The organism is Actinophytocola sp. (assembly GCF_049647105.1).
Classification (GTDB): Bacteria; Actinomycetota; Actinomycetes; order Mycobacteriales; family Pseudonocardiaceae; genus Actinophytocola.
In genome coordinates, this window is sequence record NZ_JBARWZ010000298.1 from 1 (window position 1) to 42778 (window position 42778).

A 42778-nucleotide genomic window follows, 5' to 3' on the forward strand; every position below is an offset into this window, starting at 1 on the left:
ACGTACAGCACCCGGCGGGTCCATGGCCCGAGGAGCCTGCGCGGCCACGTGCCTGCCCGCCCCGGCACCGCACCACGCGGGTCGTCAAGGAGCACCACGCCCGCGAGCGCCACCACCAGCAGGATCAGCGCGAGCGTCCACAGCGCGGCGGGCAGCGGCTCGGCGGGCATCGTGAACGGGCCGCCGAGGGGGAGCAGCGCGACCGTCGCCAGCGCCGCCACGAGGTGCAGCGCGCGCAGCGTCGGCGTGTCGGGGTCGGCGACCAGGTTCGAGCCCGGCAGCTGGACCCGGGCGTTCGGCGGCGTCGGCGGCGGGTTGCCCGGCGTGGCACCGGCGTCCACCTCCCACGCGACGCAGGAGATGCGGTGCAGCACGTAGATCGTCAGCAGCACCGGCACGAGCCCGATCGCCTGCCGCACGAGGTAGGTCTTCCGCAGCCAGTCCGGCACCGTGCCCGCGAGACAGGGCGAGCCGGGGGCGAGGCACTGCGCGGCGACCAGGTCGAGGCTCACCACCGCGGCCTGCGTCACCAGCAGAACGGTGAGGAGCACCGCCGCGAGCCGCAGTAGCGTCCGGCACGCGACGCCCAGCCCGCGCGCCACGCCGTGCCCGCTGGGGATCGGCGGCAGCATCCAGTGCGCGACGTTGGCGAGCGCGAACGGGAACAGCAGGGCCCACGCCGCCTTGGCCCAGCCACCCGAGGTCATCCCACCCCAGGAGTAACCCTCGACTACTCTCGGTATCGACTGCCCCTCGGCACGCAGCATCGGCCCCGGTGCGGGCCGCAGCAGCCGGTCGGCGGGCTGGACGATCCGGCCGAGCCCGTCGCCAGCGACGTCGACCGCGGCGACCGAGGAAACCAGTGACTCCGGCCTGGTGCCCATCACGCCGTGCACACGCAGTTCGACCACGCGGGTGTCCGGCCCAGGGGGGAACAACCAGGTCCTCCTTCTCGGCTCGACGACCACTCCAGTCGTTCCATTGAGGGCAACGGTAGTGTTCTGGAGGCAATTCAGTTTGGAGGATGCAGGGGATGACCGCAGTAAACACCCAGGACGAGACCGTTACCCGATACTTTCGTACGGTTGGCGACCTGGACTTCGCGGTGGCAGATCTGTCGCTGGCCGAGTTCGGGCGCAAGGAGATCCGCCTCGCGGAGCACGAAATGCCGGGTCTCATGGCCTTCCGGCGTGAGTATGCCGAGGTCTACCCGCTTCGTGGCGCGCGGGTTTCCGGCTCACTGCACATGACCGTGCAGACCGCTGTCCTCATCGAGACGCTGGTCGCGCTGGGCGCCGAGGTGCGCTGGGCGTCCTGCAACATCTTCTCGACGCAGGACCACGCGGCCGCCGCCGTCATCGTCGGCCGACACGGCACGCCGGAGGAGCCCAAGGGCGTCCCGGTGTTCGCGTGGAAGGGCGAGACGCTCGAGGAGTACTGGTGGTGCACCGAGAAGATGCTCACCTGGCCGGGCGGTGTCCTGCCGAACATGCTGCTGGACGACGGCGGCGACGCGACCCTGCTGGTGCACAAGGGCACCCAGTACGAGGCCGCGGGCGTCGTGCCCCAGCCCGAGGACAACGACCCCGAGGAATGGAAGATCATCCTCGAGACGCTGCGCAACTCGCTTGCCGCTGACAAGGAGAAGTGGACGCGCACCGGCCAGGAGATCATGGGCGTCACCGAGGAGACCACCACCGGTGTGCTGCGGCTGTACCAGCTGGCGGCCGCGGGTGAGCTGCTCTTCCCGGCGATCAACGTCAACGACTCGGTCACCAAGTCGAAGTTCGACAACCGCTACGGCATCCGCCACTCCCTGGTGGACGGCATCAACCGCGGCACCGACGTCCTCATCGGCGGCAAGGTCGCGGTCGTCTGCGGCTACGGCGACGTCGGCAAGGGCTCGGCGGAGTCGCTGCGTGGCCAGGGCGCTCGCGTCATCGTCACCGAGATCGACCCGATCTGCGCTCTGCAGGCGGCGATGGACGGCTACGACGTGCAGCGCCTCGAGGACGTCCTCGACCGCGCCGACATCATCATCACCACGACGGGCAACAAGGACGTCGTGATGGCCGAGCACATGGCCAAGATGAAGCACCAGGCGATCCTGGGCAACGTCGGCCACTTCGACAACGAGCTCGACATGGCGGGCCTCGCCCGCTACCCGGGCATCAACCGGATCAACATCAAGCCGCAGGTCGACGAGTGGGTCTTCCCGGACGGGCACTCGATCATCGTGCTCTCCGAGGGCCGCCTCATGAACCTCGGCAACGCGACCGGCCACCCGTCGTTCGTGATGTCGAACTCGTTCTCGAACCAGGTGATCGCGCAGATCGAGCTTTTCACCAAGAACGAGGAGTACGACAAGGAGGTGTTCCGGCTGCCGAAGAAGCTCGACGAGAAGGTGGCCCGGATTCACCTCGAGGCGCTTGGTGGCCAGCTGACGAAGCTGTCCAAGGAGCAGGCCGAGTACATCGACGTCGACGTCGATGGTCCGTACAAGTCGGACCACTACCGGTACTGATCTCTTTCGCAGAAGACCGGCCCCCGCAGAGCGGGAGCCGGTCTTCTGCTTGCTCGGCTAGTGGAGGGTTTCGCCGCGTTCCAGCATTCCGATGAACTTTTCGATCCTTCTCGCGCGGGTTTCCGGGCGTTTGGCCTCTCCGACGCGGTAGAGGATGGCGTAGCGGTTCTGGCTGGTCAGCGTCGTGAAGAACGCCGCCGCCGCCGGGGACTCGGCCAGTGCCGCTGCCAGGTCGTCCGGCACCGTCGAGCCGGCCGGGCCCGCGTAGGCCGCCTCCCAGCGCCCGTCGGCCTTCGCCGCCTCCACCTCGCGCAGGCCGCGGGGGAACATGCGGTCCTCCGCGATCAGACGTTCCGCTGACGTTCGGTTGATCTTCGACCAGCGGGAGCGGCGGGTTCTCGGCGTGAACTTCTGTACGAACCACTCGTCGTCCACGCGGCGGGCGGTGCCGTCGATCCAGCCGTGGCGCAGTGCCTCCTCCAGGGCCTGGTCATGGTCGACCGACTCGATGCCCGTGCCCTTCTTCGCTATCCGCAGCCACACGCCCGGGGTCTCCGCGTGCTTCTCCAGCCAGGTCGCGAACTCCTGTTGGCCCGCGAAGGCCAGCTCGGGCAACTCACTTGGCATGCAATCCGATCCCCTTGCCGGACGAGTGCGTGAACGTCAGCCGGTCGGCGGTGATCTCGTACGTCACCTCGTCCCGCAGCGCGTCCGCGACCGCCTTCTCGCCCGCCATGATCTCAGGTGCGCACGCCATCAGCGTCGACGCGCCCGGCGTGAAGGTGATCGTGTCGCCCGCGATCGTGTACTCCGCCGTGTAGCCGTTGCAGTGGGTCTCCGCCACGACCTTCTTGCCGTCGAACACCAGCGTCACCTCGGGGGCACCCGCGGGCATGCTCGACGCGACGTCGCCCTCCAGCGTGGTGTCCAGCGCCCACGTCGTGCCTTCCAGATCGGGCTTCGTCTTGTCCTCCTCGGCCATGTCGAACATCGTCGTACCCGTGCGGATCGTCAGGCGGCCGTCGGTCAGCTCCCACTTCGGGGTCGCCGCCAGCACGCTTGCGACGAAGTCATCCTGGTCGTGGCGGGGCTTGTCGCAGGCCATGTCCGTCGTCGACAGGCTGCCGCCCTCGATGGTCAGTGTGCCGTCCGCCGTGTCGACCGGGCCCTGCATGATGTTGCAGCCCGCCCGCGCGATCAGCTCGCCGTCGTCGGTGAACTCGACCGACAGCTCCGTCTTCGGCGCCAGCTGTCTCGGTTCGCCGTCCTCGGTGAGGGCCATCGCGAGGAACGTCTTGCCGCGCAACGGGTCCGTTTCCTGGCTCAGTGTCTGTTCCTGGACGGCAGGCTGCGCACCGCAACCCGCCAGGACCAGCAACGACAGCACCGCGACGATTCTCATGTATAAGGGACGGAACCGGCCACCCGTGGCGTTGCACGTCACTACACTCCGGCGACGTGGTGGTCTGTGATCACGTCGAGGGGGTGGTCAGCTCCCCACAGGGGCCGTTCTACGGAGCACTGGCCCACGGCTACGCTTGTGGCGCCCACACCCCCGTGCACGTCTCCCGCCCGTGGAACGCGCTGGACGACCCCGTCCACGACTACACCGGGAACCGCGAGTCACTCGCCGACAGCTGGGGGGTGACGACCGAGGAGGACTGGTCCCGGCAGGTCGAGTACCTGCTCGGCGGCATGAACGTCGGGCCGGAGGTGGACGTGGTGCTGAACGTGCGCCGCATGGTGCTGCGCCAGCAGGGTCACTATGACCTGCCGACCTGGCAGAACGCGGTCCGCAAGTGGGCGCGGTGGCAGCTGAGGAAGGAACCCGCCGAGGTCGACGAGATGGTCCACCTCGCGGGCGTGGTCACCCGGTACGAGTCGCGGTTCCGCACCGACGGCCTCCTGCCGCACGACGGCATCGTCACCAGCGTCTTCGGGTACGACTTCGGCCGCGCCGTCAACATGGCCCGCTGGGGGTTCGGTGGCCGGTTCTGCGACTACCCGACCGCCGAGCGGATCGTCCTGCGTGCCGGGGAGCTGTGCCGCCAGCACTACACGTCGTGGGCCGACTTCAGCGCTGGCTACGCGCTCGGCAGCGTGATCCGGTTCGACGAGGAGAAGTACGGCCACCTGTACGCCGCCGTGCGCGGGCCCCACCGGCTGCTGGTGGCCGACCGGACCAGTCCCTGGTGGCACGTGCCGTTCGCATAAGGTGCGCCGGGTGGGACGACTGATCGTGATCGAGGGCATCGACGGCGCGGGCAAGCGCACCCTGACCGACGCGCTCGAGCGTGCGCTCGGTGGACGGGTCGCGCGGCTCGCGTTCCCGCGCTACGGCGTGGACGTACACGCGGACCTGATCCACGACGGCCTGCACGGCAGGCTCGGGCCCTTCGGCGACGAGGTGTACGGCATGGCGATGCTGTACGCGCTCGACCGCAGGGGCGCCGCGGCCGACCTGCGTGCCGCGCTCGACGCCCACGACTACGTCCTGGTGGACCGCTACGTGGCGTCCAACGCGGCGTTCGGCGCCGCCCGGCTGCACCAGGACGCCCGAGGCGAGTTCGTGCGCTGGGTCCGGGACATCGAGGTCGACCGGTTTCGGCTGCCGGTGCCCCACGCGCACCTGTTGCTGCGGGTCGCGCCGTCGGTCGCGGCCGAACGCTCGGCGCGGCGTGCGCTCGCCGAGGCCGACCGAGGGCGTGACACGTGGGAGGCCGACGACGCACTGCAGGCCAGGGTCGCCGCGGTGTACGACGACCTGGCGGCCGACGGGTGGTTCGCGCCGTGGCACGTCGTGGACGGGACCATCGCGCCCGACGCGGACGAGCTGGCCAAGGTGCTGGCCGGGTAGCCGCTACGGCGCGCCGACGAGATCCCCGCCCCAGCGGGCGATCTCGGCGTCGATGTCGAGGCGGGCGATCGTCGGGTTCGCGGCCATCTCCTCGGTGATCCGGTCCCTCGGCACGAACCACGAGACCTCGAACTCGATCCCGTCCGGATCCTTGCTGTACAGGGACTTGGAGACTCCGTGGTCCGACGAGCCGACCAGCGCGCCTGCCTCGGTGAGTTTCTCCGCGAACTCGGCCAGCTCCGGTAGCGTGCCGACCGACCACGCCAGGTGGTACAGGCCGATACCCTCACCCGGCTTCACCCCATTGTCCCGGGCGCCGAAAAGGCCCAGGTCGTGGTCGTTGTCGGACTCGGCGGCACGCAGGAACGCGGCGGCCGGCATGTGGTGGACCACCGTGAAACCGAGGATCTCGGTGTAGAAGGTGACGCTGCGTTCCACGTCGCGCACGTAGAGCACGGCATGGTTCAGTCTTCGGATGCCCATTGTCCGCACCTCCACGCGTCTGAAGTTCAAGCTTCAACAATAGATGGCCGAGACCGCCTGAGGGGTCACAACCTCGGTTTTTGTGCCGCGAACTCCGTGCTTGGCGTCACTCGGAGTGGGGAAACCGGATGAACCGACCGGGTCTCGCACGAATGGGCTTCCCGAAGTGCGACGATGTAACCATGAAGGCACGTGTGCTGGTAGTGGACGACGACCCGGCCCTGGCCGAGATGCTGACCATCGTGCTGCGGGGCGAGGGCTTCGACACCGCGGTGGTAGCCGAGGGCAACCGGGCGTTGCCCGCGCTGCGCGAGCTCAGGCCCGACCTGGTCCTGCTCGACCTGATGTTGCCCGGTATCAACGGCATCGACGTGTGCAAGGCGATCCGCGCCGAGTCCGGCGTGCCGATCGTCATGCTGACGGCAAAGAGCGACACCGTCGACATAGTGCTGGGCCTCGAGTCCGGCGCGGACGACTACGTCGTGAAGCCGTTCAAACCGAAGGAACTGGTGGCCAGGGTGCGGGCGCGCCTGCGCCGCACCGACTCCGAGCCTGCCGAGATGCTGTCCATCGGTGACCTCACGATCGACGTGCCTGGCCACGAGGTCACCCGGGACGGTGTCGCCATCCAGCTCACGCCGCTCGAGTTCGACCTGCTCGTGGCCCTGGCGCGCAAGCCGCGCCAGGTGTTCACCCGCGAGGTGCTGCTCGAGCAGGTCTGGGGATACCGGCACGCGGCGGACACGCGGCTGGTGAACGTCCACGTTCAGCGGCTGCGGTCCAAGGTCGAGACGGACCCGGAACACCCCGAGGTGGTGTTGACGGTACGTGGGGTGGGTTACAAGGCTGGTCCCCCGTGATCGGACGGTGTCCATGAGCGGAGCTCGCGGCGCGAATCGTCGGTGTCCAGGCAGGTTCGGCGCCCGAGGAGGGTGCCGGGGTAGTGGAGCCCGCGGAGCGTTCCGGCGCCACGCGGCGGGCGAGGAGTCGGTGTGAAGCGGTCCTTCCGCGCGGTCGCCCGTCACGGCGCCCGCGCGGTCGCGTTCGGGCAGCAGCGCGCGGTGTACTTCGGTGAGTTGTGGCGCCGCTCCCTCCAGGTGCGGGTCGTGGTGTCCACGCTCGCGTTGTCCTCCGCCGTGGTGTTCGTGCTGGGCATGGTGCTGCAGAACCAGATCACCGACCGCCTGCTCGAAACCAAGGAGAAGGCTGCGATCGCCGCCACCCGCGACGCGGTCGTGGTGGCGCAGCGCCAGCTGTCCGGGATCAACTCGGCGGTCGACGACGTGCGTCCGCGCCTCACCCAGGCGCTGAACAAGCTGACCAGCTCGACACCGAACACCGACACGGCCAGCTCGTCGGCGGGCTCGTTCGAGCCGGTGCTGGCGAGCACGCCGCCGATCGCCGCGGACGACGCGGCCATGATCAGCGCCGGGCCGTACGGCGACGTGCCGGACAGCCTGAGGCACTTCGTGGAGAACCGCAGGCTCGCGGTGCAGATCCACACGGTCGACCGGCCGTCGGGGCGAACCACGTTCCTGATCGTCGGCGCGCCGTTCGGGTCCGCTCAGGAACCGATGCAGCTCTACATGCTGTACCCGCTGACCGCGGAGCAGTCGACGATCGGCGTCGTGCAGAGCACGCTGCTGGTCGGCGGCCTCGTGCTGCTGCTGCTGCTCGCGGGCATCGCGAACCTCGTGACGCGCCAGGTGGTCCGCCCGGTGCGCAGCGCCGCGCAGGCCGCGGAACGGTTCGCGGGCGGTGAGCTGGACGAGCGCATGGTCGTCGTCGGCGAGGACGACGTGGCACGGCTCGCCCAGTCCTACAACGAGATGGCCGAGAGCATCGAGAGACAGATCCGTCAGCTCGAGGAGTTCGGCTCCCTGCAGCGCCGCTTCACCTCCGACGTGTCCCACGAGCTGCGCACCCCGCTGACCACCGTGCGGATGGCCGCCGACGTGCTGCACGCGTCGCGGGAGCAGTTCCCGCCCGGCCTCTCCCGCTCCACCGAGCTACTGGTCGACGAACTGGACCGGTTCGAGTCGTTGCTCGGTGACCTGCTCGAGATCAGCCGCCTGGACGCCGGTGTCGAGGAACTCGTCGCCGAGTACGTCGACGTGCGCCCCATCGCGGTCCGCGCCGCGCAGGCCGTCGCCACGATCGCGCGCAACGCGGGCACCGAGATCATCCTCGACCTGCCGGACGAGGAGGCCGCCGCCGAGGTCGACTCGCGCCGCATCGAGCGGATCCTGCGCAACCTGCTCGCGAACGCGGTCGACCACGGCGACGGTCACCCGGTGCGGCTGCGTATGGCGGTCGACGACAAGGCGCTCGCCGTGACGGTCCGCGACTACGGCGTCGGCCTGCGCACCGGCGAGGCCGGCCTGGTGTTCAACCGCTTCTGGCGCGCAGACCCGTCGCGCAACCGCCACACCGGCGGCACCGGCCTCGGGCTCGCCATCAGCCTCGAGGACGCTCGCCTGCACGGCGGCGGCCTCGACGCGTGGGGCGAGCCCGTCAAGGGCGCGTGCTTCCGGCTCACGTTGCCGCGCCACCAGAGCGTCAAGTACACCGACAGCCCGCTGCCGCTCCCACCGCTGGACGCCGACATGCCATCCTCGGACATCGAGCCCCGCGAGGGTGACGCCGTGCGGGTCACCGTCGCGACCGCGTCCGAACCCGAGACCGCCGAGCCGGCTCTGGGGCCGCCGGCTCCCGTCTGGGAGGAGGCCAGATGAGACGACGCCTGTACGCCGCGCTGCTCGCGGCCGCGGTGCTGGTGCTCGCCGGCTGCGCCAACATCCCGGAGGAGTCGACACCGCACGCGGTGCGCGACGATCAGCAGCTCATGCCGGAGGCCGCCGAACGCCCGCCGACGCCGAACCTCAACGCCTTCGACCTCGTGCGCGAGTTCGTCAAGCGGTCCGGCAACCCAGAGGCCGCCGCGATGTACCTGACGGACAAGGCCAAGGAGCGCTGGCCCGCCGACAGCAAGCCCTACGTCGTCGACGACACGTTCAGCACCGTGCCCATGTCCAACGACGACCAGAAGCAGTCCGGTGGGGACCAGGGCGGCGTCGAGTCCGGGCGTGTCGTCGTGGTGCTGCGCGTGACGCAGATCGGCAGGCTCGGTCCGGACAACGCGTTCATCCCGCGGATCGGCAACCCCGAGTTCCGGGTCGGCGTGATACGCGAGAACGGCCAGTGGCGCATCGACGCCCCTCCTGACGACGTGTACGTGCCGTACTCGTACTTCAAGACCAGCTACCGCGCCGTCACCGTGTACTACTTCGACCCGGACCTGCGCATCACCGTCCCTGACCAGCGCTACGTGCCCGCCACACCGGCCGCCGGCCTGCCGGACCGCGTGATCAAGGTGCTCCTGTCCGGCCCGTCCGACTCGATGCGCCGGTCGGTGGAGTCCCCGCTCGACGATGTCGGCGCACGCACCAACGTCGTGCCCGACGCGGACGGCACGCTCGTCGTGGACCTCAATCCGCTCGGCTCCAAGACGAAGGAGCAGCGCGAGAAGATCGCCGCTCAGATCGTCCTGTCGCTGCAGACCGTCACGTCCAGCCGCCTCCGCATCAAGGGCGACAACGAGGACCTGATCCGGGGCCACGGCGACTGGCGGCTGTCCGACATCAAGCCGTACGACACCGCCACCAAGCCCGGGTCGGATCAGCAGGGCCTGCTCGTGTCCGGTGGCAAGCTCCGCACGCTGCAGGACGGCAAACCCGTCCCCGGCCCCTCCGGCGACGGCGCGTACGACATCGTCAACGCGGCCCAGTCCATCGACGGCGAGCAGCTCGCGGTCGTCACCAGGGTCGACGGCAGGCTGCGCCTGCGCGTCGGCCGCTACGGCGACGCGCTGCAGGAGGTCGCGCTGGACGCGGCGACCATGTCGAGACCGACGTGGCGCGTGTCCACCGGCGACGACCAGGACGCGAGCGAGGTGTGGACCGTCGAGGACGGCAACGTGGTCCGCGTGGTCCGCTCCGGCGACGAGACGTGGCAGTCCGTCGAGGTCAACGCGTCGGCGCTGAACGAGAACTTCGGCTCGATCACCGAACTGCGTCTCTCCCGCGACGGCACGAGGGCCGCGATCGTCACCAGCCGAGGCTGGGTCGTGCTCGCCGCCGTCGTGCGCGACAAGGACTCGGTCAGCCTCGCGCTGCCCCGCACCCTGTCGCCGACGATGATCGTCAACGCCGTCGGCGTCGACTGGCTCAACCAGCACACCCTCGTGGTCGCCACCCGCCAGTCGCAGATGCCGGTGGTCAACCTGACGCTGGACGGCCTCACGATCGACAACTACGACCCGAACAACCTCCAGTTGCCGGTCCGCTCTGTCACCGCGGCCCCGGACCGCGAGATCGTCGTCACGGACAGCGCCGCCGTGTCGGTGGTGTCCGGCCTCGGCCAGGTGTGGCACCGCCTGCAGAACGGCCAGGGCCCGAGCGCGATCCCGTTCTACCCGGGCTGACAGCTAGTCCGCCTCCCCGGCATTCACAGTGTTGGTCTCGACCCAGCGCATCCTGCGGACCGTGGGTGGTTGGCCCTAGGTGGCGGTGAATGCCAGAACTGTCACCTCCTCCGCTCCTCCATGGCGCAACGCCGCCACGCAGGCGGCGGCCGTCGCGCCGGTGGTGATCACGTCGTCGAGCAGGATGGCGGACCGGGGGGCCGGGCCCGTGCACCGCAGCCGTCCACTCAGGTTCGCCACCCGCTCGTCCTGGTCGAGGCCCACCGAGTCCCGTGCCCGGCCCGACAGCCGCAGCACCGGCGCCACCGCGGCGCGGTGGCCCGCGTGGACCAACGCGGTGGCACAGGCACGCGCCACCGCCGTCATGTGCTGGCCGTAGCGCGCGCGGGCCGCGGCGGGCCGGGACGGCACGGGCACCACGACGTACGGCCCCGCCCTGATCGTGGGCAGTGCGTGCGCGAACGCCCGGCCCAACGGCACGGACAGCTCGCGACGCCCCTTTTCCTTGTACGCCAGCACAAGCCGACGGGCGGCGCCCTCGTAGCCCGCGAGGGCGAACGCGGCGGCACCGAGGCCGGGGCGGGGCACGGCGCGCACCTTCAGCGCACCCGCGCACTCGGTGCACCAGGCGGTCGCGGGGGTGTCACAGCCCGCGCAGCGGTTGGGCAGGACCAGATCAAGTATCGAACGCATGGTCGACATGATGCACCACGGCACCGACAGAGCCCGCGCCCCGGACGGAGGAACCCAGGCTGCGGTGGGTGGCCCGGTACGGGTGTTTCAACAGGTGGGAGAAGGTGCATACCCCCTTCCGAGTGAACTTGTCCTGGGAACTCCGGGCGATCGAAGATCGTTGGTCGGATATGCGGGGCACGGGTAGTCGATCTTCGAGGTAGGCGACCGTGCCTGGTCCGGCTGGCGGAGCGCGACACGCGCGACCCGCCGGCGAGTTCCGGTGCGCGAAAGGGGGCGACGTTGCGCTCAGTAACCCCATCAGAACGCACAATTTCCCCCTGCGAGGGGGCTTTTGCAAAGGCACAACGCGAGATAACGTCTCGGCATCAGCTTTCCCGGTTTTCGCAGGGAGGAGGCGAGTAGCCATGCCCCTGGCGCCGGTGGGCCGTTGAGGTGGGGAGCCCCTCAAGCCTTCCTGGAGAGTCCAGATTCCGGCGCCGTAGTTCGCTCACTATCTCGCTGTTGGCGAGGGAGGTTGTGTATGGACATCGTCGTTAAAGGCCGCAACGTCGAGGTGCCCGATCACTACCGAGTGCACGTCGAGGAAAAGCTGACCAGGCTCGAACGCTACGACCGCAAGGTAATCCGGTTCGACGTGGAGCTGTTCCACGAGCCCAACCGCCGGCAGTCGAAGAACTGCCAGCGCGTCGAGATCACCGGCAAGGGCCGGGGCCCTGCCGTACGCGCTGAAGCATGCGCGGGCGACTTCTATGCCGCGCTCGACGCCGCCGTCACCAAGATCGAGAACCGCCTCCGCAGACTGCACGACCGCAGGCGCGTGCACTACGGACGCAGGGGCCAGACCTCCGTCGCGGAGGCCACCGCCCAACCCACCGACCTTCCCGCGCTGCCTGCGACGAACGGTCGTGCGCAGACCGCGGTGCTGCCCGCCAGAACCGAACAGGCCGTCGGCCTCCCCGAGGTGCCGGTCCAGCGCTGGGAAAGCGCTGAGGAGGACAACCTCCCCGGCCGGATCGTCCGGGAGAAAGAGCACCCGGCCAAGCCGATGACCGTCGACCAGGCTCTCTACCAGATGGAGCTGGTCGGCCACGACTTCTTCCTCTTCCATGACGCCGACGCCGACAGGCCGAGCGTCGTCTACCGCAGAAGGGCCTTCGACTACGGCGTGATCAGGCTGGTCTGACACGAAACGCGACAAGCCCCTGGGTAACGGACCCGGGGGCTTTCGCGTGTGTGTGGGCGAGAAGCCTGCCGAGGAGGCCCCGGCGGGGCCTGAGAAGGGTCGAGAGCGAAGACCGACGAACCGGTCTAGCCAGCACGGTTCGGGGACGGCCTACGATAGGGGGAGGGTGAGGCCGCTCTCTCCCTGACATAGGCGCGCAACAATCCAGCTAGCGAGGTTGAACCTGATGGTGCTGTCCCGGATTCTTCGAGCGGGCGAGGGCAAGACGCTCAAGCATCTGAAGCGGATCGTCGACGAGGTCAACGGCCTGGAGGACACGGTCATCGACCTGTCCGACGTGCAGCTGCGCGCCAAGACCGACGAGTTCCGCAAGCGCTACGAGGAGAGCCGCGACACGGACCTGCCTGCAGGCGAGACCGACGAGGACGCGCTGGGTGACCTGCTGCCGGAGGCGTTCGCGGTCATCAGGGAGGCCGCGAAGCGGGTCCTGGGCCAGCGGCACTTCGACGTGCAGATCATGGGCGGCGCCGCACTCCACCTCGGCAAGGTGTCCGAGATGCGCACCGGTGAGGGCAAGACCCTGACGGCGGTGCTGCCCGCCTACCTGAACGCGATCTCCGGCAACGGCGTCCACGTCGTCACGGTCAACGACTACCTGGCGAAACGTGACGCCGAGTGGATGGGCCGGGTGCACCGCTTCCTCGGCCTCGAGGTCGGCGCGATCCTGTCGGAGATGACCCCGCAGCAGCGCCGCGAGGCCTATCGGGCAGACGTCACCTACGGCACGAACAACGAGTTCGGCTTCGACTACCTGCGCGACAACATGGCGTGGAGCCTGGACGACATGGTCCAGCGCGGCCACAACTTCGCCATCGTCGACGAGGTCGACTCCATCCTGATCGACGAGGCGCGGACGCCGCTGATCATCTCCGGTCCCACCGACCAGAACTCCCGGTGGTACACGGAGTTCGCGCGCATGGCGCCGAACATGAAGAAGGACGTCCACTACGAGGTCGACGAGCGCAAGCGCACCGTCGGCGTCACCGAGCCGGGCGTCGCCTACATCGAGGACCAGCTGGGCATCGAGAACCTGTACGAGGCGGCCAACACGCCGCTCGTCGGCTACCTCAACAACGCGCTCAAGGCGAAGGAGCTGTTCAAGCTCGACAAGGACTACATCGTCCGCAACGGCGAGGTCCTGATCGTCGACGAGTTCACCGGCCGCATCCTGGCGGGCCGCCGCTACAACGAGGGCATGCACCAGGCCATCGAGGCCAAGGAGAAGGTCGAGATCAAGGCCGAGAACCAGACTCTCGCCACGATCACCCTCCAGAACTACTTCCGGCTCTACGCCAAGCTGTCCGGCATGACCGGTACGGCCGAGACCGAGGCCGCCGAGTTCCAGGGCACCTACAAGCTCGGCGTCGTGCCCATCCCGACGAACCGGCCCATGGTCCGCCTCGACCGCTCCGACCTCATCTACAAGACGGAGGAGGCGAAGTTCGAGGCGGTCGCCGACGACATCGCCGAGCGGCACGAGAACGGCCAGCCGGTCCTGGTCGGCACCACCTCGGTGGAGCGGTCGGAGTACCTGTCGAAGCTGCTGGTCAAGCGCCGGATCCCGCACAACGTGCTGAACGCGAAGCACCACGAGAAGGAGTCGGCGATCGTCGCCGAGGCCGGCCACCGGGGCGCGGTCACGGTCGCGACGAACATGGCCGGTCGTGGTACCGACATCGTGCTCGGCGGCAACCCGGACCACGTGGCCGAGAACCGGCTGCGTGCACGCGGCCTTGACCCGATCGAGACGCCGGAGGACTGGATCGCGGCGCTTCCCTCGGAGCTCGAGAAGGCCAAGGAGGACGTCAAGGCCGAGGCCGAGGAGGTCCGCGAGGCAGGCGGCCTGTACGTGCTGGGCACCGAGCGGCACGAGTCGCGGCGCATCGACAACCAGCTGCGTGGCCGCTCCGGCCGTCAGGGCGACCCGGGTGAGTCGCGGTTCTACCTGTCGCTGGGCGACGAGCTGATGCGGCGGTTCAACGCGGCGTTCGTCGAGCGCGTCATGGTGACCATGCGGGTGCCGGACGACCAGCCGATCGAGGCGAAGATGGTCACCAGGGCCATCAGGAGCGCGCAGACGCAGGTCGAGCAGCAGAACTTCGAGATCCGCAAGGACGTCCTCAAGTACGACGAGGTCATGAACCGGCAGCGCAAGGTCATCTACGGCGAGCGCAGCCGCGTCCTCCGGGGCGAGGACCTCCACGACCAGGTCGAGAACATGATCGTCGACGTGGTCACCGACTACGTGCGGGCCGAGACCGGCGGCGGCTACTCGGAGGACTGGGACCACGAGAAGCTGTGGACGGCGCTGAAGACGCTGTACCCGATCACGCTGAAGTGGGACGACCTCGTCGACGAGGCGGAGGACGACGGCAAGGACCTCACCTCGGAGTACCTCGAGGAGATCATCGTCGCCGACGCGAAGCGCGCCTACCGCCACCGCGAGGCGGAGATCGACGCCAAGGCGGGCCCGGAGGCCATGCGGCGGCTGGAGCGGCAGGTCATGCTGTCGGTGCTGGACCGCAAGTGGCGCGAGCACCTGTACGAGATGGACTACCTCAAGCAGGGCATCGGCCTGCGGGCCATGGCGCAGCGCGACCCGCTGATCGAGTACCAGCGTGAGGGCTTCGACATGTTCGCGACGATGCTCGAGGCGCTGAAGGAAGAGTGCGTCGGCTTCCTGTTCAACCTGCAGGTCGAGCAGCCGGAGCCGGAGCCATCCGACGCCGCGTCGCTGCCGTCGGCCGCTGACCGGGTGGCGCGGGCACAGCGTGCGGCGCAGGCCGCCCAGGCAGCGCAAGCCGCGCAGGCGGCCCAGGCCGCGGCGGCGGAGGAGAAGATTCCGCCCGCGCTTCGCGGGAAGGGGCTCGGGGCGCCTGGCGGTCAGCAGAAGCTGACCTACAGCGGTCCCGCCGAGGGTGGCGGCGTCGAGTCGCGGAACAACCGCAACGGGCGCGACGACGACGATGACGCCGCCGGTGGCAGCGGGACGCGTCGTGAGCGTCGTGCGGCCGAGCGTGCCGCGCAGAAGAAGGGCAAGAAGGGCCCTCGCCGGTAGATCTTTCGCAAAGCGCCCTCATCGCCGGGACCGGCGATGAGGGCGCTTTGGCGTGGGCTACTACAGCAGTTCCAGCAGGAACGGGAGTTCCTCCGGGGAGTACCAAGCCAGCTCGTGGTCCTCCGCCTCCCCGAGCGCGAACTCCGCGTCGCCGTCGCCGAGGTCGGCCTGGTCCACCACCGCCGCCGCGGCTCGGACGGGGGTTTCCGCGTCCGAGGTGTCCAGGTGGACCGCCGCCACCTGTTTGAGTTGCACCGGGCCCGCAAGGCGCACGACCGCGTAGTCCAGGTCCGGGCGGAGGGTGGCGCCGTCGACGTCCGCGGAGACCACGGCTCGTCTCGGCAGCACCAGTTCCGGATCCTCTTCGAGCTCCGCCGCCAGCAGGCGGAGCGACGCGCGAGACGCTTCCAGCATGGCCGCGTACTCCAGCTCCTCCGACGACCCCGATGCGTAGGACTCGCGCAGCATCGGTGTCAACGCGAACGCCGTGCCGCTCACCGCGGACAGCTCACCCGCGGCGTTCAGCGATCGCAGCATCAACACCGTGGCCGGTATGTAGACCCTCACCGTGCTCCCGTTCCCTCTACGGCGGGCAAGGCCTAGATCCTGACACACCGGTGACATGCGATGCTCTCGCCGTGGACGGCCAATCACCCAAAGACCGGTTCGTGACCGTGTTCGGGCGCAAGCCCGTGCTGGAGGCGCTCGCCGACCGGGGGCTCGACGTGGACAAGGTCATCCTCGCCGACAACGCCCGTGGCGCCGCCGCCAAGGAGATCATCGACGCCGCGGGCGTGCGGTCCGTGCGGGTCGAGCGGGCCAGCGCGCATCGCGTGAAGGTGCTGGCGGGCAACGGGAAGCAGGACCAGGGTGTGCTCGCCGACGTGGTCGCGCCACGCATGCGCCGCCTCGGTGACGGGCTTGCCGCGCGGCCGGCGACGGTGCTCGTGCTCGACGGGATCACCACGCCGGCGAACGTCGGGATGATCCTGCGGACGGCCACCGCCGCGGGTGTCGAAGGGATCGTCGTGCCCCGGCGTGGCGTGGCGAGCATCGACCCGCTGGTCGTGAAGGCCTCCGCCGGTGTCGCGTTCCACGCGCCGATGCTGCGCTGCTACACGGCCGAGGAGGCGTGCGCGGCGCTCCGCGACGCCGGTTACCCGCTGTACGCGCTGGACGGCGCCGCCCGTCAGTCGCTGTTCGGCGCCACGCTGCCGCGGCGGGCCGCCTATGTGCTCGGCGGGGAGACCGCGGGGGTCAGTCCTGAGGTCCGCAAGCACGTCACGGGCCTGGTCTCGATCCCGATGGCGGGTGGTGTGGAGTCGCTGAACGTCGCCAGCGCGGCCGCCGTGCTGTGCTTCGAGCTGGTGCGTCGGCACGGTAAGTGACCGGATCACCCCTTGGGGTGGTTCCTGTCCGAAATGGACGGTCCGGTCTCTCAGTAGGGCATGACCGTTCCCGCTCTTCCCTACGGCGAGCCAGGCCGTCCGCGGTTCCGGCGGCTGCCGGACTACGAGCCGGACTACGAGCCGGGCGATGAGGACGGGCCACCCGCGCGGTGGTCGAGCCTGCGTCCCGCGACCGGCCCGCAGCTGCGCCTGGTGCCACCCATGGCCGGGGCGGATGGGCCGCCGGTGTCCTCCGCCGCGCTGGCCCAGGTGCTGCGGCGGGTGCTGGAGGTGCTGGACGGCAGGCGCCCGGTCGGTCAGCTGCGGTCGCTGCTGCCGGACGTGGCGTTCGAGGCGCTGCTGACCAGGTTGCGGACGGCGTCGCCCGGGAGCAGGCACGCACTGCGGAAGCTGCGCACGTGCTACCCGACCACGACGACGGCGGAGGTGAGCGCGGTGATCGGGCTGTGTGGCCCGTCGGGGCAGGAGCGGGTGGTGGCGGCCGCGGCGCGGTTCGAGAGATACGACGACCGGTGGCTGTGCACGGTGCTGAGGTTCGTGTGACCGATGACCAGCGGACGCCTCACGCCACCAGCACGATCTTGCCCGTCGCCTTTCCCGCGATCAGGAGACGCAGGCCTTCGGCGGCCTCGGTCATCGGCAGCCGCTTGTCGATCGGCGGGACCAGCCAGCCCTCGGCCACCAGCCGGTACACCTCGGCCAGTGCGTGGTTGAACGCCGGCCCCGCCTTCACGTAGTAGAACGACGCCCGCCTGCCCCGCGCCTTGCCGAGCGGCTTCGCGAGCCACCACGACGCGAACCGCCGCATGGTCCGCAGGTACGGCACCAGCCAGTGGTTGTTGTCGTGCAACGTGGTGGCGCTGCCGTAGTTCACCAGGATCCCGCCGTCGGCCAGCAGGTCGTAGGACACCTGGAGGCTGTCGCCGCCGAGGTGGTCGAACACCGCGTCCACCCCACCCGGCGCCAGCTCCAGGACCCGCGTCGCCACGTCCTCGGTCCGGTAGTCGATCGGCGTCGCGCCCAGCGCGCGCACCGCCTCGTGTTTCGCCGACGACGCCGTGCCAAGCACCGTCGCGCCCGCCGCCACCGCGAGCTGCACCAGCAGCGTGCCGACCCCACCCGACGCGCCGTGCACCAGCACCGTCTGGCCTGGCCGCACCTCGGCGGTCTGGTGCACCATCTGCCACGCCGTCACCCCGTTCATCGTCGCCGCCGCGGCCACGCCCGTGTCCAGGCCGTCCGGTACCGGCACCACCCGGCCGGCCTTCACGACGACGTGCGTGCGCCACGCGCCGGTCACCATCAGCGCCGCCACCCGGTCGCCGACGGCCACCCCGGACACGTCCGGCCCCAGCGACGTGACCTCGCCGACCAGGTCGTAGCCCGGCACGAACGGGTACTTCGGCTGCATCGGGTAGCGGTGGCTCAGCATCTGCACCTCCGCGAAGCTCACGCCGCTCGCGAGCACCCGCACCCGGACCTCGCCGCGACCAGGCTCGGGGGCGTCGGTGTCGGCGATCCGCAACTTCTCCGGACCACCCCGGTCGGTCAGCACGATCTCCATGTCCAGCTCCTCTGTTAGAACATCTAACACAAATTAGAGCTTGTTAGAGCCGACCTGTCAAGTGGACGGCGCGCGGCCTGTCGACGGCGTGACACTATGGCTGTACATCCGCCGAGAACGGTCACAAGCCGTCCGACATCCGAGGAGGCGAGCCAACACATGGACGCCGTTTCGTCCGTGCCCGAGCCGGTCAACGAGCCGGCGCGCGGCTACGCGCCGGGCAGTGCCGAGCGCGAGTCGTTGCAGCGCAGGATCGCCGAGCTGGAGGGTGAGCGGCACGAGCTCACCATGACCATCGGCGGGGAGCGGCGGATGGCGGGTGGCGACCCCATCGACGTCGTTCAGCCACACGACCACCAGCACGTGCTCGGGGTGTCCGCGCAGGCCACCGCCAAGGACGTCGCGGATGCCGTCGCCGCGGCGAAGCAGGCCGCCCCGGCCTGGCGCGAGCTGCCGTTCGACGAGCGGGCCGCGGTCCTGCTGCGGGCAGCCGACCTGCTGGCCGGCCCGTGGCGCGACACCCTGAACGGCGCGACGGTCCTCGGCCAGTCCAAGTCCGCGCAGCAGGCCGAGATCGACGCCGCCTGCGAGCTGATCGACTTCTGGCGGTTCAACGTCTCCTACGCGCGCCGCGTGCTCGAGGAGCAGCCCCAGTCCAGCCCCGGTGTGTGGAACCGGTTCGACCACCGGCCGCTCGACGGGTTCGTCACCGCGATCACCCCGTTCAACTTCACCGCCATCGCGGGCAACCTGCCCACCGCGCCCGCGTTGATGGGCAACACGGTCGTGTGGAAGCCGTCACCCACCCAGCAGCTCGCCGCGCACCACACGATGCGCCTGCTCGAGGCCGCGGGCCTGCCGCCCGGCGTGATCAACATGGTGACCGGCGACGGCGCCGAGGTCAGCGAGGTCGCGATGACCGACCCGGACTTCGCCGGCCTGCACTTCACCGGCTCCACCAAGACGTTCCGGCACCTGTGGCGCCTGATGGGCGAGCAGCTGGACACCTACCGCTCGTACCCGAGGATCGTCGGCGAGACCGGCGGCAAGGACTTCGTCGTCGCGCACCGCTCCGCCGACCCGGCCGCGGTCGCGATCGGCCTCGTGCGCGGTGCTTTCGAGTACCAGGGCCAGAAGTGCTCGGCCGCGTCCCGCGCGTACATCTCGCGTTCGCTGTGGGAGGGCGGGGTGCGTGAGCGGCTCGTCGACGTGACCAGGACGCTGTCCTACGGTGACGTCACCGACTTCAGCCACTTCGGCGGTGCGGTCATCGACGCGCGTGCGTTCGCCAAGCACAAGGGCGTGCTGCTGATGGCGTCGGCGACCTCGACGCTGGAGGTCCTGACCGGCGGCACCGCGGACGACTCGGTGGGCTACTTCGTCCAGCCAACGGTCCTGCTCGGCTCGGACCCGACGAACGACGTGTTCACCACCGAGTGGTTCGGCCCGATCCTCGCGGTGCACGTGTTCGACGACAACGACTACGGAAAGATCCTGGAGCTGGTCGACTCGTCAACGCCGTACGCGCTGACCGGTGCGGTGTTCGCCACCGACCGCGCCGCCGTCGAGGAGGCGCACCGCACGCTGCGGTTCGCGGCAGGCAACTTCTACGTCAACGACAAGCCGACCGGCGCCGTCGTCGGCCAGCAGCCGTTCGGCGGCAGCCGAGGCTCCGGCACCAACGACAAGGCTGGCTCGATCTACAACCTGCAGCGGTGGGTGAGCCCGCGCTCGATCAAGGAGACGTTCGTCCCCGCGACCGAGCACGGCTACCCCCACATGGGCTAGCTAGTTCACACAGGGCACGCCGTCCGAGGGCGGCGTGCCCGCCAGCCCGGCCACGAACTCCCGCACCTGCGCCGGGTCGGCCTCGAGCGCGAGCCCCTGCGGGGTCTCGATGTCGGTCGGCCCGGTCGGGATGGTGCCGACGTGCAGCGAGGTCGCCCCCGCGAGGGCCTGCACGAACCCGAGCAGGTCGAACCCCTCGTCGGTTTCGACGGCGTTGTGCACCGCGTCGAGCAGGGTGCCCAGGTCGGCGTCCGGCAGCTTCGTCGCCAGGCCCCGCAGGAACGCCTGCTGCCGCACCACCCGGTCCAGGTCGCCGTTCGGCAGCCCGTGCCGCTGGCGCACGAACGCGAGCGCCTCCGAACCGCTGATGACCTGCTCACCCTGCGGGAAGGCGGCCCCGGCGTACTCGTCCTCGGTCGCGGCCAGGAGGCAGACCGGTACGCCGCCGACCGCGTCCGCGACCGCGGCGAGCGCCGACATGTCGACGATCGCGAGGTGGTCGATACGCACGCCGGTCAGGCTGGTCACGGCCTCGACCAGCGGACGCTTGCCGTCCGTCACGTAGATCTGGTTCAGCTTGGACTGCCCGGTCCACGTGTCCCTCGGGAGCGAGACCAGGCTGACGCCGCCGTCGGCGTGGGTCTGGGTGAGCACGACCGTGTCGGTGTTGCCACGCGTGTCGACCCCGACCACCAGCACGCTCGTCGGCGGCGCCGCCTGCTGCCCGTTCTGCTGGTCGGCGACCGGTGCGGTCGGGGTGCTGCGGCGGAACACCTCGGGCACCACGAACGCGGCGACCGCGACGACGACCGCCACCACGGCCGCGGTGGCGAGCACGAGCCCGTACCTGCGCCGCGGCTCACCGCGCAGGGCGTCGAGGACACCGCGGCCGTCGGCGGCGCGGGCGGCCTGGTCGGCGAACGCGTCCCGGATGAGCTGTTCTGTGCGGTCGTTGTTCATGAGTAGGCCTCGCTCACGTGGTTCTGGTGGGCGGCGCGCAGGGTCGACAGGGCGCGGGAGATGTGGCTGCGGACCGTGCCTGCCGAGCAGCCGAGCAGCTCGGCGATCTCGGCGTCGGTGCGGTCCTCGTAGTAGCGGAGCATGAGGGCGGCGCGCTGCTTGCGGGGCAGGATGGCGATCCGCTTGCGCATGGCGTCGCGTTCCGCGTAGCTCGTCGCCGGATCGGCCGTGGGTGTCCCGAGCGCGTCCAGCATGCTGTGCGAGACCGCGCGTGCCGCTCTGCGCCGCCGCCAGGAGAAGTACTCGTTGATGATCATCCGGCGGACGTAGGAGTCCCGCCCCTGCAACTGGCCGATGTGCGACCACTTTCGTTGTGCCCGCAGGAGCACCTCCTGGACCACGTCCTGCGCGAGATGGGGATCGCAGGTCAGCGCGGTCGCGAACCGCAGGAGGCGGTCGAGCCGGTCGACCACGTACTGGTCGAAGCTTTCCAGCACCACGACTCCGTTCTGTTCGTTGACGGTCGCCGGTCAGAACGTCGCGGGGTGGCCGGTTTGTTGAGTCCGTTCGCCGATTCGGCGGATCCGTGAACGTGGCCGAGGCAACCGGGCAAGAGTAAGACGGCGTACTGATCACTAGTGCCCCGTCAAGGCGAAGAGGGCACGTTTCTCCTCGGCCCAGGCGGCCGCTGGCGGCGTTGCGGGAAAGCCCAAGTACAACCCGGTACGAGCGGCTCTCCCGCGCCTTGCCAGCGACCACCTGGATCCGCGGACAAACGACCCACTTCACCTTGACGGGGCACTAGCTGAAGCGGCAACCGGTGAGGTGTTGCCGTGTTCAACCTGGAGGGCTGATGATCCACAAACGGGCTCGGGTGGGCCTGCTCGCCGCGGCGATGGCCGCGAGCGTGGCGGTACCCACGTTGGGGGCGGCCCATGCCGTCGCGGCACCCGGCACGGCGCCGGGTGGGCCGACGGTCACGTTGCTGACCGGGGACACGGTCACCGTCGGCGGGACGCACGGGGCGCGGGTGCGTGCCGCCGAGGGGCGCGAGCACATCTCGTTCTACACGCGCAAGGACACCCGAGGCGACACGCATGTCATCCCGGAGGACGCGGTCGCCCTGCTCTCGCAGGGAAAGCTCGACCCCCGGCTGTTCGATGTGACCGAGCTGGTCCGCGCGGGGTACGACGACGAGTCGCGGGCGACGTTGCCGTTGATCGTGGACTTCGCGGGTGCGACGCCGAGGGCGGCGGGTGCGCGGGTGAGCCGTGAGCTGCCCGCGATGAGTGCGGCCGCGGTGTCCGCCGACCGGTCCGCCGAGTTCTGGCCGACCGCCCGGCGGGCCGACAAGGTGTGGCTGGACGGTCCGGTGAAGGCGAGCCTCGACTACTCGGTGCCGCAGATCGGCGCACCGGACGCCTGGGCCGCTGGCCACACCGGTGAGGGCGCGACCGTCGCGGTTCTCGACACCGGTATCGACGTCAGCCACCCAGACCTGTCGGACGCGGTGGCGCAAGCTGAGAACTTCACCGACAGCGACTCCGAGGACGACCGGTTCGGGCACGGCACGCACGTCGCCTCGATCATCACCGGCAGCGGTGCCGCCGACGGCGGCAGGTACCGGGGCGTCGCGCCGGATGCCAAGCTGCTCAACGGGAAGGTGCTCAACGACAACGGCGGCGGCATGGAGTCGTGGATCATCGCCGGGATGGAGTGGGCCGCCACCGGTGGCGCCGACGTCGTCAACATGAGCCTCGGTGGCGGGTTCCCCAGCGACGGCTCCGACCCGATGTCGCAGGCGGTCAACCGGATCACCGCCGAGACCGGCACGTTGTTCGTGATCTCCGCCGGCAACTCCGGGCCGGGCGACGAGTCGGTCAGCAGTCCTGGCGCGGCCGACGCGGCACTGACCGTCGGTGCCGTGGACCGGAACGACCAAATCGCCGAGTTCTCCAGCCGTGGCCCGCGCTGGGAGGACGGGGCGATCAAGCCCGACATCACCGCGCCGGGCGTGGACATCGTCGCCGCCAAGGCGAAGAACAGCATCATCGGTGACCCGGTCGGCGACAACTACCTGTCGCTGTCCGGCACGTCCATGGCCGCGCCGCACGTCGCCGGTGCCGCCGCGATCGTCGCCGCGCAGCACCCGGACTGGGCCGCGGACCAGCTCAAGTCGACGCTCATGGGCAGTGCGAAGCCGAACGACGAGCTGACCGTGTTCGAGCAGGGTGCCGGCCGGGTCGACGTCGCGGCCGCCACCACGGCCACCGTGTTCGCCTCACCCGCGAGCCTGAACAACGGCGTCGCGCAGTGGCCGCACGACGACGACCAGCCGATCGCGAAGACCCTGACCTACACCAACACCGGCACCGAGCCGGTCACGCTGGACCTCGCCGCCGACATCACCGGGCCGGACGGATCGCCCGCCCCGCAAGGGATGTTCACGATCGGGTCGCCCCAGCTGACCGTGCCGGCTGGCGGGCAGGCGAGCACGACCGTCACCACCGACACGAAGGTCGGCACCGAGGACGGCATCTACAGCGGCGTGATCACCGCGACCGGTGGTGACCGCGCGGTGCGCACGCCGGTGGCCGTTAACCGCGAGGTCGAGAGCTACGACGTCACGGTCAACTTCGTCGACCACGACGGTGCGCCGACCGACCTGTACTTCTACCGGTTCGTGGACGTCAACAACCCCAAGGCATATCTGCCCTTCGACCCGTCCGGCACGGTCGTCGTGCGCCTGCCGAAGGGTGAGTTCTACTTCGAGGCGACGATCCAGAAGGAGGTCGGCGAGTACGACTACCTCAACGCCGAGTTCGCCGAGCCCGCGTTCGTCGTCACCGGCGACGCCGAGCTGACCGTCGACGCGCGCGAGGCCAAGCCGGTCGGGTTCACCACCGACAGGCCGAACGCCAAGGCGGGCAACGCCTTGTTCCAGTTCGCGCTCGAGACCGCGTGGGGTGACACGGGTACGACTGCGTTCCTCCCCAGCTTCGACGACTTCACCATCAAACCGGCCACCACCACGAAGAAGGACAGGTTCTCCTTCACCGCCGAGGAACGGAAGGCGGAGAAGAAGGGCGAGGTCTTCGAAGGCTCGTACCTGTACAACCTGCGGCACACCGAGAACGGCACCGTGCCCGCGAACCTGTCGTGGCGCGTCAAGGACCGCCAGCTCGCGAAGGTCACCGGCAAGTACGCGGCGGCCACGCCGGGCACGATCGGGATGCGGGAACAGTTCCTGCCGATCTCGCTGCCCTCGACGCTCACCGAGTACTACACGCCGGACGTGCCGTGGGACGCGACGTTCTTCGAGACGGCCGATCCCGAGGTCTGGCCGCCCATGTCGATCGTTTACCAGATCGAGCAGAAGACCTACCGGAAGGGCAGCACCACCACCGAGAACTGGAACCTCGGCGTGTTCGGGCCCGGGTTCCCGCTGAGCCCGTACGCGGGCGACTTCGCGGGCAGGCTCGGCGACGACACCCGCTTCGACCTGCCGCTGGGCACCGGCCAGGGCCGGGGGCGCGCCGGTTACGCGCCCGGCGAGGGCAGCACCACGCTCCTGCGGGACGGTGAGGTGATCGCCGAGGAGCCCTACCCCGGTGGCCTGCAGGCCTTCCTCGCGCCGGAGCGGGCGGAGTACACGCTGCGCACGACCACCACGCGGCCCGCGCCCGCACGCCTGTCCACGCAGGTCAGTGCGGAGTGGACGTTCGCGTCCGAGCACAACGGCGGGGTGGACCCGGTCTTCCTGCCGCTGCTCGCGGTGCGGTTCGCCCCGGACCTGGACGACCACAACGCTGCACCGGCCGGGAAGCGGTTCACGATCCCGGTTTCCGTGCAGCGCAACGGTTCGAGCGAGCCGGGCCGGGTCGGCACGCCGGTCGTCGAGGTGTCATACGACGATGGCAAGACGTGGCAGGCTGCCAAGGTCACCCGTGACCACGGTGCGTGGAAGGCGAAGGTCGACCACCCGGCGGGCGCCGAGTTCGTTTCGCTGCGGTCGGCGGTGTCCGACCGGGACGGCAACGCGCAGACCCAGACCGTGATCAGGGCATACGCGTTGAGGTAAGACGGATGGCAACGCCGCCCGCCATACTGGAAGGGATCGGACCCGACCACGAGGGGGCGGCGTTGCCCACCATCGATGTCAACGGCACGAAGCTCGGCTACGACGACACCGGCGGACCCGGCCCGGCCGTCGTGCTGAGCCACTCGTTGTTCTTCGACCGCACCATGTTCGCCGAGCAGGTGGCCGAGTTCGGGCGCCGCTACCGCGTCGTCAGCTACGACCACCGGGGGCAGGGCGGCAGCGCCAGGTCACCGTTCGTCGACATGGACACCCTGGCTGGGGACGCGGCGGCGCTGATCACCGCGCTCGACCTGGGGCCCGCGCACGTCGTCGGCAACTCGATGGGCGGGTTCGTCGCGTTGCGCCTCGCCGCGCGACAGCCGGAGCTGGTCCGGTCCGCTGTCGTACTGTCCACCTCCGCCGACGAGGAGGGCCGGGTCGAGAACTTCCAGGCACTGCTGGAGTTCGCGCGCACCGCGGGGATCCCGGAGGCCACCGATGCCTTGCTGTACACCATGTTCGGCGACACCACCCTCGCCGACCGGGTGGCGCTGCTGGAACGGTGGCGGCGGCACTTCGCCGCGCTGGACGAGTCGATCCTCATCGCCGCCGAGGCCGTGATGCACCGCAAGGCCGTTCTCGGGGAGCTGGTCGGCTGCACGGTGCCGCTGCTCGTGCTGTCCGGCGCCGAGGACCACGCCTACTCGCCGGAACTGTCGCAGCGAATCGCCGACACCGCCGCGAACGCCCAGCACGTCACGATCCGAGGGGCAGGGCACTCGCTCGCCGTCGAGCAGCCGGTGGTGGTCAACGACCTCATCGCCGACCACTTCGCCGCCACGTAGCACCCAGCGCGATTGAGAACGCCCCCGCCGGATTCGGCGGGGGCGTTCCGGGTGTCGGTTGTGTCAGCCGATCGGCATCTTGGCGATCTCACCGGCGGGCGGTGCGGTGATGTCCACCGGCTTGCCCCAGTCGGTGTAGTCGACCTGCATCTTCACCGGCTCGGTCTTGCCGGTCGCCGGGTTCGGCGTTGGCGTGTCCATGGTGACGCGCGCGGGCAGGTCGTTCTCGTCGATCCACACCTCGACCGGGAAGTCCGTCATGCCGGACTTGATGGCCTGGTCCATGGCGGCCTTCAACGCCGGGTCTTCCTGGTTCGCCGCCATCTTCTTGACGTCGACGGCGATCGTGTAGTGCGTGGTCGGCTTGCCGTTGAGCTCTTCTTCCTTGGTGTCGGTGATCTCACCGGCCTTCTCGAACTGCTCGAGCGTCGCACGCGGGTCCGCGTTCTTGCTCACCTGCTCGGTGATGCCGCCGAGCGCCTTCGAGATCGGGTTGTCGTCGTTGGTGTCGATCTTCAGCCACGGCTTGCCCGGCTCCAGCTCCTGCGGGAGCTTGAGGTAGAAGACGTCGTCCAGCAACACCATCGACATGCTGCCTTCCGGCGTGGTCACGTCCATCGACATGGCCGCGGTGTCGGCGCCCATCTTCATGTCGCCCTCACCGGACAGCTGCTGTCCCCCGGCACCCGCGGTGATCTTCATGTGCGCGGTGTCCGTCTTGGAGGTCTGCTCACCGATGGACTTGGCCAGGTCGGCGAGGCTCGCCGCCGCGACAGAGCCGCCCCCGTTGCTGTCCCCACCCGAGTTCGACGCCGAACCCTCGGATCCGCCGTTGCCCCCGCACGCGCCAAGCGTCAATGCCAACGCGAACGCGGACAGGGCGATGCCTGCCTTTCGCATACCAGATCTCTCCCTTGATCAATGTGCGGACAGGGTAGCCAGGATGGACCTGTCCTATACGCCGAGTGCGCAAGCAATTTCCCCTGCCTCGACCACTGAGACGGGCTTGCGCCGGTTCGGTTCCATTCGCGCCGTGTCGTGCTCGCCACCCGCGAGCCGGCCCTAGTCGGCGTACTCCTCCAGCCTGGCGCGGGAGGCGAGCAGCCTGCGCAGCGACTCGAGCCTGCCGGGCCGGGCCCGGCCTTCCTCGGTGATCCCGTCGAGCATGCAGTCCGGGTCCTCGGGCGGGCCGAGGTGGCCGCAGTGCGCTGGGCATTCCTCGACGGGCTCGACGAACTCGGGGAACGCGGCCACGATGTCGCCCGGTTCGATGTGTGCGAGGCCGAACGAGCGGATGCCCGGTGTGTCCACGACCCAGCCCCCGTCCGGCAGTGGCAGCGCGACCGCCGTGGTCGAGGTGTGTCTGCCCTTGCCGACCGAGCTCACGGCGCTCACCGCGCGGAACGCGTCCGGCACCAGCTTGTTGACCAGGGTCGACTTGCCGACACCGGAGTGGCCCACGAGTGCGGAAACCTGGTCGGTCAGCCGTTCGCGCACCTCGTCCGGTTCCTGGTCGCTGCGGGTGACCAGGAACGGCAGCTCGAGGTCGGCGTAGGCCTCGATGATCTTCTCGGGGCTCGCGAGGTCCGACTTCGTAAGGCACACCACGGGTTTCAGGCCGCCCGCGAAGGCCGCGACGAGGCAGCGGTCGATGAAACCGGTGCGGGGCGGGGGATCGGCGAGCGAACAGACGATCAGCAGCTGCTGCGCGTTCGCGACGACCACCCGCTCGAACGGGTCGTTGTCGTCGGCGGTGCGGCGCAGGACGCTGCTGCGGTCGGACACCCGCACGACCCGCGCGAGGGTGTCGGGACGGCCGGACGTGTCACCCACGATGTCGACGAGATCGCCGACCACGATCGGGGTACGGCCCAGCTCACGGGCACGCATCGCGATGATCTGCTGGTCCGGTTTGGCGTCCAGCGCGCACGTCCACCGGCCGCGGTCCACCCCGACCACCATCGCGGCGCGTGCGTCGGCGTGCTCCGGCCTGCGTTTGCTGCGCGGCCGGGTGCCCTTGCCTGGACGTACGCGGACGTCCGTCTCGTCAAGGCGATCCCAGTCCGACTTGTGACCGCGCCTGCTCATGCGGCCATCACCGTTGCGCCCCGAGCATGCCCGCCCACATGGCGGGGAAGTCCGGCAGCGTCTTCGAGGTGGTCTCGATGTCGTCGACCTCGATGCCGGGCACCGCGAGGCCTACGATCGCGCCGGCGGTCGCCATCCGGTGGTCGGAGTAGGCGTGCCACAGGCCCGCGTGCATCGGCATCGGCCGGATCGCGAGGCCGTCCTCGGTCTCGGTCGCGCCGCCGCCGAGCGCGTTGATCTCGGTGGCCAGCGCGGCGAGCCGGTCGGCCTCGTGGCCGCGCAGGTGGGCGATGCCGCGCAGCACGCTCGGGCTGTGGGCGAGCACGGCCAGCGCGGCGACGGTCGGGGTCAGTTCGCCCACGTCGTGCAGGTCGACGTCGATGCCCTGCAGCTGGTCGGGGCCGTGCACCGTCAGCCCGGCGTCGTCGCGGGTGACCGTGCAGCCCATGCGGGCCGCGATCTCGCCGAATTTTTCACCCGGTTGGGTAGTGTTCGTCGGCCAGCCCGGCACGGTGACCGAGCCGCCGGTCGCCGCCGCGGCGGCCAGGAACGGCGTCGCGTTCGACAGGTCCGGCTCCACCACCCAGTCGCGGGCCGCGATCGGGCCCGGTGCCACCCGCCACACGTTGGGCTCGGTGTCGTCGACGGTCACCCCGGCCTCGCGCAGCATCCGCACGGTCATGTCGATGTGGGGCAGCGACGGGACGGGTTTGCCGTCGTGGTGGACGGTCAGCCCCGCCTCGTACCGCGCGCCTGCCAGCAGCAGACCTGAGACGAACTGTGAGGACGCCGACGCGTCGATCGTGACAGAACCACCGGCGAGGCCGCCCTTGCCGTGCAGCGTGAACGGCAGCGCGTCACCGTCGATGGCCGCGCCCAGCGCCCGCAGCGCGTCGAGCACCGTGCTCATGGGCCGCTCGCGAGCCCTCTGGTCACCGTCGAAGTGGATCTCGCCGTCGGCGATCGCGGCGGCGGGCGGCACGAACCGCATGACCGTGCCCGCGAGCCCGCAGTCGACCCTGGCCGGGCCACGCAGACCGGGGTGCGCGGCGACCACGACCTGGTCACCGCTGTCGTCGATGGGCACGCCAAGCGCCAGCAACGCGTCGATCATCAGGCGGCTGTCACGGCTGCGCAGCGCGCCGGTCAGCGTGCCGCCGCGTTCGCTCAGCGCGGCCAGCAACAGCGCCCGGTTCGTGATCGACTTCGAACCCGGCACGGCCACGGTGGCGCGGACGGGGGCGGTCGCGGACGGCGCGGCCCAGGGCTGTGTCATGCGTGCATGATCCCGCATGTCGCGCTGCGCGGTGCAGACTGTCGGTGGGCCATGCCACCATCCTTTCCAGGAGGTGATCGAGGTGTGCGGGAGATACGCCGCCACGAAGGATCCGGCCACGCTGGCCGCCGAGTTCGACGCGCTCGACGCGACCGAGGACCACGCGCCCGCCACGGACTACAACGTGGCGCCCACCAAGGACGTGGTGGCGGTCGTGCAGCGGCACCCGCGTGACGAGGAGGGCAACCCGGACCCGTCGACCACCGTGCGTAGCCTGCGGGTGATGCGCTGGGGCCTGGTCCCGGTGTGGGCGAAGGACCTGTCCATCGGCGCCCGGATGATCAACGCGCGTGCCGAGAAAGCGGCCACGACCTCCGCGTTCCGCACGTCGGTGGCCAAGCGGCGCTGCATCGTCCCCGCGGACGGCTGGTACGAGTGGCGCCGGGACGGCAAGGTCAAGCAGCCGTTCTTCATGACCAGCCCGGACGGCCACAGCCTCGCGATGGCCGGTCTCTGGTCGGTGTGGCGGGATCCGGCGGCCGAGGACGGCCCCCCGGTCGTGAGCGCCGCCGTGCTCACCACCGACGCGATCGGGCAGCTCGCGGGCGTACACGACCGGATGCCGCTGCTCATGACGCCGGACAAGTGGGCGGCCTGGCTCGATCCGGACGTCGCCGAGGTCGACGAGCTGCTGGCCACGCCGCCGCCGCTGGACCTGGTGGAGTCGCTGGAGCTGCGGCCCGTGTCCACCAAGGTCAACAACGTCCGCAACAACGGCCCCGAGCTGCTCGAACGGGACGAGGAGAAGACCGACCTCACCCTGTTCGACAATCCGTCATGACCACGCAGACGATCGACACCCCGCACGGCCCGGCCCGCGTGGAGCTGCACTGCGCGCCGGAGGGGCGCGCCGGGCTGTTGCTCGGGCACGGCGCCGGTGGCGGTGTCGGCGCGCCCGACCTGGTCGCGGCCACCCGTGGCGCGACCGCCGCCGGCGTGCACGTGGCGCTGGTCGAGCAGCCCTACCGGGTCGCAGGCCGCCGCGCACCCGCCCCGGCCGGACAGCTCGACACGGCGTGGCTGGCGGTGGCGGAGCGGCTGTCACACGAGTGGTTCCACGAGTTGCCCCTGGTCTTCGGTGGCCGGTCGTCCGGTGCGCGGGTGGCCTGCCGCACGTCCGAGGAGGGGCTGGCCGTCGCGGTCCTGTGCCTGGCGTTTCCGGTGCACCCGCCGGGCAGGCCGGAGAAGACCCGGATGCCGGAGCTGAACGGCGTGACAGTGCCCACGTTGGTGATCCAGGGCGAGTCCGACCCGTTCGGCATGCCGGACCACGGGCACCACCGCGAGATCGTCGTGATGCCCGGTGACCACTCGCTGAAACGCGACGCCAAGGGCCTCTCGCGGACCGTGGAGGAGTGGCTTGGCCGGATCCTGCGCCCCCTCGACTGACGGAATGTCCTGGGGGAATCCCCTGTTGTACGTGAGGTGCTGACTCAGACCCGCCGCGTATCCTCACAGGAGTCCCATGCGATACCGATGATGGGACAGTTCCTACTGGAAGGGAGCACGGTGCCGAGCACCGAAACCCAGCCAACCCCCCGGGCTGAGACCGAGCAGGAGCGGGCGGAGCGCTTCGAGCGCGACGCCATGCCGCTGCTGGACCAGCTGTACTCCGCCGCGCTGCGGATGACGCGCAACCCGGCCGACGCCGAGGACCTGGTCCAGGAGACCTACCTCAAGGCGTACGCGGCCTTCGCCTCGTTCTCGGCCGGTACGAACCTGAAGGCCTGGCTCTACCGCATCCTCACGAACACCTACATCAACGGGTACCGGAAGCGGCAGCGTCAACCTCTGCAGTCCCCGACCGACGAGATCACGGACTGGCAGCTCGCGCAGGCCGAGTCCCACACGTCGTCCGGGCTGCGGTCCGCCGAGATCGAGGCGATGGACCGCCTGCCCGACAACGACGTGAAGGAGGCCTTGCAGCAGCTCCCAGAGGAATTCCGGCTCGCCGTGTACCTCGCCGACGTCGAGGGCTTCGCTTACAAGGAAATCGCGGAGATAATGCACACGCCGATCGGGACGGTGATGTCCCGATTGCACCGCGGCAGGCGGCAGCTTCGCGACCAGCTGGCCGGGGTCGCGCGTGACCGAGGGTTCATGCGGTCGGCCAAGCATGAGGTGAACGGATCATGAGTTGCGGCGACGCCCACAAGACCGACTGCTCGGAGGTGTTGTCCGAGGTGTGGCTCTTCCTGGACCACGAATGCGATGACAAGCGCCGTCGGCTGCTGGAGCAGCACCTCGACGAGTGCAGTCCCTGCCTGGAACAGTTCGGCATCGACGAGCATCTGAAGGTGTTGCTCGCCCGCAAGTGCGGTGGTGAGCACGCCCCCGACTCCCTGAAGCAGCGTCTCCGCGACGAGATCAGGAAAACCGTCGTGGACCAGGGCGGCGTTCCGGTGCAGAACAAGTCGGACCTCCCGTAGCTCCCTTTGTCGACTCTCTCTGATCTCCTCGCGGAGCACACGAAGCTGTCCGGTGGCGAGGTCGACCACCTCCAGATGGTCGTCGCCGAGTGGCAGCTGCTGTCCGACCTGTCCTTCGCCGACCTGCTCATGTGGGTCCCGGTCGGCGAGGGCGCCGCGCTCGAGGAGTTCCTGTGCGTGGCCCAGGCCCGCGCGACGACCGCACCGACCTCGCATCCCGAGGACGTGGTCGGCAGCCGGGTCGTCGTCGACGAACATCCGCAGCTGCGCAGGGCCATGATCGAGAGAAGGGTGTGCCGCGAGGAGGACCCGTCGTGGTATCTGGGCGTACCGGTCCGCCGCGAGACCATCCCGGTCACCTACGACGACCGGGTCATCGCGGTGCTGTCCCGCGAGACCGATCTCGCGGTGCCGAGGGTGCCGTCGTCGCTGGAGATCGCCTACCTCGGGATCGCCGCGGACCTGTGCCAGATGGTCGCGGACGGCAGCTTCCCGACCTCCGAACCCGCGGCGGACGTGCACACCTCCCCGCGCGTGGGTGACGGGCTCATCCGGCTCGACCCGACGGGCGCGGTGGTGTTCGCGTCCCCGAACGCCCAGTCGGCGTACCACCGCATGGGTCACCCCGCGGACCTGGTCGGCGTCCGCCTGGCCCCGCTGACCAGAGGCCTGATCGCCGACCCGTTCGACGCGACGGAGATCGCCCAGCGCGTTCTTGCCGCACTGGATGGCCAGCCGTCGATGCGCGCGGAGGCGGAGTCGGGCCGGGGCGCGGCGGTGCTGTTCCGAGCGCTGCCACTGCGGCCGGGCGGTAAGGCAGCGGGTGCTCTGGTGCTGGTCCGCGACGTGACCGAGGTCCGCCGCCGGGACCGGGCGCTGATGTCGAAGGACGCCACGATCCGCGAGATCCACCATCGGGTGAAGAACAATCTGCAGACGGTGGCCGCGCTGCTGCGCCTGCAGTCCCGCCGCACGGCGAGCGAGGAGGCCCGCGCCGCGCTGGGCGAGTCGGTCCGCCGGGTGGCGGCGATCGCGATGGTGCACGAGGCGCTGTCCACGTCCGTCGACGAGCGGGTGGACCTGAACTCGTTGGTGGACAAGGTGATTCCGGTGGTCGGCGACGTGGCGGTGGCGGAGAACCACGTGCGCGTGCGCCGCACGGGCCAGTTCGGCGTGGTGGCCGCGGAGGTTGCGACGCCACTGGTGATGGTGCTGACCGAGTTGGTGCAGAACGCCGTCGAACACGCCTACCCCGCGGGCGCGAGCGGCGAGGTGGTCGTATCAGCCGAGCGCTCGGCGAGGTGGCTGGACGTTCTGGTCACCGACGATGGCCGCGGCCTGCCGAGGGGTTTCTCGCTGGAGCGCTCGAACGGGCTGGGCCTGCAGATCGTGCGCACGCTGGTCGAGTCGGAGTTGCGGGGTTCGCTGTCGTTGCGCCGCAGGCAAAGGGGCGGCACGGAAGCGTCGCTGCGTGTCCCACTGTCCCACCGCCGCTGACGCGAGGGCGGCCGTCGGCCCCCCGATTCCCAGCGTAGCGGCGGCCACCGACAATTGCGCTGGTCAGGGCGGGGTTGTCCACAGCGGACAGGATTGTCCACACCCCGGCCGAACAGGGCAGGAATTGTCGGTGTCGCCTCGTAGGCTGGTAATCGGGGGCCGGCGGCCGCCCCCGGACAGACAAAGGCCCGGTGCCTGTTCGGCACCGGGCCTTCGGCAGCTCTGAGTACTACGTTCAGACGTTGCTGCGAGTGCGGGTCCGCGCATTGCGGCGCTTGAGCGCACGGCGCTCGTCCTCACTCATCCCGCCCCAGACGCCCGCGTCCTGACCGCTCTGGAGCGCCCAGGTCAGGCAGTCGGATGCGACGGGGCAGCGATGGCAAACGGCCTTCGCCTGAGCAACCTGCAAAACAGCCGGACCACTAGTTCCCACGGGGAAGAACAGCTCGGGGTCCTCGTCACGGCAGGCAGCGTTGTGGCGCCAGTCCATTTCTACTTGCTCCTCGCTTTGGGCGCGTTCCGGTGCGCCTCTAGTCGTCAAGCCGGTCGTTGGGGTGCTTGTGAATGCTTTCACGAACCAGCCATATGTCAAGACCTCTTCATCACCGAGTGCGTGAACTCACCCGAAAGCGCGACGTCAGAGGCTTGCGGCTGCGTTGGGCAACAATTTGATCACAGGTGCATCTCGTGGATCACCACTCTGGGTCGCCTCCATTCCGACAACGGAAGGGCTACCCGACGACCCGCAGAGCATGCCTCACAGACGTGATTTCAACGCAGGTCCGCTCCCCGATGAGGTCGCCGTCGCACTGCACGCGAACGGGTACCTCACTCGTGATCCGCATGCCGGGGACGTCGTCGTGCCGGAACAGTCGCCGCCCTCGGGTCTCACCCTTCCGGCTGATCGCCTGACGGAGGTGCCGGGCAACTGTGGGTAAAGCCAGGCTGCGCAAGGCGAAAACACCCAGCCCCGCGTCGAACCCCGTGCCGCGGTTGAGGTGGATCGGCCGGGCGCCGAGGTAGGTCCACGGGTCCGTGTTGGACACGAACACCAGCCGCAGTCCGGTGGCGGGCTCCATGCCGGGAATCTCGACGGTCAGCTGCGGTTGCCCGTGTGCAGGCCTGAGGTACTGCGTGAGCGCCACCCGGGTGTACAGCGCCGGGCTCGCCTTCTTGCCGCGCTTGCGGTCCACCTCGGCCACGACGTCGGCGTCCCACCCGACGCCCGCGCTGAACGTGAACCAGCGAGGCGCCTCGCCGGGGGAGCCCGACTCGACCCTGCCGAGCCCGACCCGCCTGCGTGTGCCGCTCTCGAGCGCGTGCAGCAGCTGGTAGGTCGCGTCGACGGGGTCGCGCGGCAGCCCGAGCGACCGCGCGAACACGTTGGCCGACCCGCCGGGCACGATCCCGAGCATTGGCACCGAGCTGCTCGGCCCGCTCGCGAGCAGACCGTTGACGACCTCGTTGACCGTGCCGTCACCCCCGTGGGCGACCACCAGGTCGGCGCCGTCGACCATCGCCTGCGCGGCCGCCGCCATGGCGTGGCCGCGGTAGTCGGTCTCGAGCACGTCGAGCTTCACCTGGCTGGCCAGTGCGTGCGCCAGCACGTCACGGCCGGCCGCGGTGGTCGCGGTCGCCTTGGGGTTAACCACCAGCACTGCACGCATAACCGCAGGGTAGCTACGATCCAGTGCGTCTGTCCGTCCCCGCTCCTGGAAGGCCGCCCGTGCGCATCGAGACCGACGCCCCGAAGACGGTCCGCGGCGCGGGTCTGCTGGTGGTTCTGCAGGGTCTCGTCGGCGTCGTGTTCGCGGTGGCGCTGCTGATCAGGGCGCTCTCCGGAGCGGAGACCATCAGCAACCTGTACGGCCAGGCCGCGTACTTCGTGGTGCTGGGTGGCGCCGTGCTCGGCTGCGGAGTCGCGCTGTTCCTGGGCAAACGCGGTGTTCGCGGCCCGATCACGGTGATCCAGATCCTGCTGCTCGGCGTCGCCTGGTACGCGATCGGCCCGTCCGACCGGCCCGGGTACGGCATCCCGGTGGCGGCGGTGTCCGTGCTGGTCCTGAGCCTGCTCTTCAACGTCAAAGCCCGGGTGTGGGCCGAGGACCGCGCGGGTCTCGACGAGGATCCAGACTAACGGCGGGTAGTGGATCCATCTCGAACAAGTGACCCTTTGAAGGTCCTTGTCAGCCCCTGCTCCGCGGTCAAGAGCCGCGGTTTTCGAGGTGATCTGCATGCGTATCGGTCGTGTCGGGGCGGCCCTCGCGGGTGCGGCGTTAGCCGCGCTCGGTGTCCTGGGTGGTGCGACGGCGAACGCCGAAGTGCCCACCGGGAACGTTGGGCCGACGATCATTGACGGCGGCAACGCCACATCGGGTCCGTGGGCGGCACGCTTGTTCGTGGACGGCCAGGAGAACTGCTCGGCGACGATCATCGCGCCGACGTGGATCCTGACCGCGCAACACTGCGTGGCCGGCAGCGGGACCTACACCTTCCACATCGGCAGCCTGGACCAGACCCAGGGCGAGCAGGCGACGGGCGTCGCGATCCACACGCACCCGTCGGCCGACCTGGCGCTGGTCGAGCTGGACCACGCGGTGAGCGCGACCTACGCGCCGCTGGGCAACCCGGACGCGGTCGAGGTCGGGGAGACCGTCCAGGTCTACGGCTGGGGTGCCACGTGCACCGACCGCCCGGAGATCGAGTGCCAGTCGCAGCTGCTGAAGGTCGCGAACGTCGGGGTCAGCTCGGTGAGCTGCTCCGACTACCTTGGCGGCACGGCGGTCTGCGCCAACCGCATCGACGGCATCACCGCGGGTGGTGACTCCGGTGGCCCGATGTTCGCCACCGCGCCGGACGGCTCGTACGTGCAGGTCGGTGTCGCGTCCACCAGCGACCGGCAGTCCTTCACCGCGTACGGCAACATCACCGTCTACCGCGACTGGATCGCCGGTCTCGCGGGAGTCTGACAGAGCACGCGAGGGCACGAACGCCGCGCCGGGCGCCCACCCGGTGCGGCGTTTCCCTTTGCCAGGCCACCGCGTCCACATCGGACGGACGGATCAGCGGCGCCTCAGTCGTGGGGGAAGTCCCGTTCCGGCAACGGTGGCACGTTCAGCCGCTTGATCTGCGGCACGCCGCGCTCGTCGCCCAGCACGGAGATAGCCGCCGCGTCCAGTGCGAAGTGGACGCCCGACGTCGGCGCCAGTCCGAGCCACGTCGCCACCAGTACGCGGCTGAAATGCCCGTGCCCCACCAGAACCACGTCGCCCTCCGGCAGGAGCGCACGCACTCGCGACAGGATCGCCGACGCCCGCGCGCCGACCTCGGCGCCCGACTCCCCGCCAGGGCACGGGTGCGTCCATACCGTCCAGCCCGGCACGGTTTCGCGGATCTTCGGCGTCGACTGGCCCTCGTACTCGCCGTAGTCCCACTCCGCGACGTCCTCCGTCACCTCCGTGACCGTCAGGCCTGCCAGTTCCGCCGTCCGCATCGCACGCTGCCGCGGCGACGACACCACCAGCGCCAGCGGCTGGTCCTCACGCAGGCCCGCGAGCATCGAACCCGCGTCCCGCGCGCGCCGCTCGCCGTTCGCGGTCAGCGGGATGTCCGTGCGGCTGGTGTGCTGCCCGCTGCGTGACCACTCGGTCTCGCCGTGGCGGAGCAGGTACAGGAGTCCGGTCATGATCTACAGTCTCGCTTCCCGCGTGGCGATCCGCTCCATGTGCCGCTCGCCCAGGCGCCCAGCGCGACCAACGACAAACGGCGCCGACTCGTGCGAGTCAGCGCCGTTTCGACCGGGGTGAGACCTCAGGCCTTCTTGGTCTCCCAGAAGATCTTGTCGATCTCGGCGATGTAGTCGAGGAGTTCCTGGCCCTTGGCGGGGTCCATGGAGCCCTTGGTGCCGGACGCGCCAGCGGCCTTCGTCGCCTTGTTGACCAGCTCGTGGAGCTGCGGGTACTTCTCGAAGTGCGGCGGCTTGAAGTAGTCGGTCCACAGGACCCACAGGTGGTGCTTCACCAGCTCGCTCCGCTGCTCGGCGATGAGAATCGCGCGGGTGCGGAACTCCGGGTCCTCGTTGTCCTGGTACTTCTGCTGGATCGCTTTGACCGACTCGGCCTCGATGCGGGCCTGCGCCGGGTCGTACACGCCACAGGGAAGGTCGCAGTGTGCGGTGGCTTCCAGGCGTGGGCCGAGAATGCGCGACAGGAGTCGCATCTTTCCTCCTGAACAGGTTGACGCTCCGACGCACCGGACACTACTCCCGGCATGCTGGTCGGACACGACGGAGGTGATCGAGTGAACCCGCTGGGGTGGCTGCCCTACCGGCGCATCCGGGTGCGCGGGCCGTCCATGGCACCCACACTGAAAGACGGCGACGTGGTGCTGGCACGCAACCGCCGGAACCCTCGATCGGGTGATGTGGCAGTGGTCACGTGGGTGGCGCGGCCGGGGCAGTTGTCGATCAAGCGGGTCGCCGGGGGCGACGCGGGCGGCTGGCACGTCGAGGGGGACAACGCGAACGCCAGCACCGACTCACGCGAGCTGGGACCGGCGCTGGTGCACGGCGTCGTCGTCGCGCGCCTGTGGCCTCACCCGAGGCTCCTCAGCTCCCGGTAGCGCGCCAGGCAGTCCTCGTACCGGGGGAGGAGGCCGGCGGACTCCGCTTCCGCGAGGGTCGGGGCGGAAGTGTCCTTGTCGGACAGCAGCAGCTCCAGGTCGGTGGGCCACGGCAGGTCGAGTGCCGGGTCCATCGGCGTGATGCCGTGCTCGGCAGGCGGGTTGTACGGGGTGGAGCACAGGTAGGAGATCACTGTGTCGTCCTCGAGCGCGACGAACGCGTGGCCGACGCCCTCCGGCACGTACACGGCGAGGAAGTCGACGGGATCGAGGCGCACGACGTCCCAGACGCCGAACGTTGGCGAGCCGGTGCGGATGTCGAACACGACGTCGAGGAAGGCGCCCGCGGGGCAGTACACGTACTTCGCCTGTCCCGGCGGTACGTCCGCGAAGTGCAGGCCACGCACGCTGCCGCGCCTGGACCTGCTGTGATTGCTCTGCGCGAGCCGCAGCGGGTGGCCGACGGCCTTGGTGAAGGCCGCCCCCTGGTACGGCGACACGAACACGCCGCGCTCGTCCGGGAAGGACCTCGGGGTGAACTCGAACACGCCTGGGATCTTGAGCTCGCGAACCTCCATGTGACGGAGGGTACGCGACAGCCACGAGCCGCCCTGTCTACACTGTGGGATACCGCAGCGTCCGCGGTCGCTCGCTCTACAAGAAGCGTGCGGTCGACGTGCCCGGCCTGGTCCCACCGCATCGGTGCACCCAACCGATGTTCGACCACGCCGCGATCGAGCGGAGCCAACCTGCCAGAGCCATGGCTTCCGCACGCCCCGCAGGAGGGACGCAATGACCGCCGTGAACGACCCGCTGGCCACCGACCTGAACACGCCCGTCGACAGCCCTGTCACGGACGCTGAGATCTTCCGTGCCCACGAGGGCGGCAAGCTGGACATCTCGGTACCGCGTTCGATCACCGACTCGCGTGCGCTGTCCATCGCCTACACCCCCGGGGTGGCGAAGGTGAGCCGTGCGATCGCCGAGGACGCCTCGCTGGTGCACAAGTACACCTGGACCTCCCGCCTCGTCGCCGTCGTGAGCGACGGGACCGCGGTGCTCGGCCTCGGCGACATCGGGCCGAGGGCCTCGCTGCCGGTCATGGAGGGCAAGGCAGCACTGTTCAAGACCTTCGGCGGCCTGAACTCGATCCCGCTGGTCCTCGACACCACCGACGTGGACGAGATCGTCGAGACCCTGGTGCGCCTGCGGCCGTCGTTCGGCGCCGTGAACCTCGAGGACGTGTCGGCGCCGCGCTGCTTCGAGCTGGAGAAGCGGCTGATCGAGGCGCTCGACTGCCCGGTCATGCACGACGACCAGCACGGCACCGCGATCATCCTGCTGGCCGCGCTGCGTGGTGCGAACGCGGTGCTGGACAAGCCGATCGGCGACCAGCGGATCGTCATCGCCGGTGCGGGTGCGTCGGGTGTGGCCTGCGCGAACATCCTGCTGTCGGCGGGCGCGGGCGACGTCACCGTGCTCGACTCGCGCGGCATCCTGCACGAGGGCCGCGACGGCATGAACCCGGTGAAGGCCGAGCTCGCCACCCGCACGAACTCCGCCGGGCTGCGTGGCGGCACCGCCGAGGCCATGCGGGGCGCCGACGTGTTCGTCGGGCTGTCCGGGTCGACCGTGTCCGAGGAGCTGGTCGCGTCGATGGCCGGTGGTTCCGTGGTGTTCGCGCTGTCCAACCCGGACCCGGAGATCCACCCGGACGTGGCACGCAACCACGCCGCGATCGTGGCCACCGGGCGCAGCGACTTCCCCAACCAGATCAACAACTCCCTCGCGTTCCCCGGGGTGTTCCGTGGCGCGCTGGACGCGGGTGCGCGGCGCATCACCGAGCACATGAAGCTCGCCGCGGCGGAGGCCATCGCGGCGGTCGCCGCGGAGGACCTGTCGGCCGACTACATCGTGCCCAGCGCGGTGGACCCGCGGGTCGCGGCGGAGGTCGCCGCGGCTGTCGCCCGTGCCGCCAAGGAAGACGGGGTAGCCTGAGCACCGGCGGGAAGATCGGCGGCTGCGCCCGACCCGCCGGCATGCGGGTGGAAGGATGGGCGTGGTGGCCGAGCATGTCGTACGTGCCGGCCCGCTCCCTGGCGAGCGGCTGACCGGTGGTTCAGCCCTGCCCTCCGGCCCGCAGCCACGGGTGGACATCGTCAGCACCGGTCAGGAACATGCCTCTCAGCTGCTGGAAGGCGCGGAGCGGATCGCCGAGCTCGGTGTCTGGAGCATCGACCTCGAGACGAAGAAGGCGTACTTCTCCGACGGCGTGCGCAGGCTGTGCGGACTGCCGGACACCTGCACGGTGTCCGACGCGATGCGCCTCGTTTTCGCCGATGACCAGGCGGTGCTCGGCGAGTTCCGTGCCCGCCTGGTCACGGGAGCGGAACCGATGCCGATCGAGGCCGAGCTACGGGACGTGACCGGCGAGCGCGTGTTCCAGATCCGCGCGCAGGGCGAGTTCGACCAGCACGGCGCCATGATGCGCGCGACCGGCACCGTCCAGGACGTCACCAAGCTCCGGATGGCCGAGCAGCGGGTCACCCAGGACCGGCGGCTGTTCGGGGACGCGCAGCGGGTCGCCAGAATGGGCACCTGGGAGTGGAACATCGAGACCGGCGAGTGCATCTGGTCGACGATGCTCTACGAGCTGTTCGGTGTGGATCCGAGCACGCCGATCACCTACAACGACTACCTGAGCCTCGTGCACCCGGACGACCGCGCCTGGGTGGACCAGCGGTGGCGGGACCTCGCGGCGAGTGGGCGGCCCATCGAGTGCGAGCACCGCGCGGTGCTGCCGGACGGCTCGTGGCGGGTGTTCCGCTGCCGCGGCGACGCGCTGAACGCCGAGCGGGGCCGGTCGATCATGATCGGCACCGCGCAGGACGTCACCGAGCAGCGGTCCACCGAGACCCGCATGATGCGCTCGTCGCAGCGATTCTCCGACCTGGTCGCGATCGCGCCGGTCGGCATCGGGCTGTTCGACGAGTCCGAGCGGCTGGTCGACGCCAACGACGCGCTGTGCAGGCTGCTGCAGATGGATCTGGAACGGTTGCGCGGCACCGCGGCCGCCGACCTCACCCACCCGACCGACCGCGGTGAGTCGTTGCTCGCCGGCGCGTCCCGGCGCAACGGTGACACCCGCGCCGGGCAGCGGGTGCTGGTGACGGCGTCGGGCAAGACCGTGTACTGCGAGCTGAGCGTGACCGTGTCGGTGGCCGACGACGGCAACCGGTTCTGGCTCGTGGTGTTCTCCGACGTGACCGAGCGGCGCAGGGCCGCGGAACGGCTGCGCTACCAGGCCACGCACGACGAGCTGACCGGCCTCCCCGGCCGTGCCGCGTTGAACGAGCTGCTCAACCAGCTGCTCGGCGGACCGGACGCGGACAAGGTCGCGCTGTTGTTCTGCGACGTCGACAACTTCAAGCGGGTCAACGACTCTCTCGGCCACGACGTGGGCGACGAGCTGATCACCGCGCTCGCCCGGCGGCTGGAGCGCGGGATGCCGCCCTCGTGCACGGCGGGCCGCATGTCCGGCGACGAGTACGTGGTGATCTGCTCGGACGTCGAGGAGGTCGGTGGGGTCGAGGCACTGGCCAACCGCGTCGCCCAGTTGTTACGCGCGGCGGTGCCGGTACGCGGGCAGCTGCTGCGGGTGTCGGCCACGATCGGCGCCGCGACGCCGACCGGGCCGGAGACGTCCGCAGCGGACCTCCTGCGGTTCGCCGACGCCGCCATGTTCAACGCGAAGCGGCAGGGCACGGGCCGGGTGCAGCTCGCGAGCGAGGCGTTGATCGCGTCCGCCAACAGTCAGATGATGCTGGAGGGCCAGCTCCGCGACGCGATCACGAACGACGGTCTGGTGCTGCACTACCAGCCGGTCGTCAGTCCGGACGGGACGATCATGTCGGCGGAGGCACTGGTCCGGTGGCCGCACCCGGAGCGCGGGATGCTGCCGCCGGGCGAGTTCCTGCCGGTGGCCGAGCAGGGTGACCTGCTGCGTGAGCTGGACCGGTGGGTGCTGCGGACCGCGCTGTGCGAGGCGTCGAAGTGGCCGATGATGGCCGGCGCCGTGCTTGGCGCCGGGGTCGGGGTGGCGGTGAACCTGGCCGGTCTCGTGCCGGGCGACCCGGAGTTCACCGACATCGTGGCCGCCGCGGTCGCGGAGACCGGCATCTCCTGGGACCGCGTGGTGCTGGAGCTGGTGGAGACCTCGCTCATCGACCTGCCGTCCCGCACCCGTGACGTGATGACCGAACTCGCCGACCGCGGCGTGCGGTTCGCCGTCGACGACTTCGGCACCGGCTACTCGTCGCTGGCGCGACTGAAGGAACTGCCCGCACAGATCATCAAGATCGACCGCGCGTTCGTGTCCGGTGTGGCCACCGAGGCCGCGGACTTCGCGGTGGTGCGCGCACTGGTCGACATGGCACGGGCAATGGGCCGCACATGCGTCGCCGAAGGCGTGGAAACCGACTCCCAGTTCCACGTACTGCGCAGCTTCGGCGTCGAGGCCTACCAGGGCTGGCTACTGTCAAAACCCCTCCCCGCAAAAGAGTTCCGCGAACTCCTCCGCATGGGCCCAGTCCACATCCCCCGAGGCTCCTAACCCGCGAGTCCACGCTTCGGAACCCGCGAGTCTTCGATTGGGAACCCGCGAGTCCACGGTTCGGAACCCGCGAGTCTTCGGTTCGGGACCGCCGAGTCTTCGGTTGGGAACCCGCGAGTCTTCGGTTCGGGACCGCCGAGTTGGTGGTTCGCGTGCTTTGCTCGCGCGTTCTGAACGGCAAACTCGCGGGTCCTGAACCGTGGAC

39 protein-coding genes and 1 pseudogene are annotated in these 42778 nt (G+C 69.9%); 23 read left to right on the forward strand and 17 right to left on the reverse strand.

Annotation, left to right across the window (positions count from 1 at the left end; all coding sequences use genetic code 11):
• Positions 1-938: pseudogene (locus WBA97_RS36445) on the reverse strand (hypothetical protein); the annotation flags it as partial.
• Between the two features lie 95 nt (positions 939-1033).
• Between WBA97_RS36445 and ahcY the strand changes: the two are divergent.
• The gene (gene ahcY, locus WBA97_RS36450; protein WP_424235578.1) at positions 1034-2524 is read left to right on the forward strand and encodes an adenosylhomocysteinase; all 1491 of its coding nucleotides are present in this window, start codon (positions 1034-1036) and stop codon (positions 2522-2524) included.
• A gap of 57 nt (positions 2525-2581) precedes the next feature.
• On the opposite strand, the gene WBA97_RS36455 is transcribed toward ahcY, so the two are convergent.
• Entirely contained in the window at positions 2582-3151 is a 570-nt protein-coding gene (locus tag WBA97_RS36455; RefSeq protein WP_424235579.1) for a YdeI/OmpD-associated family protein, read from the reverse strand.
• Positions 3141-3926, reverse strand: a complete 786-nt coding sequence (locus WBA97_RS36460; RefSeq protein ID WP_424235580.1) for an META domain-containing protein — start codon at positions 3924-3926, stop codon at positions 3141-3143. The genes WBA97_RS36455 and WBA97_RS36460 overlap by 11 nt, the downstream gene beginning before the upstream one ends.
• A gap of 56 nt (positions 3927-3982) precedes the next feature.
• Here WBA97_RS36460 and WBA97_RS36465 point away from each other — a divergent pair, with 56 nt between their 5' ends.
• Entirely contained in the window at positions 3983-4738 is a 756-nt protein-coding gene (locus tag WBA97_RS36465; RefSeq protein ID WP_424235581.1) for a DUF1266 domain-containing protein, read from the forward strand.
• A 10-nt stretch (positions 4739-4748) separates the two neighbouring features.
• Entirely contained in the window at positions 4749-5381 is a 633-nt protein-coding gene (locus WBA97_RS36470) for a dTMP kinase (protein ID WP_424235582.1), read from the forward strand.
• Positions 5382-5384: 3 nt separating this feature from the next.
• Here the strand turns inward: WBA97_RS36470 and WBA97_RS36475 are convergent, their stop codons facing one another.
• The gene (locus tag WBA97_RS36475) at positions 5385-5864 is read right to left on the reverse strand and encodes a VOC family protein (RefSeq protein WP_424235583.1); all 480 of its coding nucleotides are present in this window, start codon (positions 5862-5864) and stop codon (positions 5385-5387) included.
• A 182-nt stretch (positions 5865-6046) separates the two neighbouring features.
• Between WBA97_RS36475 and mtrA the strand changes: the two genes are divergently transcribed.
• The 3 genes from mtrA (at position 6047) to WBA97_RS36490 (ending at position 10347) form a co-directional block, all read left to right on the forward strand.
• Entirely contained in the window at positions 6047-6724 is a 678-nt protein-coding gene (gene mtrA / locus WBA97_RS36480) for an MtrAB system response regulator MtrA (RefSeq protein ID WP_075123969.1), read from the forward strand.
• Positions 6725-6856: 132 nt separating this feature from the next.
• Positions 6857-8599 carry an MtrAB system histidine kinase MtrB gene (mtrB, locus tag WBA97_RS36485; protein WP_424235584.1) on the forward strand — a complete coding sequence of 581 codons (1743 nt, stop codon included), beginning with the start codon at positions 6857-6859 and terminating at the stop codon, positions 8597-8599.
• Positions 8596-10347, forward strand: coding sequence for an LpqB family beta-propeller domain-containing protein (locus tag WBA97_RS36490; RefSeq protein ID WP_424235585.1), 1752 nt, complete (start codon positions 8596-8598; stop codon positions 10345-10347). Before mtrB ends, WBA97_RS36490 begins: the two co-directional genes overlap by 4 nt.
• A 75-nt stretch (positions 10348-10422) precedes the next feature.
• Here WBA97_RS36490 and WBA97_RS36495 read toward each other — a convergent pair whose 3' ends face one another.
• The gene (locus WBA97_RS36495) at positions 10423-11040 is read right to left on the reverse strand and encodes a ComF family protein (protein WP_424235586.1); all 618 of its coding nucleotides are present in this window, start codon (positions 11038-11040) and stop codon (positions 10423-10425) included.
• Between the two features lie 523 nt (positions 11041-11563).
• Here WBA97_RS36495 and hpf point away from each other — a divergent pair.
• Together hpf and secA are read left to right on the forward strand one after the other, a co-directional pair.
• On the forward strand, positions 11564-12226 hold the full coding sequence (hpf, locus tag WBA97_RS36500) for a ribosome hibernation-promoting factor, HPF/YfiA family (protein ID WP_424235587.1): 663 nt from the start codon (positions 11564-11566) through the stop codon (positions 12224-12226).
• Positions 12227-12452: 226 nt separating this feature from the next.
• Positions 12453-15344, forward strand: coding sequence for a preprotein translocase subunit SecA (gene secA / locus WBA97_RS36505; protein ID WP_424235588.1), 2892 nt, complete (start codon positions 12453-12455; stop codon positions 15342-15344).
• A 60-nt stretch (positions 15345-15404) separates the two neighbouring features.
• Here secA and WBA97_RS36510 read toward each other — a convergent pair whose 3' ends face one another.
• Positions 15405-15911 (reverse strand): DUF6912 family protein, encoded by a 507-nt coding sequence (locus tag WBA97_RS36510; protein ID WP_424235589.1) that lies wholly within the window; start codon positions 15909-15911, stop codon positions 15405-15407.
• A 101-nt stretch (positions 15912-16012) separates the two neighbouring features.
• Between WBA97_RS36510 and WBA97_RS36515 the strand changes: the two genes are divergently transcribed.
• Together WBA97_RS36515 and WBA97_RS36520 are read left to right on the forward strand one after the other, a co-directional pair.
• Positions 16013-16732, forward strand: coding sequence for a TrmH family RNA methyltransferase (locus tag WBA97_RS36515; RefSeq protein WP_424235590.1), 720 nt, complete (start codon positions 16013-16015; stop codon positions 16730-16732).
• 60 nt (positions 16733-16792) lie between these two features.
• Positions 16793-17296 carry an Rv3235 family protein gene (locus WBA97_RS36520; protein ID WP_424235591.1) on the forward strand — a complete coding sequence of 168 codons (504 nt, stop codon included), beginning with the start codon at positions 16793-16795 and terminating at the stop codon, positions 17294-17296.
• Positions 17297-17315: 19 nt separating this feature from the next.
• On the opposite strand, the gene WBA97_RS36525 is transcribed toward WBA97_RS36520, so the two are convergent.
• Entirely contained in the window at positions 17316-18317 is a 1002-nt protein-coding gene (locus WBA97_RS36525) for a medium chain dehydrogenase/reductase family protein (protein WP_424235592.1), read from the reverse strand.
• 159 nt (positions 18318-18476) lie between these two features.
• Between WBA97_RS36525 and pruA the strand changes: the two genes are divergently transcribed.
• The gene (pruA, locus tag WBA97_RS36530) at positions 18477-20105 is read left to right on the forward strand and encodes an L-glutamate gamma-semialdehyde dehydrogenase (RefSeq protein ID WP_424235593.1); all 1629 of its coding nucleotides are present in this window, start codon (positions 18477-18479) and stop codon (positions 20103-20105) included.
• Here the strand turns inward: pruA and WBA97_RS36535 are convergent, their stop codons facing one another.
• Together WBA97_RS36535 and WBA97_RS36540 are read right to left on the reverse strand one after the other, a co-directional pair.
• Positions 20106-21065, reverse strand: a complete 960-nt coding sequence (locus WBA97_RS36535; protein ID WP_424235594.1) for an LCP family protein — start codon at positions 21063-21065, stop codon at positions 20106-20108.
• Positions 21062-21562 (reverse strand): SigE family RNA polymerase sigma factor, encoded by a 501-nt coding sequence (locus WBA97_RS36540; RefSeq protein WP_424235614.1) that lies wholly within the window; start codon positions 21560-21562, stop codon positions 21062-21064. The genes WBA97_RS36535 and WBA97_RS36540 overlap by 4 nt, the downstream gene beginning before the upstream one ends.
• A gap of 356 nt (positions 21563-21918) precedes the next feature.
• Here WBA97_RS36540 and WBA97_RS36545 point away from each other — a divergent pair, with 356 nt between their 5' ends.
• Together WBA97_RS36545 and WBA97_RS36550 are read left to right on the forward strand one after the other, a co-directional pair.
• Positions 21919-25146, forward strand: a complete 3228-nt coding sequence (locus tag WBA97_RS36545) for a S8 family serine peptidase (RefSeq protein WP_424235595.1) — start codon at positions 21919-21921, stop codon at positions 25144-25146.
• 5 nt (positions 25147-25151) lie between these two features.
• Complete coding sequence (locus tag WBA97_RS36550) at positions 25152-25991, forward strand: alpha/beta fold hydrolase (RefSeq protein WP_424235596.1); 840 nt, start codon at positions 25152-25154, stop codon at positions 25989-25991.
• A gap of 63 nt (positions 25992-26054) precedes the next feature.
• Here the strand turns inward: WBA97_RS36550 and WBA97_RS36555 are convergent, their stop codons facing one another.
• The 3 genes from WBA97_RS36555 to aroA form a co-directional block, all read right to left on the reverse strand.
• A complete protein-coding gene (locus WBA97_RS36555) occupies positions 26055-26891 on the reverse strand; it encodes a hypothetical protein (protein WP_424235597.1) in 837 nt (278 codons plus the stop codon).
• Between the two features lie 162 nt (positions 26892-27053).
• The gene (rsgA, locus tag WBA97_RS36560) at positions 27054-28079 is read right to left on the reverse strand and encodes a ribosome small subunit-dependent GTPase A (protein ID WP_424235598.1); all 1026 of its coding nucleotides are present in this window, start codon (positions 28077-28079) and stop codon (positions 27054-27056) included.
• 7 nt (positions 28080-28086) lie between these two features.
• Complete coding sequence (gene aroA, locus WBA97_RS36565; protein WP_424235599.1) at positions 28087-29355, reverse strand: 3-phosphoshikimate 1-carboxyvinyltransferase; 1269 nt, start codon at positions 29353-29355, stop codon at positions 28087-28089.
• Between the two features lie 82 nt (positions 29356-29437).
• On the opposite strand from aroA, the gene WBA97_RS36570 reads away from it, so the two are divergent.
• The 5 genes from WBA97_RS36570 (at position 29438) to WBA97_RS36590 (ending at position 33341) form a co-directional block, all read left to right on the forward strand.
• Positions 29438-30196, forward strand: coding sequence for an SOS response-associated peptidase (locus WBA97_RS36570; RefSeq protein WP_424235600.1), 759 nt, complete (start codon positions 29438-29440; stop codon positions 30194-30196).
• On the forward strand, positions 30193-30804 hold the full coding sequence (locus tag WBA97_RS36575) for an alpha/beta family hydrolase (RefSeq protein ID WP_424235601.1): 612 nt from the start codon (positions 30193-30195) through the stop codon (positions 30802-30804). The genes WBA97_RS36570 and WBA97_RS36575 overlap by 4 nt, the downstream gene beginning before the upstream one ends.
• Positions 30805-30894: 90 nt before the next feature.
• The gene (locus WBA97_RS36580; RefSeq protein WP_424235615.1) at positions 30895-31551 is read left to right on the forward strand and encodes a sigma-70 family RNA polymerase sigma factor; all 657 of its coding nucleotides are present in this window, start codon (positions 30895-30897) and stop codon (positions 31549-31551) included.
• On the forward strand, positions 31548-31844 hold the full coding sequence (gene rsrA / locus WBA97_RS36585; protein WP_424235602.1) for a mycothiol system anti-sigma-R factor: 297 nt from the start codon (positions 31548-31550) through the stop codon (positions 31842-31844). Before WBA97_RS36580 ends, rsrA begins: the two co-directional genes overlap by 4 nt.
• Before the next feature lie 6 nt (positions 31845-31850).
• Positions 31851-33341, forward strand: a complete 1491-nt coding sequence (locus WBA97_RS36590) for a sensor histidine kinase (protein ID WP_424235603.1) — start codon at positions 31851-31853, stop codon at positions 33339-33341.
• A 235-nt stretch (positions 33342-33576) separates the two neighbouring features.
• Here the strand turns inward: WBA97_RS36590 and WBA97_RS36595 are convergent, their stop codons facing one another.
• Both WBA97_RS36595 and WBA97_RS36600 read right to left on the reverse strand, forming a co-directional pair.
• Positions 33577-33831 carry a WhiB family transcriptional regulator gene (locus WBA97_RS36595; protein ID WP_424235604.1) on the reverse strand — a complete coding sequence of 85 codons (255 nt, stop codon included), beginning with the start codon at positions 33829-33831 and terminating at the stop codon, positions 33577-33579.
• Between the two features lie 241 nt (positions 33832-34072).
• The gene (locus WBA97_RS36600) at positions 34073-35008 is read right to left on the reverse strand and encodes a diacylglycerol/lipid kinase family protein (RefSeq protein ID WP_424235605.1); all 936 of its coding nucleotides are present in this window, start codon (positions 35006-35008) and stop codon (positions 34073-34075) included.
• A gap of 59 nt (positions 35009-35067) precedes the next feature.
• Here WBA97_RS36600 and WBA97_RS36605 point away from each other — a divergent pair, with 59 nt between their 5' ends.
• Both WBA97_RS36605 and WBA97_RS36610 read left to right on the forward strand, forming a co-directional pair.
• Positions 35068-35478 (forward strand): hypothetical protein, encoded by a 411-nt coding sequence (locus tag WBA97_RS36605; protein WP_424235606.1) that lies wholly within the window; start codon positions 35068-35070, stop codon positions 35476-35478.
• 97 nt (positions 35479-35575) lie between these two features.
• Positions 35576-36310, forward strand: coding sequence for a S1 family peptidase (locus WBA97_RS36610; RefSeq protein WP_424235607.1), 735 nt, complete (start codon positions 35576-35578; stop codon positions 36308-36310).
• Positions 36311-36414: 104 nt separating this feature from the next.
• Here the strand turns inward: WBA97_RS36610 and WBA97_RS36615 are convergent, their stop codons facing one another.
• Positions 36415-37026 carry an acid phosphatase gene (locus tag WBA97_RS36615; RefSeq protein ID WP_424235608.1) on the reverse strand — a complete coding sequence of 204 codons (612 nt, stop codon included), beginning with the start codon at positions 37024-37026 and terminating at the stop codon, positions 36415-36417.
• A 125-nt stretch (positions 37027-37151) separates the two neighbouring features.
• Positions 37152-37559, reverse strand: coding sequence for a superoxide dismutase, Ni (sodN, locus tag WBA97_RS36620; RefSeq protein WP_424235609.1), 408 nt, complete (start codon positions 37557-37559; stop codon positions 37152-37154).
• Positions 37560-37640: 81 nt separating this feature from the next.
• Here sodN and WBA97_RS36625 point away from each other — a divergent pair, with 81 nt between their 5' ends.
• On the forward strand, positions 37641-37961 hold the full coding sequence (locus WBA97_RS36625; RefSeq protein WP_424235610.1) for a S26 family signal peptidase: 321 nt from the start codon (positions 37641-37643) through the stop codon (positions 37959-37961).
• On the opposite strand, the gene WBA97_RS36630 is transcribed toward WBA97_RS36625, so the two are convergent.
• Positions 37934-38539 (reverse strand): dTDP-4-dehydrorhamnose 3,5-epimerase family protein, encoded by a 606-nt coding sequence (locus WBA97_RS36630; RefSeq protein WP_424235611.1) that lies wholly within the window; start codon positions 38537-38539, stop codon positions 37934-37936. The genes WBA97_RS36625 and WBA97_RS36630 overlap by 28 nt on opposite strands.
• Positions 38540-38753: 214 nt before the next feature.
• On the opposite strand from WBA97_RS36630, the gene WBA97_RS36635 reads away from it, so the two are divergent.
• Together WBA97_RS36635 and WBA97_RS36640 are read left to right on the forward strand one after the other, a co-directional pair.
• On the forward strand, positions 38754-39959 hold the full coding sequence (locus tag WBA97_RS36635) for an NAD(P)-dependent malic enzyme (RefSeq protein WP_424235612.1): 1206 nt from the start codon (positions 38754-38756) through the stop codon (positions 39957-39959).
• Between the two features lie 55 nt (positions 39960-40014).
• Complete coding sequence (locus WBA97_RS36640) at positions 40015-42573, forward strand: EAL domain-containing protein (protein ID WP_424235613.1); 2559 nt, start codon at positions 40015-40017, stop codon at positions 42571-42573.
• The last annotated feature ends 205 nt before the right edge of the window (positions 42574-42778 follow it).

Coding starts and splice junctions, on each gene's coding strand:
- ahcY (WP_424235578.1), top strand. CDS start 1,034: ATGACCGCAGTAAACACCCAGGACGAGACCGTTACCCGATACTTTCGT.
- WBA97_RS36455 (WP_424235579.1), bottom strand. CDS start 3,151: ATGCCAAGTGAGTTGCCCGAGCTGGCCTTCGCGGGCCAACAGGAGTTC.
- WBA97_RS36460 (WP_424235580.1), bottom strand. CDS start 3,926: ATGAGAATCGTCGCGGTGCTGTCGTTGCTGGTCCTGGCGGGTTGCGGT.
- WBA97_RS36475 (WP_424235583.1), bottom strand. CDS start 5,864: ATGGGCATCCGAAGACTGAACCATGCCGTGCTCTACGTGCGCGACGTG.
- mtrA (WP_075123969.1), top strand. CDS start 6,047: ATGAAGGCACGTGTGCTGGTAGTGGACGACGACCCGGCCCTGGCCGAG.
- WBA97_RS36490 (WP_424235585.1), top strand. CDS start 8,596: ATGAGACGACGCCTGTACGCCGCGCTGCTCGCGGCCGCGGTGCTGGTG.
- WBA97_RS36495 (WP_424235586.1), bottom strand. CDS start 11,040: ATGCGTTCGATACTTGATCTGGTCCTGCCCAACCGCTGCGCGGGCTGT.
- hpf (WP_424235587.1), top strand. CDS start 11,564: ATGGACATCGTCGTTAAAGGCCGCAACGTCGAGGTGCCCGATCACTAC.
- secA (WP_424235588.1), top strand. CDS start 12,453: ATGGTGCTGTCCCGGATTCTTCGAGCGGGCGAGGGCAAGACGCTCAAG.
- WBA97_RS36520 (WP_424235591.1), top strand. CDS start 16,793: ATGACCGTTCCCGCTCTTCCCTACGGCGAGCCAGGCCGTCCGCGGTTC.
- WBA97_RS36525 (WP_424235592.1), bottom strand. CDS start 18,317: ATGGAGATCGTGCTGACCGACCGGGGTGGTCCGGAGAAGTTGCGGATC.
- pruA (WP_424235593.1), top strand. CDS start 18,477: ATGGACGCCGTTTCGTCCGTGCCCGAGCCGGTCAACGAGCCGGCGCGC.
- WBA97_RS36535 (WP_424235594.1), bottom strand. CDS start 21,065: ATGAACAACGACCGCACAGAACAGCTCATCCGGGACGCGTTCGCCGAC.
- WBA97_RS36545 (WP_424235595.1), top strand. CDS start 21,919: ATGATCCACAAACGGGCTCGGGTGGGCCTGCTCGCCGCGGCGATGGCC.
- WBA97_RS36550 (WP_424235596.1), top strand. CDS start 25,152: ATGGCAACGCCGCCCGCCATACTGGAAGGGATCGGACCCGACCACGAG.
- WBA97_RS36555 (WP_424235597.1), bottom strand. CDS start 26,891: ATGCGAAAGGCAGGCATCGCCCTGTCCGCGTTCGCGTTGGCATTGACG.
- rsgA (WP_424235598.1), bottom strand. CDS start 28,079: ATGAGCAGGCGCGGTCACAAGTCGGACTGGGATCGCCTTGACGAGACG.
- aroA (WP_424235599.1), bottom strand. CDS start 29,355: ATGACACAGCCCTGGGCCGCGCCGTCCGCGACCGCCCCCGTCCGCGCC.
- WBA97_RS36575 (WP_424235601.1), top strand. CDS start 30,193: ATGACCACGCAGACGATCGACACCCCGCACGGCCCGGCCCGCGTGGAG.
- WBA97_RS36580 (WP_424235615.1), top strand. CDS start 30,895: ATGGGACAGTTCCTACTGGAAGGGAGCACGGTGCCGAGCACCGAAACC.
- rsrA (WP_424235602.1), top strand. CDS start 31,548: ATGAGTTGCGGCGACGCCCACAAGACCGACTGCTCGGAGGTGTTGTCC.
- WBA97_RS36595 (WP_424235604.1), bottom strand. CDS start 33,831: ATGGACTGGCGCCACAACGCTGCCTGCCGTGACGAGGACCCCGAGCTG.
- WBA97_RS36600 (WP_424235605.1), bottom strand. CDS start 35,008: ATGCGTGCAGTGCTGGTGGTTAACCCCAAGGCGACCGCGACCACCGCG.
- WBA97_RS36610 (WP_424235607.1), top strand. CDS start 35,576: ATGCGTATCGGTCGTGTCGGGGCGGCCCTCGCGGGTGCGGCGTTAGCC.
- WBA97_RS36615 (WP_424235608.1), bottom strand. CDS start 37,026: ATGACCGGACTCCTGTACCTGCTCCGCCACGGCGAGACCGAGTGGTCA.
- sodN (WP_424235609.1), bottom strand. CDS start 37,559: ATGCGACTCCTGTCGCGCATTCTCGGCCCACGCCTGGAAGCCACCGCA.
- WBA97_RS36630 (WP_424235611.1), bottom strand. CDS start 38,539: ATGGAGGTTCGCGAGCTCAAGATCCCAGGCGTGTTCGAGTTCACCCCG.
- WBA97_RS36635 (WP_424235612.1), top strand. CDS start 38,754: ATGACCGCCGTGAACGACCCGCTGGCCACCGACCTGAACACGCCCGTC.
- WBA97_RS36640 (WP_424235613.1), top strand. CDS start 40,015: ATGGGCGTGGTGGCCGAGCATGTCGTACGTGCCGGCCCGCTCCCTGGC.